This is a genomic window from Gemmatimonadaceae bacterium (genome assembly GCA_037721215.1).
Taxonomy (GTDB): Bacteria; Gemmatimonadota; Gemmatimonadetes; order Gemmatimonadales; family Gemmatimonadaceae; genus UBA4720.
Genome location: JBBJNV010000003.1, coordinates 1 through 57,671, shown reverse-complemented (window position 1 = coordinate 57,671; position 57,671 = coordinate 1). Strand labels below are relative to the sequence as shown.

General features: G+C 60.1%; 41 protein-coding genes and 1 pseudogene (1 of these 42 running past the window's edge). 20 read left to right on the top strand and 22 right to left on the bottom strand.

Translation table 11 applies throughout. From position 1 onward, the window contains the following. The 3 genes in view from WKF55_02045 to WKF55_02035 are tightly spaced (at most 4 nt apart) and all read right to left on the bottom strand, a layout consistent with a single transcriptional unit that may run on beyond the window. Nucleotides 1–885 carry the 5' portion of an NAD-dependent epimerase/dehydratase family protein gene (locus WKF55_02045; protein MEJ7758352.1) on the bottom strand. 147 nt of this gene lie to the left of the window's left edge, so only the first 885 of its 1,032 coding nucleotides appear in the window; it begins with the start codon at nt 883–885; the stop codon falls past the left edge of the window. A 4-nt stretch (nt 886–889) separates the two neighbouring features. Then, entirely contained in the window at nt 890–3,532 is a 2,643-nt protein-coding gene (locus tag WKF55_02040) for an SDR family oxidoreductase (GenBank protein MEJ7758351.1), read from the bottom strand. After that, nucleotides 3,529–5,373, bottom strand: a complete 1,845-nt coding sequence (locus WKF55_02035) for an FAD-binding oxidoreductase (GenBank protein ID MEJ7758350.1) — start codon at nt 5,371–5,373, stop codon at nt 3,529–3,531. The genes WKF55_02040 and WKF55_02035 overlap by 4 nt, the downstream gene beginning before the upstream one ends. Before the next feature lie 214 nt (nt 5,374–5,587). Here WKF55_02035 and WKF55_02030 point away from each other — a divergent pair, with 214 nt between their 5' ends. From WKF55_02030 to WKF55_02015, 4 genes and pseudogenes are all read left to right on the top strand, one after another. After that, nucleotides 5,588–6,595, top strand: coding sequence for a hypothetical protein (locus tag WKF55_02030; protein ID MEJ7758349.1), 1,008 nt, complete (start codon nt 5,588–5,590; stop codon nt 6,593–6,595). Then, nucleotides 6,592–7,332: a CDP-alcohol phosphatidyltransferase family protein gene (locus WKF55_02025; protein ID MEJ7758348.1), complete on the top strand. Its 741-nt coding sequence runs from the start codon at nt 6,592–6,594 to the stop codon at nt 7,330–7,332. Before WKF55_02030 ends, WKF55_02025 begins: the two co-directional genes overlap by 4 nt. A gap of 69 nt (nt 7,333–7,401) precedes the next feature. Then, nucleotides 7,402–7,836, top strand: coding sequence for a hypothetical protein (locus WKF55_02020; protein ID MEJ7758347.1), 435 nt, complete (start codon nt 7,402–7,404; stop codon nt 7,834–7,836). Nucleotides 7,837–8,421: 585 nt separating this feature from the next. After that, nucleotides 8,422–8,583, top strand: a pseudogene (locus tag WKF55_02015) (type II toxin-antitoxin system HicB family antitoxin). A gap of 71 nt (nt 8,584–8,654) precedes the next feature. Here WKF55_02015 and ettA read toward each other — a convergent pair. Continuing rightward, on the bottom strand, nt 8,655–10,331 hold the full coding sequence (gene ettA, locus WKF55_02010) for an energy-dependent translational throttle protein EttA (protein MEJ7758346.1): 1,677 nt from the start codon (nt 10,329–10,331) through the stop codon (nt 8,655–8,657). 191 nt (nt 10,332–10,522) lie between these two features. On the opposite strand from ettA, the gene WKF55_02005 reads away from it, so the two are divergent. Next, nucleotides 10,523–10,783: a DUF4342 domain-containing protein gene (locus tag WKF55_02005; GenBank protein MEJ7758345.1), complete on the top strand. Its 261-nt coding sequence runs from the start codon at nt 10,523–10,525 to the stop codon at nt 10,781–10,783. Nucleotides 10,784–10,805: 22 nt separating this feature from the next. Here WKF55_02005 and WKF55_02000 read toward each other — a convergent pair whose 3' ends face one another. After that, complete coding sequence (locus WKF55_02000; protein ID MEJ7758344.1) at nt 10,806–13,466, bottom strand: protein kinase; 2,661 nt, start codon at nt 13,464–13,466, stop codon at nt 10,806–10,808. A gap of 124 nt (nt 13,467–13,590) precedes the next feature. Here WKF55_02000 and WKF55_01995 point away from each other — a divergent pair, with 124 nt between their 5' ends. From WKF55_01995 to WKF55_01985, 3 genes are all read left to right on the top strand, one after another. Next, complete coding sequence (locus tag WKF55_01995) at nt 13,591–14,391, top strand: SDR family NAD(P)-dependent oxidoreductase (GenBank protein MEJ7758343.1); 801 nt, start codon at nt 13,591–13,593, stop codon at nt 14,389–14,391. Nucleotides 14,392–14,657: 266 nt separating this feature from the next. Then, nucleotides 14,658–15,677: a hypothetical protein gene (locus WKF55_01990; protein MEJ7758342.1), complete on the top strand. Its 1,020-nt coding sequence runs from the start codon at nt 14,658–14,660 to the stop codon at nt 15,675–15,677. Then, on the top strand, nt 15,674–16,711 hold the full coding sequence (locus WKF55_01985) for an LLM class flavin-dependent oxidoreductase (protein MEJ7758341.1): 1,038 nt from the start codon (nt 15,674–15,676) through the stop codon (nt 16,709–16,711). The genes WKF55_01990 and WKF55_01985 overlap by 4 nt, the downstream gene beginning before the upstream one ends. A 40-nt stretch (nt 16,712–16,751) precedes the next feature. Here the strand turns inward: WKF55_01985 and WKF55_01980 are convergent, their stop codons facing one another. From WKF55_01980 to WKF55_01970, 3 genes are read right to left on the bottom strand one after another with little or no spacing between them, the layout of a single operon-like run. Next, nucleotides 16,752–17,858: a glycosyltransferase family 9 protein gene (locus tag WKF55_01980; GenBank protein ID MEJ7758340.1), complete on the bottom strand. Its 1,107-nt coding sequence runs from the start codon at nt 17,856–17,858 to the stop codon at nt 16,752–16,754. Next, on the bottom strand, nt 17,839–18,381 hold the full coding sequence (locus WKF55_01975; GenBank protein ID MEJ7758339.1) for a 2'-5' RNA ligase family protein: 543 nt from the start codon (nt 18,379–18,381) through the stop codon (nt 17,839–17,841). The genes WKF55_01980 and WKF55_01975 overlap by 20 nt, the downstream gene beginning before the upstream one ends. Before the next feature lie 3 nt (nt 18,382–18,384). Continuing rightward, nucleotides 18,385–19,221, bottom strand: a complete 837-nt coding sequence (locus WKF55_01970; GenBank protein ID MEJ7758338.1) for a phosphatase PAP2 family protein — start codon at nt 19,219–19,221, stop codon at nt 18,385–18,387. A gap of 24 nt (nt 19,222–19,245) precedes the next feature. Here WKF55_01970 and WKF55_01965 point away from each other — a divergent pair, with 24 nt between their 5' ends. Both WKF55_01965 and WKF55_01960 read left to right on the top strand, forming a co-directional pair. Then, nucleotides 19,246–20,160: an enoyl-[acyl-carrier-protein] reductase gene (locus tag WKF55_01965; GenBank protein ID MEJ7758337.1), complete on the top strand. Its 915-nt coding sequence runs from the start codon at nt 19,246–19,248 to the stop codon at nt 20,158–20,160. Between the two features lie 109 nt (nt 20,161–20,269). Beyond that, complete coding sequence (locus WKF55_01960; GenBank protein MEJ7758336.1) at nt 20,270–22,681, top strand: zinc-dependent metalloprotease; 2,412 nt, start codon at nt 20,270–20,272, stop codon at nt 22,679–22,681. Nucleotides 22,682–22,758: 77 nt separating this feature from the next. Here the strand turns inward: WKF55_01960 and WKF55_01955 are convergent, their stop codons facing one another. From WKF55_01955 to WKF55_01940, 4 genes are all read right to left on the bottom strand, one after another. Then, nucleotides 22,759–23,850, bottom strand: a complete 1,092-nt coding sequence (locus WKF55_01955; protein ID MEJ7758335.1) for a zf-HC2 domain-containing protein — start codon at nt 23,848–23,850, stop codon at nt 22,759–22,761. Continuing rightward, nucleotides 23,837–24,352 (bottom strand): sigma-70 family RNA polymerase sigma factor, encoded by a 516-nt coding sequence (locus WKF55_01950; GenBank protein MEJ7758334.1) that lies wholly within the window; start codon nt 24,350–24,352, stop codon nt 23,837–23,839. The genes WKF55_01955 and WKF55_01950 overlap by 14 nt, the downstream gene beginning before the upstream one ends. A 4-nt stretch (nt 24,353–24,356) precedes the next feature. After that, the gene (locus WKF55_01945; GenBank protein MEJ7758333.1) at nt 24,357–26,669 is read right to left on the bottom strand and encodes a VIT domain-containing protein; all 2,313 of its coding nucleotides are present in this window, start codon (nt 26,667–26,669) and stop codon (nt 24,357–24,359) included. A gap of 86 nt (nt 26,670–26,755) precedes the next feature. Beyond that, nucleotides 26,756–27,694: a sensor domain-containing diguanylate cyclase gene (locus WKF55_01940; GenBank protein MEJ7758332.1), complete on the bottom strand. Its 939-nt coding sequence runs from the start codon at nt 27,692–27,694 to the stop codon at nt 26,756–26,758. Between the two features lie 39 nt (nt 27,695–27,733). Between WKF55_01940 and WKF55_01935 the strand changes: the two genes are divergently transcribed. The 5 genes from WKF55_01935 (at nt 27,734) to WKF55_01915 (ending at nt 32,279) form a co-directional block, all read left to right on the top strand. Next, nucleotides 27,734–27,946 carry a hypothetical protein gene (locus WKF55_01935; GenBank protein MEJ7758331.1) on the top strand — a complete coding sequence of 71 codons (213 nt, stop codon included), beginning with the start codon at nt 27,734–27,736 and terminating at the stop codon, nt 27,944–27,946. A gap of 30 nt (nt 27,947–27,976) precedes the next feature. Further along, nucleotides 27,977–28,591, top strand: coding sequence for a nitroreductase family protein (locus tag WKF55_01930; protein MEJ7758330.1), 615 nt, complete (start codon nt 27,977–27,979; stop codon nt 28,589–28,591). Nucleotides 28,592–28,593: 2 nt separating this feature from the next. After that, nucleotides 28,594–29,556: a ring-cleaving dioxygenase gene (locus tag WKF55_01925; protein MEJ7758329.1), complete on the top strand. Its 963-nt coding sequence runs from the start codon at nt 28,594–28,596 to the stop codon at nt 29,554–29,556. 69 nt (nt 29,557–29,625) lie between these two features. Further along, entirely contained in the window at nt 29,626–31,653 is a 2,028-nt protein-coding gene (gene tkt, locus WKF55_01920) for a transketolase (GenBank protein ID MEJ7758328.1), read from the top strand. Beyond that, nucleotides 31,653–32,279: a cyclase family protein gene (locus tag WKF55_01915; protein ID MEJ7758327.1), complete on the top strand. Its 627-nt coding sequence runs from the start codon at nt 31,653–31,655 to the stop codon at nt 32,277–32,279. Before tkt ends, WKF55_01915 begins: the two co-directional genes overlap by 1 nt. Before the next feature lie 67 nt (nt 32,280–32,346). On the opposite strand, the gene WKF55_01910 is transcribed toward WKF55_01915, so the two are convergent. Next, nucleotides 32,347–33,915 (bottom strand): helicase HerA-like domain-containing protein, encoded by a 1,569-nt coding sequence (locus WKF55_01910; protein ID MEJ7758326.1) that lies wholly within the window; start codon nt 33,913–33,915, stop codon nt 32,347–32,349. Nucleotides 33,916–34,180: 265 nt separating this feature from the next. On the opposite strand from WKF55_01910, the gene WKF55_01905 reads away from it, so the two are divergent. Then, nucleotides 34,181–35,710: an FAD-dependent oxidoreductase gene (locus WKF55_01905; protein ID MEJ7758325.1), complete on the top strand. Its 1,530-nt coding sequence runs from the start codon at nt 34,181–34,183 to the stop codon at nt 35,708–35,710. Here WKF55_01905 and WKF55_01900 read toward each other — a convergent pair. The 5 genes from WKF55_01900 to WKF55_01880 all read right to left on the bottom strand — a co-directional run bounded on the left by WKF55_01900 (nt 35,661) and on the right by WKF55_01880 (nt 46,292). After that, nucleotides 35,661–43,850, bottom strand: coding sequence for a glucoamylase family protein (locus tag WKF55_01900; GenBank protein ID MEJ7758324.1), 8,190 nt, complete (start codon nt 43,848–43,850; stop codon nt 35,661–35,663). The genes WKF55_01905 and WKF55_01900 overlap by 50 nt on opposite strands. Before the next feature lie 313 nt (nt 43,851–44,163). Continuing rightward, complete coding sequence (locus WKF55_01895; GenBank protein ID MEJ7758323.1) at nt 44,164–44,853, bottom strand: OmpA family protein; 690 nt, start codon at nt 44,851–44,853, stop codon at nt 44,164–44,166. A gap of 109 nt (nt 44,854–44,962) precedes the next feature. Further along, on the bottom strand, nt 44,963–45,166 hold the full coding sequence (locus tag WKF55_01890; protein ID MEJ7758322.1) for a hypothetical protein: 204 nt from the start codon (nt 45,164–45,166) through the stop codon (nt 44,963–44,965). 62 nt (nt 45,167–45,228) lie between these two features. Next, on the bottom strand, nt 45,229–46,098 hold the full coding sequence (locus WKF55_01885; protein MEJ7758321.1) for a hypothetical protein: 870 nt from the start codon (nt 46,096–46,098) through the stop codon (nt 45,229–45,231). Between the two features lie 2 nt (nt 46,099–46,100). Beyond that, the gene (locus WKF55_01880; protein MEJ7758320.1) at nt 46,101–46,292 is read right to left on the bottom strand and encodes a hypothetical protein; all 192 of its coding nucleotides are present in this window, start codon (nt 46,290–46,292) and stop codon (nt 46,101–46,103) included. Between the two features lie 100 nt (nt 46,293–46,392). Here WKF55_01880 and WKF55_01875 point away from each other — a divergent pair, with 100 nt between their 5' ends. Then, nucleotides 46,393–47,469 (top strand): methylated-DNA--[protein]-cysteine S-methyltransferase, encoded by a 1,077-nt coding sequence (locus WKF55_01875; protein ID MEJ7758319.1) that lies wholly within the window; start codon nt 46,393–46,395, stop codon nt 47,467–47,469. Nucleotides 47,470–47,491: 22 nt separating this feature from the next. Here WKF55_01875 and WKF55_01870 read toward each other — a convergent pair whose 3' ends face one another. Together WKF55_01870 and WKF55_01865 are read right to left on the bottom strand one after the other, a co-directional pair. Further along, complete coding sequence (locus WKF55_01870; protein ID MEJ7758318.1) at nt 47,492–48,133, bottom strand: PRC-barrel domain-containing protein; 642 nt, start codon at nt 48,131–48,133, stop codon at nt 47,492–47,494. Between the two features lie 142 nt (nt 48,134–48,275). Next, the gene (locus tag WKF55_01865; GenBank protein ID MEJ7758317.1) at nt 48,276–49,355 is read right to left on the bottom strand and encodes an ATP-dependent 6-phosphofructokinase; all 1,080 of its coding nucleotides are present in this window, start codon (nt 49,353–49,355) and stop codon (nt 48,276–48,278) included. Between the two features lie 121 nt (nt 49,356–49,476). Here WKF55_01865 and WKF55_01860 point away from each other — a divergent pair, with 121 nt between their 5' ends. Continuing rightward, nucleotides 49,477–50,952 carry an amidohydrolase family protein gene (locus tag WKF55_01860; protein ID MEJ7758316.1) on the top strand — a complete coding sequence of 492 codons (1,476 nt, stop codon included), beginning with the start codon at nt 49,477–49,479 and terminating at the stop codon, nt 50,950–50,952. 11 nt (nt 50,953–50,963) lie between these two features. On the opposite strand, the gene WKF55_01855 is transcribed toward WKF55_01860, so the two are convergent. Beyond that, nucleotides 50,964–53,117 (bottom strand): PAS domain-containing protein, encoded by a 2,154-nt coding sequence (locus WKF55_01855; protein ID MEJ7758315.1) that lies wholly within the window; start codon nt 53,115–53,117, stop codon nt 50,964–50,966. A 326-nt stretch (nt 53,118–53,443) separates the two neighbouring features. Beyond that, nucleotides 53,444–54,922, bottom strand: a complete 1,479-nt coding sequence (nhaA, locus tag WKF55_01850) for a Na+/H+ antiporter NhaA (protein MEJ7758314.1) — start codon at nt 54,920–54,922, stop codon at nt 53,444–53,446. A 254-nt stretch (nt 54,923–55,176) separates the two neighbouring features. On the opposite strand from nhaA, the gene WKF55_01845 reads away from it, so the two are divergent. Both WKF55_01845 and WKF55_01840 read left to right on the top strand, forming a co-directional pair. Further along, nucleotides 55,177–56,634 carry a DUF2254 domain-containing protein gene (locus WKF55_01845; protein ID MEJ7758313.1) on the top strand — a complete coding sequence of 486 codons (1,458 nt, stop codon included), beginning with the start codon at nt 55,177–55,179 and terminating at the stop codon, nt 56,632–56,634. Beyond that, on the top strand, nt 56,631–57,437 hold the full coding sequence (locus WKF55_01840; protein ID MEJ7758312.1) for an ion transporter: 807 nt from the start codon (nt 56,631–56,633) through the stop codon (nt 57,435–57,437). Before WKF55_01845 ends, WKF55_01840 begins: the two co-directional genes overlap by 4 nt. Nucleotides 57,438–57,671: the final 234 nt, after the last annotated feature.

Genomic DNA, 57,671 nt, shown 5'->3' with positions numbered 1-57,671 from the left:
CACCGGATCTGGCAGGGCATGAAACCGGAGCCGGCTCTTTGCGTTCAGCCGGGCCGCATGCCACAGCATTCGCGCCGGCAACCTAGTCCACGATGGTTCAAGCCCGGCCTGCTCCGCGATCATGCCGAAAAAATTCTCGAGTGTAACCTCAGTCCCCGCGAGATGATAAACAGGTTTGGGATCAGCGTGGCGCATCGCGCGCACTATCGCTGTCGCCGCGTCACGGATATCGACGAAATTGAAGTTGCCGTCGAGGATGAAAGGAAGCTTCCGCCGCAACACCTTGAGCACATTCGACGTGGACCGATAGCGATGATCCCCCGGCCCCAGTAGTACCGGCGGTCGGAAGATCACCAGATCGACGCCGAGCTCAGCGGCAAGACGCCGGCTTTCCCTCTCGGCGCGAATCTTGGATGCGTAATAAGGCCAGTTGCCAACAACGTCCTCGCAAAACGGAGCGTCTTCGAAAACACCCTCGCCTGGCCGACTCGAACAGGAAACAGCCCCCGACGTGGAGACAAAAATCAGCCGGCAGTTCTTTTCTGCTGCAAGACGAACCATGCCGAGCGTTCCCTCGACATTCGTGCGCTCCATGTCGTCAACACCAGACCGCGAATGCTTCACTTCTGCAGCGAGATGAAAAATACCGTCGAGGTCAGAAAGCAGGGGATTCCCGCTCCATGTCGCGGTTGCGAACAAGCCGCCGGTGACCACATCGATATCGCCCAGTGATTCCCGCCACTGTTGTGCCTCCCACGCCCCAGCGTCGCGAACCAGCACGACGATGCGAGCATCGGGAACGCACCGGCTCAATGCTTCTATGACGTGACGACCAAGAAAACCGGTTGCGCCAGTGATCAGATACGTCGGCCGGGTTTCCTTCACGACACTACCTTGCCGCCAGATCCGCCGCCTGCCACATGCAGTCGTTCCGGTAGTCGGCAAGATCGCGACGCCCATCCGCCCACTGATAGATCTCGCGCTCGTGAACGAGTATTCCGCGTTCGGTCAGGTCGTCGAGGGCGTCTTCCACATCGCGCAGAAATACTCCGGCAATTCGTCCCACTATCTCATGGGCGCTGAACGCCGCGTCTGCCGGCATTGCCTCCACCTCGTATGCAACCCTCACGTAATCCGCGCAAATGGGCTCGAACAGTGCTTCCACCACTGTATCGGTGAGTTCATCGTCGAACCCCTGATTCTCCGGAAACCAGAATCCGTTGCGACGGATATGGGATGCCACTGCTGCATTCCCCGGTGCCCGCTGCCGCGCGTCGGAGTAGAACAGGTGCATCCATTGGCCCTCATACGTACGCTGAAGCAGCGGAGGCACCTCTTTCTCACCGCCGAGCTTGCTCACGATGACTTCACCGCCTCGTCGTACGATCGCATTGCGGAGCGCGGTCGCATCGATGCCGAACCTGGCGTTGCCGTGGCAGAACGACCGGAGATGGAACGTCGTGACCGCAGTGTGCTGCTGCAGCTCCGCCACAATGCGATGACTCAACACTTTGATATCCGTCTCGGGATCAAGACGCAACGCCGCGCCGCTTCTGATGTGAATGCGGCCCAGCCTGATCTTTCCTCCCATCAGCTTCATGGTCCACCGTGCCAGCGGAGCCAGTCCACCCTTGTGCTTGGCAGTGCCATCGAGCTCGCGCAGAAACCCTTCTTCCTCGGCAATCCGGTCGTAGGTAATCGACAGCGGAAGCACGACCGCCGACTTGCCTGATTGCTGCAACGCCCGCAAAACCCCCCGCTTTGGAGCCAGGAAACGCCGTGACCTGCTTCGCGTGCCTTCAGCATAGAACTCGAGCGAGTGCCCCTCATCGACCAGCTCGGTTATCTGCCTCGTCAGCTCGGGATCGGGCCCTCCTACTCCACGCTTGATGTAAAACGCCCCCGCTGCTTGCAGCAACGGTCCTACCAGCGGTATGTGCGAGAAGTCGTCGCTCGCCGCGACCTTTGGCAGCTTCAACCCAAGCCCGGGGTGTGCGAAACACAACAGCGAAGTGACTAGAAAATCCATGTAGCTCCGGTGGCTGGGCGCCAGCACAACCAGATCGCCATCCTTAACATCGCGCAACGCCGCCCTGATCTCGGCTTCGTTGAACGTGATCTGCGCACCGGCCGCACGGAGTGTCTTGCGCATGAAGTACGCAAATGCCCGCACCGTCGAGTTGCCTTCGGGCTGGCGCATTGCCCATCCCATGTCCATACCATGCATGCGAAGCGGCGCATTCCGGGGATTGCGCTTCAGCAGATGCTCCGAGACGCCGTGCGATATTGTCTCGAGGTACTCATCGAGATCGAACCCTTCGAGCGGCGGAAACGCGGTTCGAAAATCGAAAGTGTTGTGCGCGAAGTAATAAAAAGCGCCATCCAGATAGCCTAGTACGTCGGCCAGCTTGTCCACCTGACTGATCGCCTTTCGGCGCCGGGTCAACCGTGTGGCTACCTTCGCCGCTCCCATCGGAACATGGTGATGCATCAGTTCATGAAAACGAAACGATGCCATGGAATCTCCGACATAGGCCCACTTGGCTTCCTTCGCGTGCGGATGATTCTTGAAATGCAGCTCGTGGGCGTACGCCAGCTTGGACAGCAACCCGCTGTTCGCAAGTCCGGCCACCGCATGTCGCACGACGATCGGCGTCTGAAGTGACGGCTCGAAAGCGCAGGAGATGATACGGGCAGCCACGTCGTCACAAGGCACCACATCCGGTACCGCGTTTGGATCGATGCGCACGACCCGCAAATGGCCTGCGCCAAGCAGCGAAATGAATGCCGCATAGGCAGCCCGACTGTCGATCCACCCCGGAAACGGATACCGCCTGCACGCCGACACGATACTCGGCCTGAGGAGCGTGAGCGGCGTGTCGCCCCGGCGCTTTACGAGGAGCACCTCGGCAATGCACTTCGTCAGGGTGTAGGTGTTCGCGTGCCTCGTCTGCGCCATGAGCGCCTTTTCGTCCGCGTTGCCGGCCCGGATAGTGTCATAGACCTCCTCAGCATCGAACGGCAGCTCGACGAGTTTTTCCTCGATCGGAACGCCGTCGCCCGGGTGTGGTGTGACGTAGGCAGTGGATACATCGACCAGTCGTTTGAGTCCGGGACAGCTCTGCGCGAACTCCAGCACTCCCAGCGCGCCCGTGATGTTGATTAATGTCGCTTCCGCAACCGGGAGATCGAATTTTACCGACGCCGCACAGTGAATTATGTGCGTCAGGTTATCACGAAGCAGTTGAGCGTCTGGCGCAGAGAACCCCAGTCCTTTATCCGTCACGTTCCCGGCAACTGGCTGACAGAAATCGCGCCACCCGGGTTCCAGCAGCGCGAAGCAGGGCGAAGTAGCCACATTCTGGTCGAATCGGTCGGCCGGAGATTTTCTTCTGCGAGAACGGATCAGCAGATAGACACGCTCGATGCCCAGCTCCTCACGCCGCCGCAGGAGTTCCTCGAGCACCACCTTGCCGACGAATCCGGTAACTCCGGTCAGCATCACGCGGGCTCCGGCCGGGGCCGCGGTCATGAGGCCACCAGGGATACTGGTTCATGCACTTCGAGCGGCGACTGGGCGGCGAAAATACCACGAGGATCGAGAGTCGCCTTCATCTGATCCCGCCATTCCATCATGGCCGGCGACATGATGTCGCGCACGAAAGGAAGCCGAAGCTTGCCGACGCCGTGGTGGTGCGAGATGGACCCACCAGCGTCGATGATCTCCTCGCGCGCCTCAGCCTCGATTTCATGATACGCGCCAACCGCATCCGACACGCCTTTCGAATAAAAGGCCATGTAGAAATAGATACAGCATCCCGTGTCATAGACCTGCGTAACCCGGCATGACACGAACGGATGGCCGGGAAGCCTGCGCTTTTCGTGCGCGGCATATATCCGCCGTTTTACCCGGTCGATCAGCTCCTGCGCCTGGCTCCACGGAACGGAGGTCTCGAACGATTCGCCCAGAATGTGATGACGCAGAACGAAATCGCGGATGTAGGCGATACCGAAAGTGAGGAGATATCCACGCCTGCCGTTTTCCGCTCCGCCCTTGAAGCCCTGTTGGCGTTTCGCGAGCTGGTAGATCCGCTTTTCCTGGCGTTCCACCTGTTCGCGGGTGCCTTCGAAGACCAGCGTGACCGCAACCATTTTCTGCGGATCGAACCCGAGCGGGCCGGTAACCATCCATTTTTCCGCTTTGCTCTTGAGGCGCTTCGCGCCACGCGAGGGCGCTTTGAGTACCTGCCCGAACTGGAACTGGAGGTTGTCTACCAAGCGAACACTCGCGGGACGCCGGTCTTCCTGGGCCACGTCATACATGAATGCAATGCCATCTTCGAATGTCTTGAAGATCACCGATCCGTAGCGCTGTTCCTCGGGCAGCGGGAACAGCTTTACCACCGCGGAGGTCACGATTCCCAGTGTTCCTTCGCTGCCTATGATCCACAACTTGGGATCGATGCCGATGCTCTCGCGGGGGACGACGTGCGAGCGCTCGAGCTTTCCGGCCGCCGAGATGACAGTCACATCGAGAACGATGTCTTCGATGTTTCCGTACTGGTTTTTCTTCATCCCGCTGGCGTTCGTCGCGATCCATCCGCCGAGCGTGGAAAACTCTACGCTGTCGGGCTCGTGGCCCATCGAATAGCCGTACCCGGCCAGCTGGGCCTGAATCAGCCGGCCTGGTGCACCCGCCTGAATCTTCGCCATCCGATTAACGGGATCGATCCATTCAATACGGTTCATGCGGCCCATGTCCACTGAAATGATGGGTCGCTCCTCATGAGGGAGGCAGCGCAACGCCTCCGTGACGTTCGTTCCTCCACCGTACGGAATGAGTACCACGTCCGTTTCCGATGCCGCTTCCACCAGCGCGGCTACCTGAGCCTCATCGGCCGGGTAGACTACGTAGTCGGGCACCCTGTCGAAGCCGGTGGTCCGGACCGCGTTGATCTCCGAGACGGTGTGGCCGTGGCCGTGGCGCAGGCGGATCACCGGCTCGGTGGTGACCTGAGCTGCAGGGAGGAAGGACTCGATCCGCTCCAGAAACGCCGGGGCCGGTCTGGACTCGGGAACATAGGGCGGATAACTGCTGGCGGCCGGGTCGAGCACTGAGAAATCGATGCCTACGACCGAGCGGAACCAGGGCAGCAGATCAGGGAGAGTCTGTCCGCTCAGGCCTGGGTATCGGTCTCCTTTGACCGTTATCGCCCCGGACTGGTCGACGGCAAAGGATGTGTCGACGAAGCCCCATTCGGTGGCGCTGATCGCGTCCCCGGGGTTTTCGACGACGGGGGGCGGATAGATTCTGCCCTCGCTGGACGACAGCGCCGTGCGATTTGATCTGTTACGGAACTGTGGCTTCGGCATTCAACTCGTAAGCTATTTGGGTTCGAGGCATATGGCCAGAAAGATCAACCTGCAGGCAATCGCCACTATTTGATGTTGATATCCGGCGTGTTATGATAGGGAAGCCCCCTCTCCCATCCAATGAGAGGGGCTCGATCGTTTAAAGCCGAGGCTTTCTCGCCCCGCTGGCTGATTGTGCTGGCGCGGCCACCCGACTACAACCGAGCCGTTATTCGTGGACTTTCTGGATCAGGTGCTCGCCGACAGGGAGCTCCGCACCGCCCTTGCCGGTGGACTCGATGCGGAACCCACGCCTACCGCCCGCACACTGGGGAACGCCATTGCCGATGCCTTCGGGCCTGGCGCACTGGCTGTCATCCATTATGGCTCGCACGCGCAACGCTCGGACGCGCGCGCCGACAGCGCGCATGATTTCTTCGTGATCGTCGAGCGCTATCACGATGCGTATCTGTCCCTGACAAGTGCGATTGACACTTCGGTCGGCCCGCGAACTGCCGAAGTGCTCGCGCATGTACTGCCGCCCAACATCCACGCCATCAGAGCACCCGATGGGCGGGATGGGCGCAGCAAGTGCGCGGTACTGACTTTGCGCGGCTTGCGGCTGGCCGCGCGGATGGAGACCGCCGACCATTTCACTCAGGGACGCCTGTTCCAGAATGTCCAGCTCCTCTGGGCGAGGGACGATCAAAGCCGGGAGGACGTGAGTTCGGCGCTGGTCGAGATGCGTATCCGGACTTATCAGTGGGGCCAGCCGTTTCTGCCTCAGTCATTCGATGCAGAGACGTACTGCCGGGTACTGCTCGAGACATCGTTTTCCGCGGAGGTAAGGCCGGAGGGTGATGATCGGGTGACGCAGCTGCTCGATGCCCAGCGAGTTGCGCTTCTGCCTGTGTATTCGGCGCTGCTCGATGGCTTGACGCGTCACGGGATCCTCGAACGCGGCAAGGACGGCTATCGGCAGGTGATTTTCCCGCCGCTCGCCGAGCGGCGGCGGCGGCAGCGGTATTTCCGCATTTCGAAGGCGCGGGGGACGGTAAGATGGGCCAAGCACATCGCCCTCTACGATGGCTGGCTCGACTACGTCGTTCAGAAGATTGCCCGGAGGAGCGGGGTGGCCGTCGAGTTGACCGAGCGTGAGCGTCGGTGGCCGTTCATTTTCCTGTGGCCCAAAGCGATCCTTTTCCTACGCACCCGCCCGCAGCAACGCCGAATGAGAAAGTGAGGGCAACCGAGCGGATTGCCCTGCTGCTGGTGGCCGCACTGTTGTTGACGATGCCCGTCTTCGCGGTAGTCGGGCGCGGCCGCTCGATGGACGTCGACGTGGCGCGCCGTCCAACGACGATGATTCTGGGTTTCTGGGTGCGCGACTGGCTGATGTGGGTGATTGGCCCCGTCGAGCGATTCTTTGTAAGGACAAGGGTTTCACCGGATGTCTTCAATTATCTGGGTGTCGTCTTCGGTGCGGCGGCGGGCTTTGCCTTTGTGTTCGGTGAGCTGGCACTCGGCGGCTGGATGGTGCTTCTGGGGGGAGCCTCGGACATTTTCGACGGACGGATAGCCCGGGCGCGCGGGATCGCGAATGAGCGTGGGGCGTTTCTGGACTCGACGCTCGACAGGTTCGCTGAGACTTTCGCCTTTGCCGGGCTAGCGATTTTCTATGATGGCCAGAGGTGGGCGACGGCTGCCGTCGCGCTCGCACTCGGAGCGTCGCTGCTCGTGAGTTATACCCGGGCGCGGGGTGAGGCGTTGGGGGTGTTGTGCCGCGGAGGGGTGATGCAGCGGGCGGAGCGGCTGGTGTTACTGGCGTTGGCCGCGCTTGCCGATGCCCCGGTCGCTGGGTGGATGGGGTGGGCGCCCGGGACGCTGCTGGGTTGGACGGTTGCCGTGATTGCTGCGGGTGCGATGGGAACTGCTATCTATAGAACTGCGAGTATCTCAAACCAGTTAGGCGAGCGCTAGAACGTGAAACCTCCTCTCCCGCCGCCTTCTCGGTCAGCGCGGGCTCCAGCCATACGACTTTCTCTATGGATGGCGTGCCTGCTCGCTGGCTGTTCGCTATTTTCGACGGCCCCCGATCTTTCCATTGCCCAAGGTACCTACGACCTCGAGTCAGTCGATGGCACTGCTCTCCCGCTTGCAATCGAAGGAGGGAATTGTCCGCGTGAGATTTACCAGGGTGAAATGGTACTTTTCTCCGGCGGGCCAGACTCACACGATCCGCTCTATTCGGTGCGCGTTTTGCTTCGGCTGCGCTGTGATCCAAACCGGCTCCTCTTTATCGATGACCGACGATTAGTGGAGGACTTCGGCGAGTGGACAGCAAGAGGTAGGCGCGTCGAGTTCACGTCTAACAAAGGATTCGGAGAGTTCACCGTTCCCATTGAATCGCCGCCCGATTCGCCGTCCGGTGTGATGCTTACGCTTCGATTCGGTGGCAGAATGTACACTTTCCGCCGCACCTGACTTTCGAAAAAGTACAGACGTTCGTATCGATGCGGCAAAGCTGCTAGTCGCACAATTGTGCTACTAAATCGCGTGGGCAGGTTGCGGGTCGGTTACATGTGACAGTCAGCGGGGTGCCCTATCCCGAAGAGGATTGGTCAGATTCGGTAGTCATAATCCTCCGCTGGTGGGCAGAAGCCGTCCTAAGAGTCTTGAGAGGAGAAAGCAAAGCGCGACACTTCGATTCATGGAAGGCCTGAGTACGCGCTGCGGGTTGAAGTGGTTGCTCCCTGACCAATGTCGAGTTCAGCCTACTCAACTTCCCCCAGGGTTTCCCATCCTCGGGAAACGGTAGTATGCGGCGCGACTCTGCGTCGTGCGGTAATCGAGGCTGCCGCAGTAACGCTCGCGGCTTGTAGCGAGTGGATGTGGTGGTCTCCTGACATCGATCAACTGATCTTCGTGCGCGAGAAGTTAGTGTCGTTAAAAGGCAAATAATACGGCCGCAATGCGAGAGTGCAGCGGTATGCGATGTGATCGTGCACACGAACGCTCGCGTTTCGACTCGCTGCGCGTGTGGCGCGGCGCTAAAGCGACGACGGTGGCTACACCGTGAGTGTCCCAAGCCTGCCCGGCTGCATCAGTGAGGGTGAGACGCGGGAGGACGCGCTCGCCAATATCCGCGAAGCGATCGAGCCCTATCTCGAACCGGTCGACGATGACACGGCGGGCCGGGGCACGGCGGAGCTGGTGGAAATCGCGGTCTGACGAAAGTCCCCAGCGTTTCCTACGATCGGGTCATCCGCGCGCTGTAGCGCGCCGGCTGGGTCGTCCGCGATCTATTTGTGCACCAGCGCCCTGTACTTGATCCGATGGGGCTGGTCAGCATCGATCCCCTTCCGTCGCTTCAGATCTTCCTTGTAGGCCTGGTAATTCCCCTCGAACCACACGACCTCGCTCTCCCCTTCGAACGCGAGGATATGCGTTGCGATCCGGTCCAGAAACCACCGGTCGTGCGAGATTACCACCGCACACCCTGAGAAATCGAGCAGCGCATCTTCGAGAGCGCGAAGCGTATCGACGTCCAGATCGTTGGTCGGTTCATCGAGCAGCAGCAGGTTGCCGCCGCTCTTCAACAGCTTGGCGAGATGCAACCGGTTCCTCTCACCGCCCGAAAGATTCGCAACTTTTTTCTGCTGATCAGCGCCCTTGAAGTTGAAGCTCGATAGATACCCGCGCGCGTTGACCTCGCGCTTGCCCACCTGAATCACATCCGACCCGCCGCTCACCTCTGCGTAAACGGTCTTGCTGCCGTCGAGCTCGCGGCCCTGATCCACGTACGCAAGCTGAACAGTGTCGCCAACTTTCAGTGACCCGCTATCTGGCGTCTCTTCACCTACAATCATTCTGAAGAGCGTAGTCTTCCCGGCGCCGTTGGGGCCGATCACGCCAACGATTCCGCCGCGCGGCAACGCGAACGACAGGTTGTCGAACAACACCTTGTCGCCATATGCCTTGGCCACCTTGTCGGCGATCACCACGTCGTTCCCAAGCCGCGGTGCCGGCGGTATCACAATCTCGTTTTGCGCAATCTTCTCTTCCTGTTTCTCGCTCGCCAGATCCTCGTAGTGCTGCAACCGCGCCTTGTTCTTTGCCTGCCGGGCGCGAGGTGCCATGCGCACCCATTCAAGCTCGTTCTGGAGTGTCCGCTGCTTTGCACTCGCCTGCTTCTCCTCGGTCGCGAGCCGGGCACGTTTTTGCTCGAGCCACGATGTGTAATTCCCTTCATATGGAATGCCCGCGCCCCGGTCGAGCTCCAGAATCCAGCCCGCGACGTTGTCGAGGAAATACCGGTCGTGAGTCACTGCCACCACCGTCCCCGGAAACTCGGCCAGATACCGCTCGAGCCAGGCGACACTCTCAGCGTCGAGGTGATTGGTGGGCTCGTCGAGCAACAACATGTCCGGCTCTTCCAGGAGTGTTCGACAGAGAGCTACACGCCGCTTCTCTCCGCCTGAGAGATTCTCGATCTCGGCATCCGCAGGCGGCAGCCGCAGCGCGTCCATCGCAATCTCGATCTTGCGGTCGAGCTCCCACAGATTCGCGGCGTCGATCTTCTCCTGCACCTTGCCCTGCTGGTCGAGGAGCTTCTCCATTTCGGCGTCACTCATCGGATCCGCGAATTTCATCGAGATCTCCTCGAATTTCCTGAGCAGATCGCGCTGCGGTCTGACCGCGTCTTCGACATTCTCCTGGACGTTTTTGGTCGCATCGAGCTCGGGCACCTGCGACAGAAACCCGATCCGGGTGCCCGCGTGAGGCCATGCCTCTCCCTGAAAATCCTGGTCCACTCCCGCCATGATCTTCAATAGCGTGGATTTGCCGGCCCCGTTGCCACCCAGCACGCCAATCTTCGCACCCGGATAAAAAGACAGCCAGATCCCGCGCAGAATCTCCCGCGATGGCGGAACGACTTTGCGAAGATCCTTCATTACGTAGATGAATTGCGGTGCCACGGTAATCTCTTGAAGAACGTATGGTTGTGCCGCGACAGGCGAGTACGGCTCTCCAAAGATACAACGACAGGCTCAACGCCTGCGGTGCAGCTCGCCAAGCTGGAATCGCAATAAGTTATGGTTCACTGAATCCCGGTACCACTACATCTCGTCATGACACTACAGGCAAAATGACTGAACCAGGAAAATCGATGACATCACCAGGCGGCACCGGTCCACGCACCGAAGAGCATAAAGTCACCGGCAAACATCTTCTCGCAAGCGTCAAGAAGCTGATTCACGAGGGGAACGTCCGAAAAATCATCATCAAGAGCGACGAGGGCCGCAGCCTTCTCGAGATTCCCCTAACCATGGGGATCGGCGCGGCGGTCTTTCTTCCAGTGTTCGCGGCGGTGGGCGCGATCGCCGCGCTGGCTTCGAACTACACAATCGTCGTCGAGAGAGACGCGTGATGTGAGTGCGCGGTCTCGGTTCCTACCGAGCCCGCGTGACTTGTTCCTTTTCTCTGAGGAACGCTTCGAACGACGGTGTACCTCGAAGCGCGCGAAGCTTGGACACCGCCGCCAGACCGCGGCGAGTCCAGCCACTTTCATTCAATAGTACTCTCAGCTCGCGCACGGCAGCTTCAGACTGCCCCGCGTTGGCAAGAATGCCAGCGACAATGCGACGATCGATCTCGGGCACTCCTTTCTCGTTCACCTCACCGGCTGCGATCGCCACGGCCTTCACACGTGCCAGCTCCCGCGCTGCATCGGCGTGGCGGCCTGTGGCCGAATACGCGTACGCGAGATAAATCCTGAGATACGACTCGCCCGGCCCCGACAAGCTCCTGCCTTCCATTTTTCCGATTATCGAGTCGTAGTAGACTCGCGCCCGCTCGTGTTCTCCACGCCCGACGAACAGATCGGCCTTGTTGTCGTAATACGTGGAGATGCTGTCTGAGAGAGCTTCAATCCTCAGTTGGTCCGGGGTCATGCCCGCGAATCGAAGGCCCATGTCTCCGCCGGCATATACCATGAAAGTCAGGAGCATATTGCTCGGGGCCGGGATGTACCGGAACGCCTCGTCGATCGCTCGCCGGATCGCGAGGGAATCGCCGGTGCTCCGGCCAACACTGGCAAGGAGTCGCCAGCCGCGCTCATCAGTTGGATCGATCGAGATGAGCGTACGCGCATGTTGAGCTACCCGGACCCAGTCCCGATCCAGAGTAGCCATGTCAGCAGCAGCAGCAACAACGGGTGGAAAGCGGGGATTGAGCTTCAATGCGCTCGCCATCACGGCGCGGCCACTGTCTCGCTGATTTACATCCCACAGATCCCACGCATACGCAATGAAAAGCTCGGGACTGACAATTCCTGATTTGATCGCGTCGCTGATGATCATTCGCGCACGTGGCCGGTCGCCGCTGTAGTACGCCATGCCCGAGCGAACGCTCACAACCATCGGATCGCGAGGATCGAGCGACTCGGCGCGCCTGGCCGCCCGCAGGGTTCGATTCAGCGATAAAGTGTCGCCGGGCACGGCCACGGCACGGCGATGGCTTGCGAAGACGAGTACCGCCCATGCCTGAGCAAAATCTGGATCGAGAGCCACCGCCCGCTGAAGCTCGGAGATCGACTGATCAATACTCCTCACCGATTCCGCCGATCTGTCGAGCGCGTCCAATATCGATTTACCACGCAAATAAGCGTCGTAGGCCTCGGTACTCTGAGTCGGCCGCTCCGCAAGCTCGCGCCGATCGTCGGCGCCCAACGCGAGCTGGAGCGCGTTGGCTACTTTCGACGCAATCTCGGTCTGCGCCGAGAACGGATCGTCGGACGAGACAACTAGCGGATCACCCGCCCACTTCGTGGTCGCGTCGCTGGCGTTGACAAGTGTCGGCATCACCTGTGCCCGCCACCCGCCGGCAGAGTTTCGTGCCCAGCGCACGACACCTCCAAGCACGTACTGAACGCCCAGCTCCGCTCCGATCTGCTTCACGGGTTTGGTGGTCTTCTTGTACTGCTGCGTGCTCCTTCGATCGATTACACTGACCCCGGCAAGCCCGGCGAGCTTGCCATTCACCGCGTCGCTGAGCCCATCGACGAAATATTCCTGCTCGGCCGGCCCCTGATTCTCGAATGGGAGCACCGCCAGAGTTACCAGCCCCGCGGGGCGGGGCGTTCCGCGTGCACTCCACACGCCGAACGCGACGCCGCCGATGACCACCGCGAGAGCGACGATCGCGGGAATCCGCCATAGCTTGCTCTTCGCTACCGGAATCGCAGCGGCCACACCGCCGTTGCCACTCGTTGCTGCACCCAGTTGCGTGACCAGCTCGCCTGCCGACTGGGGCCGCGAGTCGGGGTTTTTCTCGAGACACCGCATTATCAGTGCGCTAATCGGAACTGGGACATCCGGGCTTGCGCTGCCGAGTTGCGCCGGGGTCTCCGCGAGATGGGCCGCAAGGAGCTGCTGAGGAGTTTTCCTCCCCTTGAACGGATGCTTGCCGGCGAGCAGCTCGTACGCCAGCACGCCCCACGAGTAGATGTCGGACCTTTGATCGACGTCTGGATCAGCCGCGGCCTGTTCCGGAGACATGTACGCTGGAGTTCCTATCGATGTCCCGACTGTGGTCAGGGTTCCGCCCGGAGCTTCTGTTTTCGAGGCGGAAATTGCCTTTGCGATTCCGAAGTCGACGACGACCGCGCTTCCGCTCGACATCAACACGTTTTCTGGCTTGATATCGCGGTGGATTACGCCTTCCCCGTGCGCGTACCTGAGAGCCTTCGCTACATCCGTGATCACCGCGAGCGCGTCGTCGCGGGAGAGCTTGCCGGGGCCCATGCTCGCCCGCAGCGACTCCCCGCGTACGAACGGCATCGTATAATATGGGAGCCCATTCATTATCCCTGCGCTTAGCACCGGCAGTACGTGCGGGTGCTGCAGCGCAGCCGCCAGCTTGATTTCGCGGGTAAACCGGTCCGCAGACAATCCCGCCGAGAGCTCCGGCGACAGCACTTTAACAACGATGTCGCGGCCGAGCGCTTCGTCACGCGCCAGGAATACGCGACTCATTCCGCCGCCACCCAGCTCGCGCTGAACGGTGTAGGCGGAGCCGAGCGAAGCCTGCAGCTGGTCACGAAACGTCGTCAAGCGTCGAATTACCGGAGTGAAGGGGCGGCTCAATATAGAACAGTATCGAGGACTTCACACAGATCACCGCGCACGGCCCAACCGTTGCCGCACTCATCGGCATGCCAGTTGAGATTCTATCCCGATGGGGCTTGAATTGAGCATGCAGAACACCCCTTCAATCCCTTCCCTCCTGAATCTCCGCGGCAGGCGGGCGCTGGTTACCGGTGGCTCGCGGGGAATCGGCGCCGCCACGGTGAGAATGCTGGCCGAGGCGGGTGCTGACGTCGTCGTCGGTTATCGCAATCGCGCCGCGGATGCGGATGCGGTGGTCGCTCAGGCTCTGGCCGCCGGGTCACGTGCGTTCGCATTTGCGGCAGATATCTCTACCGCGGCTGGCGCGCAATCGCTCGTCGATACAGCCGTAAACCGGCTTGGCGGACTCGACATCTTCGTTGCCAACGCCGGTATCTGGCCGCCCGAGGATGTTTCGCTCGCGGAAATGTCAGCGGAACAATGGCATCGCACTGTTCGCGAAAACCTCGACTCTGTTTTCTACACCACGCAGGCGGTCTGCCGCACAATCACCGACAACGGACGCATTGTGCTCGTCTCGAGTACCGCCGGACAACGCGGTGAAGCCTGTCACGCAGACTACGCCGCCAGTAAAGGTGCTGTGATATCCATCACCAAGTCGCTGGCAGTGGAGCTTGGTCCCCGTGGCATTACCGTCAATTCCGTAGCCCCCGGCTGGGTAGACACCGAAATGGTACGAACCGCCCTTGCTGAAGCCGGGGTCGACCGGGTCTCCGCTTCCATTCCCCTGCGCCGGATTGCATCGGCCGAAGACGTGGCCGGGCCGATAGTATTCCTGTGTTCGACTCTCGCGCGGCATATCACCGGCGAGATTCTCAACGTCAATGGAGGAAGCGTGCTCTGCGGGTAACGCCGCCATCGCGGCGGAACCTTTGAGCTCGCTGAACTCAGCCTCGTGGCCCGCAATTCGCAGTGTCGGCTCGCATGTTCTGCAATCAGGCATTCATGTGTATGTGTCGTTATCAACCATCCTCCATTTCGGGAGCGCTGGACGACACTGAGTGCATGTAAGAGCATGAAGTAGATTCAGCAGAGCGAAAGCTCTTCAACGCCACTACGGCCGCGACTCCCAGGGAGCGCGGCTTTTTTGTTTCCCCATTCACCACTCATGGACAGATGACAAGGCAATCCAGCCAACCGATCGCAATATTCTACGAACACCCCGAATGGTTCCGTCCGCTCTTTGCCGAGCTCGATGTGCGGAATGTTTCGTACGTGAAGCTCGACGCAAATGCTCACACCTACGACCCTCGTGAGCGCGACGTACCCTATTCGCTGGTGTTCAACCGCGTAAGTCCGTCAGCGTATCTGCGACACGGAACCCAGTCGACATTCTACACGCTTAACTGGCTCCGTCATCTCGAACGATGCGGTGTCAGCGTCGTCAACGGTTCCGCCGTTCACACCATGGAGACTTCGAAAGCGCTCCAGATCGAAATTCTCGAGGAGCTGGGCCTCCCCTATCCGCGCACGCGAATAATCAACAATGCTGAAGTCGCCGTGGAAGCGGCAGCCGGCATGCGGTACCCGGTGCTGGTAAAGGCGAATATCGGCGGGAGCGGAGCGGGAATCACGCGCTTTAATTCACCCGACGAGCTGGCGGCGGCGGCGGTCGCGGGGTTGCTCGACTTCGGCATTGACCACACTGCTCTGGTTCAGGAATCGGTGCCATACACCGGAGGGCATATCACGCGGGTAGAGGTGCTGGGTGGAAAATTCCTCTACGCCATCAACGTCTACCCCGGGGATGACCCGTTCAACCTTTGCCCCGCCGATGCCTGCCAGACAACCACCGGTCAGACGCTCACCCGGTCGGCCTGCGCGCTCGATGCCCCGAAGAACGGGATGAGAGTCGAGGCATTCACGCCCCCGCGTCACATCATCGACTCGGTGGAGCGAATCGCGAAGCGAGCTGGCCTTGACGTCGGAGGAATCGAATACATGATCGACGACCGCGACGGCCAGCATTATTTCTACGACATCAACGCTCTCTCCAACTTCGTCGCCGATGGGCCGAATGTCATTGGATTTGATCCATTCCAGCGGCTCGCTGATTACCTCATTGCTCGTGCGGGCCTCGACGCACCGAATCGGAAGACAGCAGAGACATTCGCGACCGCCGGAGCCGACCGATGAGATATGGCTACTGGCTCCCCGTGTTTGGAGGATGGCTGCGGAACGTTCCCGACGAGGGAATGGAAGCCACCTGGGCTGAAGTGAAACGCATCGCGCAACGGAGCGAGCAGATCGGATTCGACATCACTCTCATCGCCGAGTTGTTCCTCAATGACATCAAGGGTATCGATGCGCCATCGCTCGACGCCTGGACCACTGCTGCAGCGCTCGCCGCCGTGACCGAGCGACTGGAGCTGATGGTCGCCGTGCGACCGACCTTTCACGATCCCGCGATTCTCGCCAAACAGGCTGCTAACATTGATCGCATTTCCAACGGACGCCTGGCGCTGAATGTTGTCTCATCATGGTGGGCAGATGAAGCCAGACGGTATGGCATTCATTTCGAGGAGCACGACGACAGGTACGCCCGCACCGCGGAGTGGCTCGAGGTAGTCAACGGCGCGTGGACGCAGCCGCGATTCAGCTTCGACGGGCGATACTACAAGGTAGATGAAACGGTCCTCGAGCCCAAGCCGGTCCGGAAACCGCGTCCGCCGATCTACGCGGGCGGCGAATCTGAAGCCGCCAAGAAGCTCATCACGCGCGCATGCGATGCATACGTCACCCACGGCGATCCGGTTGAGCGGGTCGCACCCAAGGTGCGTGACATCCAGGCGCGGCGGGAGGCGGCGGGACTCGACCCGATGCTTTACGGCATGGCGGCCTACGCGATTGTGCGAAACACTGAAGCAGAGGCGCAGCGCGAGCTCGAACGAATCACCAACGTCCAGCCCGGTTCGGCAGGTTATGGCAATTATCAGGATTGGATAGCACACACCCGCCTCGAGCAGCAGATAAGCCTCGAAGACTACTCGGTCTCGAACCGTGGCCTGCGAGCTGGCCTGGTCGGAACGCCGGAGCAGGTTGCCGATACGATTCGTAAGCTGGAGGACGCGGGAGTTGGAATGTTGCTGCTGCAGTTCAGCCCGCAACTGGAGGAGATGGAGCGATTCGCTGAGACCGTATTGCCTTACCTGGAACACAGCCTGGTGTAGGGAGTTCGGCGCAGAGGCGTCCCCCGCGACCAGCGAAGGATCAGCCTCGCGCCTCGTTCATGCCATAGCTCCCGACCATCCGCTCGACCGCTCCGGCTACGATGTTGGACGGCAGTGAATGAATTTCATTCCCGTCCCAGAAAACGATTTCGCCGGGAATGTCGTAGGGGGCATACGGGTGGTGATCGCGTTTGAGGAGTACTACAGCCGGTTTGTTGAATGCCGACGCCGCATGTGAGATGCTCGTGTCTGGAGTAAACACCATATCCGATGTGCCTACCAACGCCAGCGCATCGCGTAGTCCGGGAGTGGGCATCGCCAGACCGCCAACTGCACTCGCCACACGGTCGACACTTTGCCACTCCGAAGGGAGTCCAATGACTCCAATCGCCATCCTGACGGACACCGCCCGGATGCGGCTCAACACTTGGATGAACTTCTCGTCCTGCCACCGTCGCTTTGGCTCCGACGCGGACAGGTTGACGAGCAATCGCTTTCGGGGTTGTCCTTCCAGCCCTGCAGCCTCTCCCCGCCACGCCTGTTCCGCGACCGAGACTTCCTCGCCCGCCAGAAAAATCTCCGGCCGCCAATCCACCGCGTTGGCATCTACGCCAAAAGGTACGGCCAGTGCTTTGGATCCCTCGATGTAGGACGTGGCCCTGTCGTATGCGCGAACCCGCACATTGTAGATGAGATCGTTGTTGCCGCCACCGACACCTACCCGAAAGCGCGCCCGCGCCGCGAGCATCAGCAAGGGTGTCGACGTGAAAACCGGGGGATTGTTGATTCGGCCATCGACGACGACATCGTATTTCGCCGCGCGCAGCTCACGGCCAACCGCTGCGTAGCTTTTCCACGATCGCCGATCGAGTGTGAATACCCTGTCAACGTATGGGTTCCCATACAATATAGGAGCGGTCGATGGATTCGCCAGAACATCCACTTTCCCTTTCGCCAGCGCACCTGCCAGCACACGGATGATGCCGGTGGCCATGATCATGTCGCCGATCCGCTCATACCTGACGAAAAGCGTACGGTACTCACTTCCATCCCATTCCGGTGGAACGACAAGCGGTCCGGGCAGTGCCCGCCCTATGGCGCGCATCCACGACGCGCGCCAGGCCTTCTCAATAGCCGTCAGGCTCACCGGTCAGCACCAGTTCAAGAAGCTTCTTCGACGGCTGGGGATCGAGGGTCTGATAAACGGTGATTCGATCGATCGTCACTGGTTCGTGCACCCTCAACGCCAGCAGTTCCCTGGCACTTTCCGGCGTCAGCGTCGGATACAGGCTGAGTGTACAATGGGGGCTGAAGGTGAATCGCGCCCGCTCAAACTTCAGACCGCACGTCGCAATCCGGTCGTGGAATATTCTCAGCGCACCGTGCGGGTCGAGCGGCAACACCACGATCTCGGTCTGCATGAACCGGATTGGCGGTCCGAACCGCAACGTGAGAGGGGCAGTGCTCGACGTGACAGCGCTCAGCTTGTCCTTCAAGTCTACGTCTGCGACGGAAGCCGGAATGGGTCCCACTCCTGACGAACCAGCGATAGTTACGTGCGGTGGCTTGTACCTGGCCAGCTTCGGGTCGTATTTCACATTGATCTCACGGATCCTGTCGCCCGCCCGGCCGCCTATCTCCGCCAGCACGAAAATTCCGTTAACCTGCACCAGTTACCTGTTGATGACCGAGAGATGGGGCAGCCATCCGCCGGTATCCGGCAGCTCGATCCCTGCCCTGAGAAAGGTCTTGTCGAGCCTATTCCCCGGATGTGAATGCTGGTACCGGAACACCTTGATCCCGGTAAGTGTCCCGATCGCCGCGCCGGCAATGACGTCACTCGCCCAGTGCTCGTTGTTATACATCCTCGACACTCCCGCCAGCGTCGCGCCTCCATACATGATTGGCCCTACCACCCACCGGGAGCCAGATCGCCATCGAAGCGTTTCGCTCGAGACAATCGAAGCGAACGCGAACGCGATTGTGGTATGACCGGACGGAAACGATCTGTAGTCGTCATTGCCAAGACCGCGGAACAGCCCGAAATCTGTCGAGTTCTGAACGTCCACTTTGGGCCTCGCCCGCCCGGCAACTGTCTTGATCGCACCGGTCACTGCGCTCGCGAGAACGATGGCTTCGACACTGTGAAGGCCCAGATCGACAACGCGTCGTTGGCCGTCAATACGGCCGATCGCATAAATGCCTGCGCTGGCAACGAGCGCGCCCGGATGGCCGAAAATTCGGAAGCCGGTCGCAGCGGTTCGCAATAATGCGCTTGACTGCCGCGTGGGCTCCTGCAGCTGACGGGCGATATACTTGTCGACCGGGGCCGCCGCTGCTGCGCCGAGCGCGAACGCGCCCAGCACGAATGCATCACGGCCCGTGAACAGCGGCGTGTTCGCATCGAGCGTGTCGGCCGTCTGCGCCCCAAGTGGGACGCTGATCATCAAACACAGGAAGGTGATCCGAAACATCGTGTTGATCTTCGCTGAATCCCCCTTGCCGCGCAAACCCGATTGGGACATATCCAGACAATGCTGAATATCGACCTTTCCGGCCGCCGGGCACTTATCGCGGGAGTAGCCGACGACGGCGGCTTTGGTTTCGCCATCGCGAAAGCTCTTGCCGAAGCGGGCGCCACTGTGGCCGTTGCCACGTGGCCCCCCGCGTTGAACATTTTCACCAACTTGCTCGAGCGCGGCAAAATGGACGAGTCGCGCAGCATGTCCGATGGCAGCATGTTGCAGTTCGAGAAGATTTATCCGCTCGACGCCGCGTTCGACTCGCTGGCCGACGCGCCTGAAGATGTCCGCGCCAACAAGCGGTACCGCGACACTGGTGACTTCTCCATCGAAGGTCTGACCAATCGCATTCGATCTGATTTTGGCGATCGCTCGCTGGATATCGTCGTTCATTCCCTTGCCAACGGACCCGAGGTAAAGAAGCCTCTGCTGGAGACCAGTCGGACGGGCTACCTCACCGCCGTAGGAGTGAGCGCCTATTCTCTCGTCGCAATGGTGAGCCGGCTCGGTCCGCTGATGCGAACCGGCGGCTCAGTCCTTTCACTCACCTACATTGCGAGCGAGCGCGTCATTCCCGGGTACGGCGGCGGCATGTCGTCGGCAAAGGCCGCACTTGAAAGCGACACCCGGACTCTTGCCTTCGAAGCCGGCCGAAAGTACGGCCTGCGCGTCAATACCATCTCGGCCGGACCTTTCGCATCACGCGCTGCGAGTGCGATCGGAATCATCGACAAAATGGTGGAATATTGCGCGGCCAATTCCCCGCTCCCGGACGCAGTTACCGCCGAAGAAGTGGGCTCGACTGCCGCGTTTCTCTCGAGCCCCCTTGCCAGCGGTATCACCGGTACGACCATTTATGTCGACAAGGGGTACCACTCGATGGGAATGGCTGTCGCCGCCCCTGGCGACACTCACAAAACTGCATAGTACACGGACTCATCCACTGACGGCGTTCCGATTCTTTTTCGTCGCCTGCGCTCTCATGGTCACTGTGCAGGGGTGTTTTCTGCGCCCCCGGCAGGCGCCTGCTCCTGCGGTGCGAAGAAGTCCCGCCCAGCTTCGAGCGGATAGTCTCGACAAGGCAAACGCAGCCGCTGGTCTCAAGCCATACTCTACGGTCATCACACCCGCAGCCGTATCGCGCACCGGGCTTTTCAACACCCACCGGTTGGGTGACACTCTTTACTTCGCCATTCCGCCTCGTGAGCTGAACAAGGACATGCTGCTCGTCGGCCGTTTTGCGCGGACGGGCGGCGGCTACAGTTATGGAGGCGACGGATTTACCGAGCGTGTTCTGAGATGGGAAAAGCAGGGCCATCGGATACTTCTCAGAAGCGTGACTTTCGAGATCACCGCCGACTCGACATTGCCCGTTTATCGTGCCGTTCGACAGGCCAGTTACCCGCCCGTCGTCGCCATTTTTCAGATCGAGGCATACGGCCCTGACAGCTCAGCGGTAATCGATGTCACGCGCCTCTACACAACCAGCATTCCGGAATTTGTCGGCGCGCGCGGTTCACTCGACGAAAAGCGCTCGTTCATCGAAAAGGTCGCGGCCTTTCCGAACAACATCGAAGTGGAAGCCACCCAGACCGCGACACCCGACAATCCCCCCGATTCACAGCGCGGCCTCGGTCCAATCCCCGCCACGAGCGTTGTCGCGCACTGGAGCATGATCCGTCTCCCCGAACGCCCAATGCTGCCCAGATTGGCGGATAAACGCGTTGGATTCTTCTCCGTCCGACAGACCGATTTTGGAAGGGACGAGCATCGTTCCGTCGAGCGATCGTACATAACGCGATGGCGGCTGGAAAAACGGTTTCCCGATTCAGCAATGTCGCATCCGGTGCGGCCGATTGTGTATTACGTCGATCCGGCCACCCCGAAACAGTGGATTCCATGGATCAAAAAAGGTATCGAGGACTGGCAGCCGGCTTTCGAGGCCGCCGGCTTCCGCCGCGCGATCATCGCCCGCGAAGCTCCGACTCCAATCGAAGATCCGGACTGGTCTCCAGACGATGTCCGGCACACGGTAATTCGATGGCTGCCTTCCACAACGGAGAATGCACAAGGTCCGCACGTACACGATCCGCGGACAGGCGAGATCCTGAATGGTTCAGCACGGATTTTTCACAACGTCATGAACCTCGCGCGAAGCTGGTATTTCACGCAGGTATCGCCGCTCGATCCCCGCGCTCGGAAGCTGCCGTTCCCGGATGAATTGATGGGCCGTCTGGTGCAGTACATCGTCGCTCACGAAGTCGGTCACACGCTTGGCTTTCAACACAACATGAAGGCCAGCTCCACCTACCCCGCCGACAGTGTACGTAGCGCATCGTTCGTGCGACGCATGGGGCACACGCCGACGCTGATGGACTACTCACGCTTCAATTACGTAGCACAACCAGAGGATCGGATTGCCATCGGTGATCTCATTCCACGCATCGGTCCGTACGATCTTTTTGCCACCAGGTGGGGCTACTCACAGATCAGGGGCGTGACCACTCCGGACAGCGAGAAGCCAACGCTCGACGGCTGGGCCGAGGAACAAACGACGACACCATGGCTGCGCTTCTCGACGTCGGGCGATCGCGACGCTGACCCCGGCGATGCAATCGAAGCCGTCGGCGACGCAGATCCGGTCAAGTCCACCGGTTACGGACTGCGAAACATCAGGCGCGTAATGCCGATCCTCATGTCGGCGACGTTGCGCAAAGGAGAGGACAACTCCGAGTTGGCTCAACTGTATGAACGGCTGCTCGATCAGTGGAGCAACGAGATGGAGCACGTGGTAAGTGTCGTTGGTGGGTCCAATTCTCAGGAAAAATACGGCGGACAACCCGGACCCCGTTTCACGCCGCTGTCCCGCGCACGGCAGAAGGAGGCCGTCAGATTCATCGGTGAGAACGCATTTCAGACTCCGGCCTATTTTGTCGACACGGAGATACTCAGACGCATCGAGCCGGAAGGTACGCTTCGGAGAATAGGGTCTGCGCAGTCGCGAGTTCTCACTGCATTGCTCGACAACGAGCGCCTCAATCGTCTCGCCGAATATGCGGCCCTCTCCCCCGCCGGCGGCGACTTCTATCCCCTTGGCGAAATGCTCGCCGACGTGCGTCGTGGTATCTGGGGAGAGCTCGGTGATGAAAAAGTCAGGATCGATGCCTTTCGGCGGTCGATCCAGCGGGCGTACCTCATGCAGACGGATGGCAAAATAAATCCATCACCGGCAGTGATCATCACGCCTGATGGACCGCCGTCGCGAAGAGCGCAGACCCGGGGATCGGTTGGGCCCAATAGTGATGTCCGCGCGTTGATGCGGGGAGAGCTCATGGAGCTCGAGAACGCGCTGCAATCCGCGCTCGCCCGAACGACGGACAGAACCACCCGCCTTCACATTTCCGACGCCCGGAACGAGATACGAAAGATCCTCGACCCCGAACGGTAGTTCTCGCGCTGTTCACTGATTCCGGCTCTACCGCCGCCTGGAACGCGCGGCAGTGCCGTGCTGCATCGTTCATGAGCTCATCTCGAGCGTCTCTGCTCGATAATTCGGGTTTTCCATCCTTCGAGTTGCTCCCGCGGAAGATCAGCGGTGAGCTTGTAATGTGTGCCGGTGACAGGGTCCATCCATGAAATCGTGTTGGTCAGGGGGACACTCCTTAAGCGCCGCTCAGGAGCCGGGGCGGGTGCAATTGGCGCTGCTGGCGGCACGTCGAACCGTGCTGGTGGTGCGTTCACCCTGCCACCTGCCGCCCTGCCTTTCAGTACAGACTGTCGGCTGAGATCGGTTTGGTCAGTCTCTGTCAGGGTAATGTCAGCGCCGGCCGGTGTTCTGTACACAATGGTTCGTGTGTTCTGGGCGGTATCCGCCCTTACTGTCTTCAACGAGCCATCAAGACTGGCGTCCCTCATCGCGGTGCTGGCAGTCGCCGTCGTCGCTCCCGAAAAATCAGCCTCATTTGTCACGGCTCTCTTGTCGCGTGTGATTGGCGCTGCCCCATATGCCATGGCTTTTGTGTCCCGCGCCATCGAGGCTGCCTCGGGCAGTGCCGCGCTACGGGTCCGCGCGGACTCCTGCGGAGGTGAAGCGACGACCACGTTCGGTGTTCCACGCTGAACGGCCTTGGTCCGAAGAGTTGGGTCTCGACCTGTACTCGCTTCGAGCCGGGGAGTCGAGATTGCTGCCGGTGCAGGAGCATCCAATGCTGTCCCCGGTTGCGCAACGGCTGCCGAATCCAGCGCTGGTGCCGAGCTCAGATCAGCTGTTGACTCCAATGCAGCCTGTGCTTTCGGCTGCATGATCTTCGACGACACATCTCTCCTTGTCATAAACAGAGTTGCGCCCGCCATCAGCATCATTGCTGCAGCGACACGCAGGTCATTGCGCGCGTACCAGACTCGGGCTGTTGGAGAGGACACCGGGATCACGCCTCCTGGCACGTCGTCGAGTGACAACAGTATTCGCGACGACGCCGCCACCAGACCCCGCGCTTCAGCTATCGCCGCCGAACATTGCTCACACTGAGCTGAATGCGCTTCGAAAGTAGCTGCTTCTTCAACCGTCAACGCCCCGTCGAGCCAGGCGTGAATCGTTCCTTCGTCAGGATGCTGCATTCTTCTCCCTCAGTTCGCGCTCTTTCTGAAGCGATTCATAGCTTTCGACCAGGCGCCGGCGCGCGCGCGACAACGTAGTTCCCACCGAACCCAGCGAGAGGCTGAGTGCTTCGGCGATTTCGGGATAGTCGAGTCCCTCTTCGCGCATCAACAGGGCCAGTCTGTCACGTTCGGCAAGAGCATCGATGGCCTTTCGGGCAAGAGCTGATTCCTGCGCCCGCTCGAGCGAGGTCTCAGGTTCTACGACTGTGTCGCGTTCCTGTTCAGTCAGTATCGCCAAATGCCGCCTGCGTCGGGCATCCTTGCGTGCTTCGTCCCGCACCAGATTCGTCGCCACCTGAAACAGCCAGGCGCGTTCGTTGGTAATCGTTTCCTGGCGGAGTGCGCGCACGAAAGTTTCCTGCGCGACCTCCTCGGCCCAGTCCCTGTCACCCAGCCGCCGTGTGAGATAACGCACAAGAGCGGTGTTATAGGTGCGGAACAGGCGTTCGACGTCGGTCAAGTGATCACCAGTGCGCCTGAACCAGCCTGAGTTCCAAGTCGCTGAGCCTTTCAGCTGCGCTGACTGCGACTTCCACCGCGACGGCTCGGCCCGCTACGATTACCCGGTCGCCGAGAGCGAATGATTCAGCGAGTTCCGGGATCAGCTCGATTAGTTTGAAGTAGGAAGCAGAGTATGGGCGCACCTTCACGACACGCATCGAGTCTTTTTTTCGGGTGTCTGTCCAGATTCCGTCGCGCATCGTAAACGACCTTGTACCTGCTCGTCTGGTACCGACGGCCTTTCCGCTGAAGTCTGCCTCATTGGTAATGCCCAGTGTCGTGGCGGACCTCTGCATTGCCGATGCCCTTGCCGCTTCGAACGATTGCACGTTCGCCGCGGGCGCCGCAGGGGAAGGTGTAATCGCGGCATTCGCATCGCGGCGAGAGCCGGTGACACCGACTGCGACAGCGGCACCCCCTGCACGGCCCCTCCGAATGGTTTGATCGAGTGCGCCCGTCATGCCTGGCTCCAGCACCAGGTAGGAGGAGAACTCTGTCGGAATCGCATACTTCTCACCGAGCTCGCGGATTTCGTCGTCGACCTCTCGTGATGCGCCGCTTTTTCGCTTCTCCGCACTCAGGTAGCCGACCCGCTGCGTAGCCCACAACCTGGCGACAAACGCATTCTGTCTCGCGGTCGATGGGAACGAAACGCGGGTACTCCACGACACCGGACCATCGGCCGACTGCCCATCGAATCTGATCCTCGAAACACCGCTGCCGTCATACCGCGCCAGCATCACGTAATCCTGTCCGGCGAAGATATCAGCCGTGGCCGTCGGATGCCGCTTGAGCAGCCGCACCCCCTCTGCCGATACGCGCAAGTCCGTCACAACCGGGTTGGTGAGCCGGCTTACGACAACCGACATCACTCGTTCCACATCCTCCTCCGGTCTTACGAAATGCGCGGTACCACGGCCCTCGACCGCGAGCCGCTCGACAAGTGCTGCGTTGAGATCAGCTCCCACTCCAAACGAAAAGATTCTCCGGTTGCCCCTCTGCAGGGCAACGCGTGAAGCAATCGCGTCAGGGCGTCGTTCGCCAACAGTTGGCTCACCATCAGTCACGAACAACACGAGGTTCAGCCTGCCAGGGGCGGCGGCGCCCTCCAGTGCGGCGTCGAGTGCTCCTGAGATGTTTGTCGACCCCGACGCGTCAACGGTTTCGAGATACCGCGTTGCTGCGGCGATGTTGTCCGGTGTCGCTCTCACGAAATCATCCCGAAAGCTCCGTACGTCGGTGGAAAAGTCGATCAGCCTGAATCGGTCGTTCGTACTCAGCGTGGCCAGCACCTGCCTGCCTGCAGCCCGCGCCTGCCTGATTTTCACTCCCGACATCGACCCTGACGCGTCGAGCACGAGTGTCACGTCACGCGCAGTGACGCGTGGTGATATGGACGGCGGAGACAATGTTATGAGAGCAAACCCGTTCTCTCGCGACGATGCATGCGTCAGAACCGAGATAGCGGGCTCGGACGACCGGCGAACCGGAACGAGAAGAGTAATCTCGCTTGCATCGCCGTTGACTCTTACCTCACGCCTGCTGCCGCGTCGATCCGTCGCGATCGAATGTGTCGGCGAGTATGCCGTCCCGTACGCAGGGTCTGTCGGATAGACAAGGACGAAGGATCCTCGTGAGCCCGATATCTCTCTGCTGTCGCCGCGGCGCATATCATCGCCGCCACCCATCCCGCGTCCGCCCGTCGCATCCCCTCTGACCGCGACACCGGGAATTGCATTTCCCCGGAAATAGTCGACGCGAAGCGCATCGCCTTCTCGTTCCGCCACCATCTGAAAACGCACCACGACTTTTTTTACTTCGCCCGGCGCGATAGGGAAAATCCGTGCGCGCAGCATGCCGTACCCCATCCACTCGACCAACGCGGGATCGCGTTGCTGTCTCACGATCTGTTCGTAAATCTGACGCGCCCGGCCGGCATCCATCAGCTCGCCCGACACAAGCTCGCCGTTGATTGAAAGCTTGAGGTCCTGGAACGCTGCGCCTCCTGGCAGCGGAAAGATGTAATCGGCTTCCCCGAGCCCCGAACCGCGATTGACGAAAGTCTCCGTGATCTCGAATCGGAGAACACGATCGACAAGCTCCGCGCGCACGTCGCTCGACTGTCGCGTTACTGACGGACCTTGAGGCCGGCATGGCGCACACGGCTGGCCCTGCAGACATGGGCGCATAGCGCAGGGGCGGGACAGCACCAGGCCCTGTGCGGGAAGACCAGACGAAAACAATGTCAGCACGAACAGGGAAAGCAGAGCGCGCATGGCGGTCTCGGGTTATTGGATATCCGTAAGACGCACCTGGCTTCCGCCGTTGCACACCCCGTCAGCGAATCAATCAGTCGCTGGCATCAATCAGAGCTGCTGTCTCCCTCCGACGGCGTCCGGCGAGTGTAGCGCCCCGGACGCTTTATCACTCGCACGTCGATCAGCTCGCGGTCGGCACGGTTAACCGTCTCTTCGAATTTTTCGCCACCCTCACGCGCTGCCCAGCCAAGGCTGAATGACACGGGCGCGTCCTTGAGCCCGGCGGATTCGATTCGCCTGGCGACCATATGGGCTTCGTCGCGACTCGTATCCGCAAGCACGACGAGGAACTCATCACCACCCATTCTCACCACTGCTTCCTCGGCGCGAACATGCCGCATCAGAAACCGGCTCATCTTCATCAGCACGTTATCACCGGCGGCATGACCGTGAGTGTCGTTGTACTGCTTGAAATGATCGACATCCACATAGATGCATCCCCAGGTGGCTTCAGGGCGGTATTCTCTGGAGTAGATCGTGGCAAGGTGCCGTCGATTGTAGCAGCCCGTGAGCGGATCGCGGATGCTCTGCTCGACGAGCTTCCTCTCCAGATTTTTCCGACCGGTAATATCCACCAGAATTCCGTGGAAGACGGTGTCTCCCGTATCGGGGTCGGTAATCAAATACCACGTGTCGAGTACGGTCCGCACCGCTCCGTCACGGCGGCGTATTTGAAGCTCGCGGTCGCGCAACGATCCTTCGCGCTCGAGTAACGCGACTTCACGTTTTCTCACCTCGGCGTCCATGAAGTCGCTTACACGGTAGTTTTTCAGTTCGTCGAGAGTCTCGACCCCGAAGATGCGAAGAAAAGCGGGGTTCGCGTCGAGTATCTCCCCTGACTCCGTCGTTATGTAGATCCCTTCTTCCAGATTCTGCGCGATTTTTGCCAGCGTCTCCGGGTCGCTCAGGCTTCGGAAGCGCGAGTGGCTGGCGGATGATCCGCTTTTCTCGGACAAATGCTTCTTTCCCTGCGGCATGTGCATTGCCCTGATGACGGTATCCCCAGAATCGAGGCGTAATGTATGACACACCGGACTGACAAGGAACAGATGGCTGCCGATACGGATGACCGAACGAAAAAGTCGGGCAAGATGAATTCCGGAACGCCGAATCCCGAGGGAAGCGAGAAAGAGCGATCTGCTGAGCATGAGGGCAGCTATGGGGGCGAAGGGGGAGCGCCGCGGGTTAGCTCCGACAAACGCGCCAATCCCGCCGATGGGGAAATGGACGAGTAGCAACGCCCTGACGATCGGCTTTCCCTGAAAATGTCAGAGCCTTCAAACAGGTCCCAGATTACCAACGGTCGCGTACCCGACGCGCCCGTCGACGCTATGTTCCTTGACCGCTGGTCCCCCCGCGCATTCTCGTCCGAGCCGCTGACGGAAGTAACCATTCTCACACTTCTCGAAGCAGCGCGGTGGGCCCCGTCGGCGAACAACGAGCAACCGTGGACATACGTCTATGCCACGACGCCGGACCAGCTGGCGCGGTTCCTCCCCCTCCTCGATAAGTTCAACCGGATCTGGGTTCGGCACGCTCCGATGATTGCCTTCGTGATGACCCGGCTGAATCTGGCGAAATCAGGCAAGCCAAACCGGCATGCCCAGTTCGATGCAGGGTCATCCTGGCTATCGCTCGCCCTCCAGGCGCGCATACTTGGTCTCTACGCACACGCAATGGCCGGCTTCAACGTCGAGCAGGCGCATGTTGTTCTCAATGCTCCCGCCGATAAATACGAAATAATGGCCGCGATCGCGATTGGCATGTATGGTGACGTGGCAGACCTTGACGAGTACAACAGGAAACGTGAGACGCCAAGCTCGCGGAAGCATGTTTCGGAGTTCGCTTTCCACGGCCCCCTGCCCGACATCGTGCCTTGAGTATGGTTACCGCTGGCATCCACCACGTAACCGCTATCGCCAGCGATCCACAGCGCAATCTCGACTTCTACGCTGGCGTCCTCGGCATGCGCCTCGTGAAACGCACTGTGAATTTTGACGATCCTACTACATACCATTTCTACTTCGGCGATACCGATGGCACGCCCGGAAGCATACTTACCTTTTTCCCCTGGCCTGGCAGTCGAAGGGGGCGTCAGGGGGCAGGGCAGATCGCGGTCACGTCATTCGCCATCCTTCCGGGCTCGGTCGGGTTCTGGATCGAACGATTCATCAGGTACAATGTCGAGTTCGACCAGCCGAAATCGCGGTTCGATGACGAGAGGATCATTGGATTCAAGGATCCTGACGGATTGCTTGGGGAGCTTGTCGCACATCCATCCGCGGAAACGCGAGCGGGTTGGTCGGGCTCTGGTGTTCCTGCCGCCCATTCGCTACGCGGTGTCTATTCGCTAACGCTATGGCAGGAGAGCTACGAGCTCACCGGCAAACTGCTCACCGAGTGCCTCGGGTTTCGTCCTGTCCGAGAGCAGGCAAGCATTTTCCGGTACGCCGCCGCCGATCCGGGACCGGGCTCGATTGTTGACCTGCGCTGTGTGCCCGGTCTCTGGCCCGGAGTTATGGGTGCGGGAACCGTTCATCATGTCGCGTTCCGTGCCCCCGGTGACGACGAGCAGCTGGCAGTGAGAGAAGACCTTGTTGCGCGCGGTCACAACGTTACCCCACAGCTGGACCGCGATTATTTCAAATCCATATATTTTCGCGAGCCCGGCGGCGTACTCTTCGAGATTGCCACAAATTCGCCGGGCTTTACTGTCGACGAGTCTATTGAAACACTGGGCCAGGCACTGAAGCTCCCCGAATGGCTTGAGCCCCGGCGCTTCGAGATCGAAGCGCTGCTGCCGAATATCCGGTTGCCACTGGAACTCCCCGGCCCCAACGCCTGAATAGTTATCCCGATCGGCTAAGTTCCAGACCTGACGGCCGTGTCATCACCGCGATTATTCGAGACCCAGATGCCTGCCTCATCGCCAGTTGCTCCACCCATTAACTCGTCGTCAATCGATGACCTCTGCATCAATGCCATCCGCGTCCTCTCGATGGACGCAGTGCAAAAGGCAGATTCCGGACATCCCGGCACACCGATGGCGCTTGCTCCGCTCGCGTACGTTTTGTGGACGAGACACCTGCGTTACAACCCAGCCAATCCTCAATGGTTGAACCGCGACCGCTTCGTTCTCTCGGCCGGTCACGCATCGATGCTTCTGTATAGCGTGCTCTATCTCACTGGATACGACCTCACGCTCGACGACCTCAAGCAGTTCCGGCAGTGGGAGAGCAAGACGCCTGGCCACCCGGAGTACGACTACACTCCCGGCGTCGAGACGACCACCGGGCCACTTGGACAGGGAATCGGTAATTCCGTCGGCATGGCTATCGCCGAAGCTCACATGGCGGCGACGTTCAACCGCGACGGTTTGGATATCATCGACCACAACACGTATTTCATCGCCAGCGATGGTGACATCATGGAGGGTGTGTCGCATGAAGTGTCGTCTTACGCCGGCCACCTCAGACTCGGCAAGCTCATCGGATTCTACGACGACAACCACATCACGATCGAAGGTGATACCGGACTCACTTTCAGCGACGATACCGCGAAACGATTCGAGGCGTATCACTGGCATGTGCAGCGCGTCGAGGATGCAAATGATCTCGATGCAATCGATGCCGCGATCGATGCGGCGAAGAAGGTCCGCGATAAACCGTCGCTGATCGTCGTTCGGTCACACATTGGATACGGCAGTCCCAACAAGATCGACACCGCCGAAGCGCACGGGTCGCCCCTGGGTGCGGAGGAGATCGGGCTTGCAAAAGCAGCGCTCGGTGTCTCCTCGATGGAACCGTTCTACGTTCCACCCGAAGCGTTGCAGCACTGGCGGACAATGTCGGTACGCGGCAGCAAGCTCGAAGCGGAGTGGCAGAAGAGGTATGACGCCTATAAGTCAGCGAATGCATCGGACGCTGCCGAGCTGGAACGCAGGATGCGCGGTGAACTTCTCGACGGTTGGGAAGATCTGATTCCTGATTTCACCGCGGATAACGGGAACGTTGCCAGCCGCGCCGCGTCAGGCATCGTTCTCAACGCAATCGCGCCGAGGATCCCGGAGTTGATCGGCGGTTCGGCCGACCTCGCATCTTCCACAAACACCATTGTGAAGGAAGGCGCGCACATCAGCGCTGATGACTATGCCGGGCGCAATTTCCACTTCGGGATTCGTGAGCACGGCATGGGCTCGGTGATGAACGGGATGGCGGTACACGGTGGAATAATCCCTTACGGTGCGACGTTCCTGATCTTCTCGGATTACATGCGTCCAACCTTGCGGCTCGCCGCGTTCATGAAGCAGCACGTCATCTACGTGTTCACTCACGATTCGATCGGGCTTGGCGAGGACGGTCCGACGCATCAGCCCATCGAGCATCTGAGCACCCTCCGCGCGATTCCCGGTTTCACAGTTATTCGGCCGGCAGATGCAACTGAAACGGCCGAAGCGTGGAGGGCGGCACTCAAGCACCATGGTCCGGTTGCGCTTGTGCTGACACGGCAGAAACTCGGGTTCATCGACCGCGAAAAGTTCGCGTCGGCTGGCGGGTTGGCTCGGGGGGCGTATGTGCTTGCTGACGCCCCAGGTGGGGCACCGCAGGTCGTGCTGATGTCGAGCGGATCCGAGGTTGCTCTGATCATGGAGGCGCACGATGAGTTGGCGGCAAAGGGCATTCGCTCGCGGGTAGTCAGCATGCCTAGCGACGCGTTATTTGCCTCGCAGTCGCACGACTATCGCGATAGTGTATTGCCAGTGGCGGTACCTAGGGTCGCGGTTGAAGCCGCTCATCCAATGTCATGGTACCGGTGGGTCGGGTCCAACGGCATCGTGATTGGCATCGACCGGTTTGGTTCTTCCGCACCCTACAAAGAGCTGTACGAGAAGCTCGGCATCAGTGTGAGCAAGATTGTGGAAGCCGCCGAGTCCCTCGTCTAGTGCGCCTCCGCGACATCAGCATTCCACTCTCGCAGGGCATGCCGGAGTGGCCCGGTGATACTCCCTATTCATGTGGCTGGGCGGGAACGATCGCCAATGGGTCGAGCGTCAACGTGTCGAGCATAACCTCGAGCCCGCATGTTGGAACCCATGCCGATGCACCGCTGCATGTGCGGGACGGATGGCCGGGTTCACACGAGCTGCCGCTCGAGGCGTTCTATGGGCCGGTCATCGTCATCGACGTGACTGACAGGACTGGTGAGCTTTCATTTGACGAGATCGGACCGTTGATCGGGGCTGCAGGAATCGAGCGGCTGCTCCTCAGAACGGGGAATACCATTGCAGCCGGGTCGTTTCCGGAAGATTGGCCGGCAATCTCCGAATCGTGTGCACGTGCGCTTCTCGGACGCGGGTTGCGGCTGCTCGGCGTCGATGCTCCATCAGTCGATGCGCGGGAGAGCAAGTCGCTTCCTGTTCACAAGATGTTGTTCTCCGACAATGCCTGTCTTCTTGAGAACCTGGATCTGCGGCGAACACCACCCGGGGTTTACGAGCTGATGGCGTTTCCGTTGAAGGTGATGTCGCTCGACGCGGCGCCGGTGAGGGCGATACTGCGGGAGTTGTAGCGGCAGTGGGGCATCTATAAACGAAGCGATTTAGTAACACTACATTACTAAACACGTTTACAGGATTCTACCACCGCCGTGGACTTCTCCGCCTCGGCGTCCCCAGCAGTGCCCCCATCAACCCCCGCGTAATCGCCCCGGCCACCGTCCGTGCAACCGGCGACTTCATGATCTGCTCCATCCTCGATGGCGGCTCTTTGACCGCCTTCCGGGAGACTGGAGGTGGGGCACTTGGCGGCACATATGCCGGCATGTCCAGGACCGTCCCGTCGCTGTATCGCGCCGGCACGGACGGCACCGCGCGCTCCGCCAGCATCTCGCGCGCACTTTCCCTGTCAACCGCTTGCGCGTACTCGCGGACCTGACTCGAACTCGCGATTTGATCTATGAAATCCGCCTCGTCCATTGGCGACATCAGCGACTGAGGCGGAACGAGGCGAGTCGCAAATGGCGGCGTTGGCACGCCGCGGGGGGTCAGCACCGTCACCAGCGCCTCGCCGATGCCAAGGGTCGTCAGCGTTTCCTCTACATCATAAAACGGGGTCTTTGGAAAAGTCCTCGCCGCTGCACGCAACGCTTTGTCGTCGTCCGGGGTGAATGCCCGCAAGGCATGCTGCACCCTGTGCCCCAGCTGGGCGAGCACATCCTCTGGTATGTCTTTCGGACTTTGAGTCACGAAGAAAACACCGACACCCTTTGACCTGATGAGACGCACAACCTGCTGAATCTGGTCCAGCAGGCCCTTGCTTGCACCCTTGAACAGCAGGTGTGCCTCGTCGAAGAAAAAGACGAGCTTCGGTTTGTCGATGTCGCCCACTTCCGGAAGCTCATTGTAGAGCGTCGCCAGCATCCACAGCATGAATGTGCTGAACAGATCCGGCTTGTCCTGTACATCCTGGAGCTCCAGTACGCTGATCAGCCCGCGCCCGTCACGCCCGACCTGCATGAGGTCATTGATGTCGAATTCCGGCTGGCCAAAAAACGCCCGCGCTCCCTGCTGTTCGAGCTCCACCATCTCCCGGAGCAGCACACCAACGGTCGCCTTGGACATCGCCCCGTATGACTTGAGCTCATCAGCACCTTCCTCAGTGAGATACTGAAGAACCGCGCGCAGGTCCGAAAAATCGAGCAACAGCAGTCCCTTGTCGTCGCAATACTTGAACACCAGCGCCATCACACTCGACTGTGTCGCGTTGAGCTGGAGAACCTTGGACAACAGCAGCGGTCCGAATGACGATACTGTGGCACGCAGCTGCGCGCCCTTGGTGCCGGTCAGGCTCAGAAATTCCACCCGAAAATCGGATGGCTTCCAGTCGTAACCCGTCTCCCTGGCCCGGCCGTTGATCCGGTCATTGGCCTCGCCAGGCGACGCCATTCCCGAGACGTCGCCTTTTATATCCGAGATGAACACTGGAACTCCAGCCTGAGACAGTTGCTCGGCGAGAAGCTGAAGGGTTCTGGTCTTGCCGGTGCCCGTTGCCCCCGCGATCAACCCGTGCCGGTTCATCATCGATATCGGCACTGTTACCAGCGGTTCCGGATGGCATTCGCCGTTGTGCACGACCGCGCCAAGGGTCACTGCGTTTTCCGCCTTCGGAAACGCGGCGCGCGCTGCGTCCAGTACTTTCGAGTCCATTATTTTATCCGTTCGGGTATCGCCCGGATGCGGGGCGAAGCGTCTGACTCACAACATACACGGGATGCCTGTTGCCTGTTATCCGTCACCCGATTTCGTTCCCCCTGTTTGATCGTTTTATCCGGTAGCCGTTGGCCGTTCGCGGTTGGCAGTATCCCCGGCAGACTATCATTGGCACACGCTGTGCCCCACTACCGGCACCGGCCTCCAACCCCTGATCTCACCATTAATGCGAAGCGATTCCGGTCATACAACATCTGTCTGGATGGATACGACAGACGTTCAGGAGTATCCTCGTGTCGCCGCCGACATGCGCACCAACGTCTGCATCGTCGGCGCCGGCATTTCCGGCATGACGACGGCATATCTGCTTGCCCGCGCCGGCCGTGCCGTTATCGTCATCGATGACGGTCAGATTGGCGGTGGCGAGACCGGACGTACTACCGCCCACATAACTGCCGCACTCGACGACCGTTATTACGAGATTGAGAAGCTCCACGGCGAGGCCGGTGCGCGTATCGCAGCCGAGAGTCATACCGCCGCCATCGACCGTATTGAATCGATTGCTTCACTCGAAGACATCGACTGCGATTTCGAGCGACTCGACGGATATCTCTTCCTCGGTCGCGATGAGAAGAAAAAAATTCTGGAGCGTGAGCTCGAGGCCGCTCATTGCGCCGGGCTTGCAACGGTCGAGCTCCTCGAACGGGCGCCTCTCGATTTCTGGGATACCGGTCCGGCTTTACGCTTTCCCCGCCAGGCACAGTTCCATCCACTCAAGTATCTCAACGGGCTTGCCCGCGCCATCGTCCGGGATGGCGGGCAGATTTTCAACTTCACCCACGCCGAGAAAATCGAGGACGGTGAACCGGCGAGGGTCACCACCAGCGACGGTCACGTGATAATCGCCGACAACATCGTCGTCGCTACCAATACTCCGGTCAACGACTGGGTCATTCTCCACACCAAGCAGTCTGCCTACAGAACTTTTGTCATTGGCGCGCACGTCCCACGCGGTTCCGTTCCCCATGGATTGTACTGGGATACGCCCGACCCATATCACTACATCCGGCTCCACAAGGTGGATGCCGCGCTCGATCCGCGAAGCGCTGACGAAATCCTCATTGTTGGTGGCGAAGACCACAAGACCGGCCAGGAAGACGACGCCGAAGAGCGCTTCAAGTGCCTCGAGGACTGGGCTCGCGAGCGCTTCCCGATGATAAAAAGTGTCGAATTCCGGTGGTCAGGACAGTGTATGCAGCCGGTGGATTATATGGGATTCATTGGAAAGAATCCCGGCACCGACGAACACATCTATATCGCCACTGGCGACTCGGGAAACGGCATCACCCACGGGACGATCGCCGGCATTCTGCTGACGGACTTGATCATGGGACGCAAGAACCCGTGGTCCAAGCTCTACGACCCGTCACGGGTGACCCTGCGCGCCACAGCCGAATTCCTCAGGGAAAATCTCAACGTTGCCGGACAGTACAGGGATTGGATGACTCCGGGAGACGTGGAATCGTACGACGACATTGCTCCGGGAACCGGCGCGGTGGTAAAACGTGGCCGCAAAAAGATTGCGGTATTTCGGGACGACAAGGGCGACATCCATGAACGGTCGGCGGTTTGTACCCATCTGTACTGTATTGTGGACTGGAATACGGCAGAACGGACGTGGGACTGTCCGTGTCATGGCTCACGTTTCGATCCCTATGGCCAAGTCGTGAATGGCCCCGCGATTACGCCGCTTCCCGAGGTTGAGATGGAGGAGTCCCCAGCGTCACAATGACCTCGTGACGCCGGCCCCCAGCAGCGAGCGGGATCGGACCGGTGACAATTTCTCCGTCGATCGTCGTTGAGATCACGCCTCGCTGGACGCCAGACGGATTTTTCACGGTGATGGCGTAAGTGCTGTCGGCATGGCGATACTCGAGCGCGAACTCCTTCCAGGTGGAAGGAATACAGGGATCCATTTCCAGGGTTTCGCCCCGCTTGGTGAAACCGAGTATCGCTTCCAGGCCAACCCGGTAAAGCCAGCTCGCTGACCCGGTATACCAGGTCCAGCCCCCACGCCCCAGATGCCCCTCCGCAGTGTACACATCGGCCGCAACCACGTAAGGCTCTACCTTGTAATTCGCGACACCCTCCGGCGTCAGCGCATGCGTTACCGGGTTGATCATCTGGTACAACTCCATCGCCCGGTCGCCATCCCCCTGCAGCGCCGTTGCCAGTACCGCCCAGAGCGCCGCATGGGTGTATTGCGCGCCATTTTCGCGTACACCTGGCAGATATCCCTGTATGTAGCCGGGATCGTGCTTTGACTTATCGAACGCAGGCGTGAGGAGCATGATAAGCCGCGCATCCTCCCGCACCAGATGCTCATTGAGCGACCGCATCGCCGCGCGGCAGTGTTCCGGATCGCCGGCGCGCGAGATAATGCTCCATGTCTGGGCAATTGAGTCGATCTTGCAATCGTCACTCGTGTTCGACCCCATCGGCGTACCGTCGTCGTAGTACGCTCGACGGTACCACGCACCATCCCATCCAGCGCTCTCAGCCGCTTTCTGGTACTCGTCTGCTTTCCGTGTAAACTCCTCGTTCACTGCGTGGTCGCCACGGGTTGTCGCGTGCTCAGCAAATTTCCTGAGCGTTACTATCAGGAACCAGGCAAGCCACACACTCTCGCCTTTCCCTTCGATACCCACGCGATTCATTCCATCATTCCAGTCGCCGCTGCCTATTAGCGGCAGTCCATGCGCGCCAGCCGTGGAAGCTTTCCTAAGTGCCCGCACGCAGTGGTCATAAACGGGCTCGACCATCTCCGACATCTGCGGCAGATCGTAAAGCTCGTGCTCGTCGGCATTGAGCTGTCGCATCGTGAGGTATGGCACGTCTTCGTCAAGCACTGTCCGATCACCGGACAGGCTCAGGTAATGATTCACGACGTACGGCAGCCAGATGAGATCGTCGGAAAATCTCGTCCGAACACCGCGCCCACTGTGCGGGTGCCACCAGTGCTGAACGTCCCCTTCCTCGAATTGCCTCGACGCGCAGCGAATGATGTGGCCCCGGGCAAGCTGTGGCTCGGTGTACGCAAACGCCATCACATCCTGCAACTGGTCGCGGAATCCGAAAGCGCCACTTGATTGATATAGCGCAGACCTCGCCCACATCCTGCATGATAATCCCTGATAAAGAGCCCACTGATTCACTATCAGGTCGAAAGTGGGCTCAGGGGTCCTGATCGATATCGTACCGAGCCGCGCGCGCCAGACGCGTGCCGCGTGATCAAGCGCGGCATTTGCCGCTTCCGGCGACCTGTACCTCGACACGAGGGCAAGCGCATCTTCGCTCCCGCTCCCTGCGCCGAGCAGTACGGTAACCTGTCGCGTCTCGCCGGGCTGAAGGTCGATCGTGGTCTGAAGTACCGCGCATGGATCGACGGTATCGCCGACATCACCACTGAGATCACCGCTCCTCAGTCCAGCAGGATCGCCAAGCGAGCGATTGCGGCCGATGAACTCTCTGCGGGCGGCAGTGAAGCCCGACAGTGGTTCACTTATCGCCGAGAACACGACGCGCCCAGCGAACTGCGCATCGAAGTAATTGCGCGCGAACATCGTCTCAGTCGCCCTGTCCATGCCGGTGCGAATGTGCTCCCGGGTCTTCTCCCGATCCACGCCCAGAACCCACTCCACGTAGCTGGTGATCGTCAGGCTTTTTTTCGTCGATCCGGAATTTCGCAGAGTAAGAACCTGAATTTTCACCGGATCAGCTTCGGGCATCCCCATCCGCAGCGATGTCTCCACGCCGTTCTGCTCCTGGCTGAAAACCGAGTATCCAGCCCCATGCTTTACGGTGTAGGACGCACGCGTCCTCACCGGCTCGGGCGTTGCGGTCCAGATGAACCCGGTGTCGTCATCCCTCAGGTAGATACACTCGCCCGACGGGTCGCTCACCGGATCGTTCTGCCAAGGTGTCAGTCTGAAGAAGTAGCTGTTCTCGGCCCATGTCACGCCGGCGCCAGTCTCACTGACGACGAAGCCGCCGGCCGGGTTGCCGATCACATTGACCCACGGTGCCGGCGGGAGCTCCTCTCCATTCAACCGGATTTCGTATTCGTGATTATCGTTGAAACCGCCGAGGCCGTTGAAGTGCTGAAGTCCGGATGCATCTGTCTGCGGTAATGAATGCGCGTTGTCGCCATTGAGGGATGCTACCGATGAATCGACACCGTCAGCCGATCTTCCCTCGTCCTTCTCGTATTTGTCCTCGACATTCGGAAACTCCAGAAAATTGCCAAGTCCCAGACCGTCACAATCCACCTGGATGCGAGCGACCGCGTTCAGCAGCTGAATATCCTCTGGCTTCAGCACATCTGCCCTTCGGAGAAAAACGCCGCCCGGCCGGTCCAGTAGTCCCGATTCGCTCGATGCCATCACCGTCATCAGCAGAGCGTCACTGAGTTCCTGCAGATATGTCGGCGGATGCTCGTTGAGAATGACGAGGTCGCACATCAATCCCTTGAGACGCCAGTAATGATGCACCCGCAGCAACTGGCGAACGCTCGGCAAGCCGTCGGCCGACTCCAGGGTCGCAAGCAATATTGGCCAGTCGCCTGAAATCCCGAGTGCCCATAATTCCTGCTGTCCGAGGGTGTTGTCCTCACATTTTTCCGCAAGACCCTTGAAGCCGGGATGAGTGAACAGCAGATGGCCTGCCAGTTCCTGATAAAGCGCTGCGTCCGCGGGCGATATTCCGAGTTCACGCAATTCTGCCTGTGCCTGCGCCCACGAGAGATCGAGTGCACGGCGCGCACTGTACGTATCGTGATAAAGGTCGGCGAGTTGCACCGCCTGCTCGCGATCCTCCGCCATGAACGTGGTGAACGTAGCTTCCGCTGACCGGCCTGCGGGAATCGTCAGGCGTGTCCTCAGGGCAAGCACCGGATCGAGCACGGCGCCCACTGTTCCGGAGAGATCGCCGTTTACGTCGAGAGCGATCGGATCGCGCGCAGAACGTCCCCGGCCGATGAACTGAGCACGATCGGTCTCACAGCTCACGCTGCCCGCGCTCCCCGCACCGACTGCCAGCACATGCCCGCACCATGCTGCTTTGTCCACCGCCGAACGCGGTCTTCGCATCGCCAGAATCGCGGAACTTGCACCGAGCCATTCCGTCTGCACGAACAGATTTCCGAATGCCGGATGCGCGCGATCTGAATCTGGTGGAGCGATTACGACCTCGAAATAGCTAGTGAGTTCGATTTCGTGCGGTATGCTGGAGCGGTTGAAGACCGTTATTCTGCGAACTTCCGCCGCGTCACCCGATGCTACCGCGATCTCCATCTGGGTTTCGATATCTCCGTCGCGGCGATGAAACGTCACACGATCACTTGCGAAAAACACCCGGTACCACTGCGCGGTTGCGCAGACCGGCTGATGTCCTGCCGACCACACATTGCCGGTGGTCATGTCCTTCACGTAACACCATTGACCGAAATCGTCCCGCGTGCCGTCGTTGCGCCAGCGGTTGACGGCGATATTGCCGTACCTGCTTACGCCACTTCCGGAATTGGTTACGATCGTCGTATACGGCACGTTGCCCAGAATCGCGATTCGGGGCTGAGGCGTGTTTGCAGTGTCGAGCTCGCGAACAGCCGGCTTCTCCGTCTCGCTCGGGACGTTCACTGTGTCGTCCTGCTGCTGCACGTCCTGCACGACGAGCCGCCTCGGGATCCTCTCCTGGAGTATGAGCTCCGCTGACCTCACTATTGGGTCTGAGTGAAACCGCTGCTGCCACACATTGCGACACAGGGCATTGGTGAACGCCACCATGCTCATGCCCACATGATGCGCCATATACGCACCTACGACAGCCTTGCGCGAACCGGGCAGCGGCCTCGTGTAGTCAATCGCGTCGCGGAATCCGTATGGACCGAGTGCGCCTTCCGCCTCGAGCATCGCCATGTTCCGCATCGCCTGATGAGGCTCGACGAGCAACGCAAGCGCGGTGGCGTAGGGCGCGATCACGAGGTCCCGGCTCAATCCGCGTTTGAGCGCAATATCCGGAACACCGAAGGCGCGATATTGATACGTGGATGCCCTGTCCCGGATGTTGTATGCAGATTCCGAAATTCCCCACGGCACGCCCCGCTCCGCACCATATGCGATATGCCGTTTTACTGCGCCATGATGCGTCTGGCTCAGAAGAGTCGAGGGAAAGGTGCGCATCACCAGGGCCGGCATCAGATACTCGAACATGCTTCCGCTCCAGGAGATGAGCGTCCTGGTGCCTGCCACCGTGGTCAGCGTGCGTCCCAGCCTGAACCAGTGGTCGACAGGAACGTCGTCCTTGGCGATCGCCATAAACGATGCCAGCCGCGACTCTGATGCGAGCAGGTCGTAATACGAGTTGTCGAAAGCATTTGCGGCTTGTCGATAGCCTATCGAGAAAAGCTTCCGCTTGTCATCGAAGAGAAACTTGAAATCCATTTCCAATGCGTACGCCCGCGCGCGTTCTGCAATTGCCTGCAGCCGCGCAACATCAGCTTTCGTACACTCGGCCGCCCTGCCTTTCTGCAGGCAAGCCTGTTTCAGGGCGATCAGATGTCCAGCGAGGTTCCCGCTGTCGACTGTCGAGATATAGGCCGGCTCCAGAACATGCAGGTCACGAAGATCGTACCAATTGAAGAAATGACCCCGATGCCGTCGCATTCGTTCGAGCGAGCGAAACACTTTCTCCAGACGTTCGATCATGTCGTCCAGCTGAATCAATCCCAGGTCGTGAGCTGAAACGATGGACATCATCTGGAGACCGATATTCGTCGGCGACGTCCGGGCTGCAACTATCGGCTCCGGTTCTTCCTGAAAATTGTCGGGCGCGAGCCACTGCGTTTCTTCAGTCACGAACTGTTCGAAGTACTGCCAATGCAGCTTCGCGTAGCGAAGCGCAGATTGCCGCTCCGTGCCCGATAGTCGGAGCTCGCTCGGAGTTGCTGGTGCACTCAGCGAGTGGGCGACAGCGGGCGAAATGAACCACAGCAGCAGAAGCGGCACCGTCGCTGCCAGCAGAATAACGCTGTCACGTGAGCCGGCATCGAACGATGTACCGGATACCGTTACGACAGCTATGCCAATGATCAGTGCAAGCGCCGTGACTGGAGACATTCTCCGCCATACTTCTATCCGCGATCCGCTTGCCATCGACCGCTCGACCTGCGACGCGGTCTGCCATTCAAGAAACTTTTTCTTTGTAATGCCAAGGCGAATAAGGGTGCGGACAATTGCGTCTGCACTGACTACCGCCTGATGTGGCAGAAATGTTGCGGCGAGGACGAACTGCTGCGCGCTGACGCTGGCGTCCCGGCCAACAGCCGTGTAATACGCCGCCCACGACTGATCCGTGGGCGGCCGCAACAGCGCCAGGAACAGGGAGAAAACCCAGGGAAACAGAATCGCGCCGAGCACCAGCATCGTCCACCGTATTGCCGGGCCAGGCAGCACGAACCAGCCGGCAAAAAGCAAAACCAGCAGTGAGAGCTCAACGACACTTCGCCGGAGATTATCGAAGATCTTCCAGCGCGAGATCGCCGACAGGCGGTTTTTCGTGGGTCCCTCCGGCCCCGGTACGGTGCCCGTCAGCCAGCCAAGCAGCTGCCAGTCGCCTCTGATCCACCGGTGCTTGCGGCGCGTGTATGTCAGGTACCGCGCCGGGTAGTCATCATATACCTCGATGTCGGTAGCGAGCGCCGCTCTCGAGTACGCGCCTTCGATCAGATCGTGACTTAGCAGCGTGTTCTCGGGGAACCGTCCGTGCGTCGCCTGTTCGAACGCATCCACGTCATAAATACCTTTTCCGGTAAAGCTTCCCTCGGAGAACAGATCCTGGTACACGTCCGACACTGCGGTTGTATAAGGATCCACGCCGGGATGTCCCGAATGGATCGCCGCGAAGTGTGATGCATGCGCGCTCGTGAGCGACACGCCGACCCGGGGCTGGAAAATCCCATAGCCGCGCACAATGCGACCCAGCTGCGGATCATACTCCGGGGTGTTCAGGGGATGAGCTATTGCTCCCACCAGCATCTGTGCAGCGTCCCGGGGCAATACCGTATCCGAGTCGAGCGTGATGACGAACTTCACGCTTCGCAGCATTGTCGGATCTCCCGTGACTGTTGCGAACGCATCTTCCGCATGCCCTCGCAGATAACGGTTGAACTGTCCGAGCTTGCCGCGCTTCCGTTCCCACCCCATCCACACGCCCTGTTGCTCGTTCCAGAGACGGCGGCGATGGAACAGATAGAACACATCGCTCTCGTCGCGACTGTATTTCTCATTGAGTTCGGCAATTCCGCTCGTCGCCGACTGCAGAATTTCAGCGTCGGATTCCCGCGTCTCTGTTGGCGAGTCCGTTAAATCACTGAGGATGGCGAAAAACAGATTCGGGTCGCGGTTGGCGAGATACTGAACTTCGATATGCTCCAGTGCCTCTGTGACCGCCTTGACGCTTCCGAATAGCGTGGGAACCACGACCGCAGTCCGGTTGGCGTCGGGAATCCCGTCCTCGCGGAACTCCATTTTGGGCAGAATGTGCGGCGGCAGCAGCAGCGTGACGAGCTGGTTGACAATCCCGATACCGATCTCGTTTGCGGGTACGAGCGCGAGAAGGAACACCGCAATCCTCAACCCTATCGTCTCCGGTTCTATCACCGAGAACACGAGCGATATCAGCATCAGCGTTGCCGTCGCAATGCCGCCGAAATAAAGAAACGTCGGGTGACGCTGAGTCCAGCGGTATATCGATTCTTTCAGAGGCGGCGTATATCCGGTTTCGCGCTCCAGATCGAACCGTCCCTCGTCGATCAGATAGTAGCCGATATGAGAACGCCGAACGTCGCCTTTGTTCTCTGACGAAATCGAAAGCGCGAGAGCGGCGCGTGCTACTTCTTCCTCTTCTTTTTTCGTCTGCTTTGCAATGTGTTCGACCACATGCCGGTAGTGATCGCGCGTTCCGAACAGCATTGTGGGATAACAACCCGTCACGTCCTTCCGGAGAATCTTTTCAGTCACGCTCTGCGACTCTACAAAATCCTTCCAGTCAAGACGCGCGATAGTGCGTAGGCTCGTAATGCAGTTGGCCACCGTCACCTGCGTCATGGCAGTCATCCGGTTCGACCTCGTAACTGCCACCTCGGCGCTCGGACCGTCCTCGGCGATCCACTGCTCCAGCCAGATAAGAGGGGTGAAATTGACCTGGTAACCGCGAATCTGATGCAGAAAGCGAGTCACGAAAATCGGCGTGAACGCCGGATGCTCATCGATAAACGAATCCAGTTCACGGGTAAGGGCGGCAGGTGATTCGTCATTGGCGAGCATCAGCCGTTTCGCCCATCGGTCCGCAAGCTCGACTTCGTCCAGCCGGGCGGACACGCGGAGGGACATCCGGCGGATGTTCTCGACGAGTCCGAGCCGAAGCATCGTCGGGATCGCCCACAATTCGCCCATCTTCAGGGCAGTCACCTTCTGGTACTCTTGCACGAAGAGAGTGATGTTCTCGAGCGACAAATGACCCTCGGTGTGCGCAATCAGCTCGATTGCGACATCATACACCCGCGGGTAGTCGGCCAGAGTGCCGTTGGCCAGCTTCGGAAGCTCCTGGTAGTAGCCGCCTGGAAGATTCGTGCGTATCTCCCGAACATGCTCCTGCACGATGTACGCGTTGTCGAGCAGCCATTCGCCCGCCGGGCTTATGTCGACACCACGCTCTGCCGCATCACTCAGGCGGTCGTGCACCCGGCTCAGTACTCGCCGTGTGTCATCCAGTCTCTCGAGTAGCGGACCGTGCCCGCGTTGTTTGCGTGGAGGAAGTAGCCTGTGCTTGCGGGCGATATTCCGCGAATGCTTCGCCAGACGGTCTGCACCGAACATCTCCCCCTGGATCGGACCTACCAGCGATCTGTCGGACCCAGGGCGCTTGCGGCGGAACAGGTGCAGGAGCCTGTTTGACGGGGGTTTTGGGGGTATCGAGATTGCCACGATTAATCAGAATGCCAGAGACATGCCGCGAAACATATCGCTGATTGCGAGTCCTGCGCCTCGGTCCACCAGGATTCGATCGTCGATATACATCTCAACGATCGTTGCACCACGAATGATCCACAGACACACCCGCCATAACAAACAGTTCCCCGTCAGGCAGACCTGACGGGGAACTGTGATGGATTGTAACAGCTACAGCAGACTAGTTGCGGGCTGAATCCCGTCTTACCTGCTCGCGGTACGCCTCGCTTGCATATATCGCCACTTCCACACGACGGTTTCTCTGTCGCCCTGACTCGCTGGCATTCGAAGCTTCCGGCTCAAGCTCGCCTCGTCCGTTGGTATTGATCCTGGAGCGCGGCACACCCTGCGCCTGAAGGTACGCGGACGCTGCATTCGCACGGCGGTACGACAGGCTCTGATTGTACGAATCATCACCCTGGCTATCGGTGTGACCCACGATGAGCAGGCTCGAATTGCCGTACTTGGTCAGGTTTCTCGCCAGCTCGCGAAGGTTCTCCGCCGCAGCCGGTCGGATAACATCGGAGTCGAAGTCGAACAGCAGCCCGGAGTTGAACGTCACTTCGATTCCCTCACCTACGCGCTCTACCTCGGCTCCGGTGACAGACTGGTCGATCTCCTTCGCCTGCTGATCCATCTGGTTGCCGATGACCGCACCGGCCACACCTCCCAGTACCGCGCCAATGATTGCGCCCCTGGCTGTGGAACCTCCGGTGTTGTTGCCGATCACGCCGCCAACAGCGGCACCGGTGCCGGCGCCAATGACAGCGCCCCGTTCCTTGTTATTCAGACTGGCGCAGGCGGAAAGACCGATTGAGCCGAGCGCCAGAGTCGCGACGAGAGTCCGTCGGCCATTCATTAAGAACTTCATAGTATGCACCTCGTTAATTCCTGTTGATTGAGTCGATTCGTCAGTGCGATCCGGTAATGGATCCACCCAGTTGTAGCATATCTGGGAATCGATGTTCCCTCGCTGCCGATTATTTTTCGTCGCGCTTGCTGTTGTCCGCAGACGGCGCTTCCTCGATGGAACTTTCTTCGGCTACCGATTCTGCCTCGCGCTGCTTCTTTTTCTCGGAGCCCTGGAATTCCTGCTTCTCCTGCGCATAAATGCCATCGTCGTTATGACGGAGCTTTTGGTCGGTGACGATTGCGTCATTCTTGTTTACGTGGGTCGGCTTCATCGGCTTCTCTCAGTTGAGGATCAGAGAGATGCACTTACAGAAATCGTGCCGTAACGCGGTACCTACCTGAGACTGATCCTGTAACCGGCGCCAACCCGAAGTGTCGTCGCGTCCTTGGGCACCGAATAAACCTGGGCCGACAGATCGAGCGTGCGAGATACCTGCGCGGTCAAACCGGCGAACACGACAGCCCGTGTGAGGTCAGTTTCAATCTCGGTATTATCGACGCTGCCAAGCCCATCGGTGAAACCCACGCGGAACCTGGGGCGCAGAAAATTGGCGCCCCCGCCAACATACAAGCCGAGCCTTCCATCGTATGCAGCGGTGCCCACGACACCCTCTGCGCCCATCATCGTTGGCTCAAACGTGTCGACTGACTGTGTGGTTCCAAAACATGGTTGAGTTGGATTGATGGTCTGCAACCCGGCTGCTGGACATGTGATTGGGCCTCTCACCCGTCCGGTAGTTCCGTGCAGCCTCAGCATGACGTCTGTTCCGTCGCTCGTCGTTTGCATGCGTATACGGTGAATCCAGGATAGCGCTCCGCTTACGAGATTCGGCTCCGCAGCGTTGATCCTGATCGGCGGCAGATAGCTGACTTCGAGGGCAAAACTCGCGGGCAACCCGACTGTCAGCCGGGGTCGCCCGAATACCGGCGATAGCCCCGTGTTCTCGCTCTTCTGACTGAAGCAGGCGCCAGTCTGTAGAATCTCGGCGTCGGGATCAGGGACTGGTCCGGCCTCACCCCCGATGCGGATCGTCCACGGAGCCAGGTGCTCCGGCGCTCCCGCCGGCGAGAAGGAAATGGGTACCGAGTAAAACGCAAGAAGCCGCGCTTCATTGCTGTCCTTCGGCGGCCGGCACTGCGCACTGGCCTGCAATGCGAAAGTACCGCTCACCAGCCACCCGGCTGCCGCCAACGCCCATCGCATTTCTACTTTCGCATTTTCATTTTGTCGACAGCCCTGTCGAGCTTTTCCTGCACGCGCAGGTACTCGTCATTTATCGCCTTGGCGGCCGCAGGCATCTCGTCTCTGGCCTTTTCAATCGCTTCGGCGAGCTTGGCCATGGCTGCTCTGAGCTCCGCTTCAAGACTCTCCCATCTCTTCTTTAGTTCGTCGTCCATCGTAGCTCCCGGGTTCATTGCTGCAACGTCGCCATACAGTTGGAATTACCTGTCCAGTTTTCGGTGGAAGCTGTCGGCCAACGATTCTAGATTGCCGTTCATGACAAACACCTCACTGCCTTCAGCTAACAAGATGTATCGTGCGCTGGCCGAACGCGACAGCACTTTCGACGGTGTATTCTTCGCGGCCATCAGAACGACAGGAATATTCTGTCGGCCCACCTGTTCCGCGAAGAAGCCCCTGAGAGAGAACGTCGAATACTATGCCACGGTTCGAGAGGCTGTCGTGGCGGGCTACCGGCCCTGCATGCGGTGCCGTCCTCTGGATCCCGCTGGCGCCGCACCTTCCTGGCTAAAGGATCTCCTCGTCCGCGTTGATGCTGATCCGGCACGTCGGTGGCGAGACGCCGATCTGAGTGCGGCGGAGTTCGATCCGGCTCGCGTCAGGCGCTGGTTCCTCCAGCACCACGGCCTCACTTTCCAGGCATACCAGCGGGCACGGCGCCTCGGAGTTGCACTCGGCCAGATACGGCAGGGAGAAAAATGGGAGGGTGTCGGATACACACACGGCTTTGAGTCGGCGAGCGGTTTCCATGACGCATTTACGCGCGCGTTCGACGCCCCTCCCAACCAAGGCAATGATATTCGCCCGATCGTCGTATCGCGTTTCCTGACGCCCCTCGGGCCCGTGCTGGCCGGCGCAACGGAGGAAGGGGTCTGCCTGCTCGAATTCGCCGACCGCAGGATGATCGAAACGCAGATCACGCGTCTCAGGAAATGGTTCGGACAGCCGATCGTGCCGGGGGCTAATCGTCACACCGAGCGATTGCAGAAAGAGTTAGATATTTATTTTACCGGCGGTATCAAGACCTTTGACGTTCCACTCGTGCTGCCAGGGACCGAGTTTCAGGTCGCCGCGTGGAAGCAATTGCTGCTGATTCCTTACGGGGAAACCATCAGCTACGAGCAGCAGGCCCGGGCGATGGGAAGGCCGGGAGCGCAACGGGCCGTCGGCAAGGCGAATGGCGACAACCGCCTCGCTATCATCATTCCATGTCATCGCGTCGTCCGCCAGAACGGCGAACTCTGCGGCTACGGCGGAGGGCTGTGGAGAAAGAAATTTCTTCTCGATCTGGAGAAAAAACACCTGGAAGCCGAACCAGTCCTGGAAACCTGATCCGGCAGCAGGTTCTGGGTGGCTAGCGGTCTTTTGTAGTTCCGCTGTCTGGCGCCGTGCTCTTCCTGATCACCATCTCCTGGTCGGAACCCGGCCGCCGAATGATGACTTCCTGGTCGTCCGTCAGTGGCAGGGTGACCTCATTGTCGCCGAACTTCGGCGTTATCGAGCCCAGATCGCCGGAGGCTTCGCGCGCGTGATCGTGTCGAAGCCGCTTGTCATCGTACATCTCGTCGCCCTGATAACTGGCGCCGCTATCGGTGCCTGCAGCGTTGTAATAGTCGCGAACTGATGCTTCATACTCCGACGTGATCGGAGCCCGCGAATAGGCCGGGGCGTTGGCCAGTCCTCGAGCAGGCAACCGGTCAAGCAGTACGTCATTACCGGTTTCGCTCAGTTCCGCCGCACCAATCGGCACAAGTATATGCCGATCGTCGTCGACCCCCAGTGCTTTACGGTCGATCTTCACATCCATATAACGGACACGCTTCGCCTCGGCATCCACAATCAGCTCGTCAACTTTTCCGATATTTCGTCCGTCTGGAGTCTTGACGTTCCAGCCGCGAATATCCCGGCTGCCTTTCGCGATATCGAAGTCCTTGATTTCCTCGAGCCGAACCAGCCGACCGAACCGGTCGCCGGTAGAAGAAATATCTCTGTCCATCCGTTGATCCTCCTTCAAGTGTGGATTGCGTGTAGTTCCCTCAGTCGCAACGAATCGCTGCTGCCGGATTCATTGCATGAAGCGAACCCTTGCCGTCTCCTCCGTTGCCGACGTCAGAAAACAGACAAAATCATTCACCAGCCTAATCGCCAAGGCTTATCCCGGTGCTCCTTGCGGCCAACACCACGTCGTGAGTGAGATCGACCCGCTTCTGATCCCTGATTACCTCGCGGATCGGAACGGTCACGATGTGCGGCGATTGGAGTGCTACCATCTGACCCCAGGCCTCGTTCTCTATAGCTGTAACCGTCGCTGCGCCGAATCGTGCAGCCAGGAGACGGTCGTATCCGGTTGGCATTCCGCCCCGCTGGAGATGGCCCAACACCAGCGACCGGCATTCCTTCCCCGTCCCCGCATAAATCTCCCCTACAAGGCGCTCGGCAACGCTTCCGGCCCGGATCGTCCTTGAAGCGCCAGAGCCCTCCGCCGTTTCATGGCCAGAGTGTTTCGGGAGCGCACCCTCAGCCGCTACGACAATGGAAAAATTCTGGCCGGCGCTGTCCCGCGCCATGATCTTCTCGCAAACTCTGTCGATATCGTACGGAATCTCGGGAATCAGAATCACGTCCGCGGTCGCAGCAACACCAGCATGAAGCGCAATGAAGCCAGCGTCCCGCCCCATGACTTCCATCACTATCACCCGATCGTGGCTTTCTGCCGTAGTGTGCAGCTTGTCGAGCGCGTCGATTGCCGTATTCACCGCCGTATCGAACCCGAAGGTCGTTATCGTACCGCTGACATCATTGTCGATCGTCTTCGGTACCCCGACGACCTTCAATCCCTGATCGACCAATGCCAGCGCGATCGCGAGTGTTCCATCTCCGCCGATGGCGATGATTGCATCGATGCCATGCTGGCGCGCGTTCTCCATTACTTCCAGCGAGCAATCCGTCTCGGTCGTGCTTCCATCTGCATTGCGCACTGGAAAGCAGAGAGGATTCCCCCGGTTTGTCGTCCTCAGAATCGTCCCACCCAGGTGAGCGATTCCGCTCACCTTCGCACGCGTCAGCGGCATCAGATCGCATGCGCCCAGGAGCCCGGTAAAGCCATGTCTGATGCCTACGACGTCCCAGCCCCGATAGTCGGCCGATAACACAGCGGCACGAATGACCGCGTTGAGACCGGGTGCATCTCCACCGCCGGTGAGAAGGCCGATTCGCATTATCGCAATCTACTGCGGCCGGGATAAGTCGCAGAGCGTTATGGACTTCTGACTGATTCACGCTGACAAGCTGCCGGGACAACCTGATTCATCCACCGCGTTCCTCAGATAGATTTTCCGCATGACCAATAGACAGTTGACGCGGTTCCGGATATTCTCGCTGACCGCTTTGACAGCGGTGGTGGCACTCCTGGCGCCCGCGTTGCGTGATGCCGATGGGCGCCCGCCGGCAGAAAGTTCCTCGCGACCGGCCGCTATCGCGTCCCGGGCGATCGCATTTTTGAATGTGACGGTACTTCCCATGAATCGACCGGGCGCGGTTCCCGATCAGACGGTGATCGTACGCGACGGACGTATCATTTCCGTCGGATCGTCACGCCGCGCCGCCATCCCGAAAGACGCGCTCCACATCGATGGACGCGGGAAATTTCTGATGCCGGGGCTCGCCGAGATGCACGCCCATGTGCAGGGCCCGCAGTCCGCGAACGCTGAGAGCCTCAACCGCGACATCATGTTCCTTTACGTCGCCAATGGCATCACCACAATCCGCGCAATGCTCGGCGCGCCGAACCAGCTCGTTCTTCGCGACAGAATGGCTCGCGGTGAAGTCCTTGGTCCGACGATGTTCGTCGCCGCACCCTCTCTAAACGGCCAGAGTGCGCCCACAGGCGCAGTCGCCGCCAGACTTGTCCGCGCTCACAAGCTCGCCGGGTATGATTTACTCAAAATTCATCCGGGCCTCAACCGTCAGGCTTACGATTCTATAGTGACTGTCGCCCGGCAAGTCGGCATTACCTGGGGTGGCCACGTTTCCGCGCAGATTGGAGTCGAACACATCCTCAATACGAAGCAATCCACAATCGACCACCTGGATGGTTATATCGAAGCCGCCGCGTCCGACGACATGAAGCGGCTGATGATGACCCCGGGCAGTACAGTGAATCTGCCTGCGGTCTGGCGCTCGGTGACAGATGAACGAATCCGACAGCTCGCGCGGCAAACGAGGCAGAGCGGTACGTGGAACGTGCCGACGATGTTCCTGTGGGAGAGTTTCTGGGCCCCTGGCTCCTCCGAGGAATGGGCCCGGCGCGAGGAGATGAAATACGCTCCGAAACAGTGGGTAGCGAGCTGGATCAGTCAGAAGAATCAACGTGGAATCGCAAACGAGCGGAACGGCGTCGCCCCGGCTGATGCCGCGCTTCACATTCGTCTGCGCCGGAAAATGCTCAAAGCCCTCGCTGACGAGGGTGCGCTGCTTCTCATGGGAACCGACTCACCACAGATGTTCAACGTTCCCGGCTTCGCACTTCATCGAGAACTACAGGTAGCGATCGAGTCCGGCCTTACCCCGGCGCAGGTGCTCGAGTCAGGATCGAGGAACGTTGGACGCTACGTCGCACAGGACCTGAAGCTGGATGGAAACTTCGGCACCGTCACCCCGGGTAGCAGAGCGGATCTCGTACTGCTCAACTCCAACCCGCTTGTGAACGTGAAAAACCTGGCTGACCGCGCCGGTGTGATGGTGAAGGGTCGGTGGATTTCGCGTAGCGAGATTGACAAGGAGCTCGAAGCGCTGGCCGCGAAATATCGACAGTAGGCATCCGTCTGTCAGGCACGTGGCAATGCCAGCGTAAATGTGCTGCCGACATCCACTTCGCTCTTCACCGTCAGATCCCCGGCCATCCCCCGTGCCAGATCACGGCTGATCGACAGCCCCAGCCCCGTGCCCTCGTGCGGCGCATTCAGACGACGGTCGACCTGCACGAAGGGAGCGAAAACCTGGTCGACGCGATCACTGGGGATGCCAATGCCGGTGTCCTGGACAGAGATCAGAACCGTGTCACCTTCGTGTCCACAGTAAAGTCTCACCGAGCCGCCGGGAAGCGTGAATTTGATCGCGTTGGAAAGAAGGTTGACGAGGATTTGCTGCAACTTGTCCGAATCGGCGCGGACCGTCATCGAAGCTGCTTCACCGCTCGCGCACGAACCCCTTATAAACCGCAGTGATTTCGCGCTGAGCTGCGGTGCAACCAGTGGTTCGATGGCATCGAATGCGTCCTGCACCGGAACATCGGTGATGTGATACTCGATGTGTCCCGCCGCAAGCTTCGCGAAGTTGAGGACATCGTTGATCAGACCGAGAAGGTGGCGCTGACTGCGCTGAATCCGGCTGATCGCCTCTCTCTGCGGTCCGGTCACGGGGCCATGGATGCCAAGATCGAGCAGTTCCGCATACCCGCCAATCGCGTTCAGCGGCGTGCGCAGCTCATGACTCATCGTCGCCAGGAAATCGGTCTTTGCCTGATTGGCCCGCTCGGCCGCCTCCCTTGCCGTACGCTCTGCTTCGACATCGGTGTTCGTCCCGAACCAGCGCATCACCCGCCCATCCCCGTCTTTTAACGGCGTGATACGCGTCAGAAAACGACGGAATTGTCCGTCGTTGCCACGCAGCGGGAACGTCATTTCCGTGGATGCCCCACTATCGATGGCTTTACGCCATTGCTCCAGCACCCCTGGCAGTAAGTCGGGATCATGCACGGACTGCCATCCCCACCCCGCCATCTGGTCGGGCGTCGTTCCCGTATACTCGTACCATCTCGCGTTATACCAGTCGATAAAACCGTCCGGCCGTGCAGTCCATGCGAGAGTCGGTATGGCATCGGCCAGCGTCCGAATTTCATGCTCGCGTGCCGTAACAGCCACGCGAGCGCGGTCAGCCTCTTCGGTGCGTTCCTCGAGCTGTGCGGCGGTTGCCTGTAACTCCTCTGTCTGGGACTCGAGCTCCGCCGCGTTGTCCTGGAGCTGCTGGTTGGCGAGTTCAAGCTCGACCTGCTGTTCCTCGAGCTGGTTGTTTGCAGTCGCAAGTTCTCCGCGAATCTTTTCACTCTCTGCGAGAACTCGTTCCACATCGCGGCGGGCCAACACATGGTCGGTTACGTCTGTGCCGTGGGTCACGACCCCCGAACGGGATCCGTCGGCATCGACAATGGGCACGTAGACAAAATCGACGAACCGCTCTTCGGGGGACGCGCCGGGTGAGCGGACGAGCATTGCCGGCACTTCACGACCGACGAATGGAACGCCCGTCTCGAGTACTTCAACAAGCAGCTCTTCGAATCCCTGCCCGCGCAACTCCGGAAACGCCTCCCTGAGCGACTTGCCGATCACCTCACGATCGCCCACGAGCTGGTAAAAGGCAGTATTCGCCAGCTCGAACACCAAATCCGGCCCGCGAAGTACAGCCATGAATGCAGGCGCCTGCCGGAAGATGTCGGACAATCGCGTCTGCTCGAGGTCCAATGCCTGGGTGGCAAGCGATCGCTCGATGATAGCGCCCGCAAGATTCGCGGCGATCTCGATCCGCTGCATCTCGTCGTCGCTCGGGCGCCGCGGCTGGTCAAGGTACGTTGCGAATGTTCCAAGCACCTGAGTCTTCGTCCCCAAGATCGGCATCGACCAGCATGCCGCCAGCCTGTGTGCGCGAGCAAGCTCACGGAGGTCAGTCCAGAGAGGATCAGTGGCGATGTCGGCAGTGATGACGGGTTCACGGCGATGTGCAGCAGTTCCACACGACCCCGCCCCTTCAGCCACCATAAGACCGTCGATCGCGCCCAGCAAATCATCAGGAAGCGCTGAAGCGACACCATGCCATAACCGTTCACCCTCTGCCAGCAGAATTGAGGGTACGCCGGGCGCCTGCTGCCCGACGAGCTTGAGCAGCGACTCGAGGTCCCGAAGACACCCGTCAGGTAATCGAGGCATCACAGGAAATTGTCACGTGCGATGCAGCCAGGGAAACCGCCAGCGACGGGTGTGTCAGTATCACGAACATCCCGGAGAAAAACCCCGAACCCGTCAGGGACATAAACGCTCGGTGGACAGCAGTCTGGAATGTCTCAGGATTGGAATATCACGCGATCGCATGTTTGATCTTGATTCGGAATGGGCGCCAGCAGGAGCGTTGCAACTTTCTCGCCCGGAGTGGGCAAGTTGCTTCGAGACAGATAGTCCATGTCCATCGGGCCGAGTAAACACATCCGATGTGATCCGCATCTTGTTTCAAACGCAGCAATCTCACTGAGCGGTTACTAGTGGGAGGACAGCGCTCCTTGCCTTCTTACTTCCTCCCTGTCCTCGACCTGCTTGCTCCTCTTCCTCAGGCATCGGGTTCCATTTGCGGCTCCTCCGCACTCGCGGCAGACGCAGTCTACATGGCCACACTTTCCTGATCCTGACGCGCGCCGCCACGAAGCAACACCCATCCCGCGACGCCGGCTATCACCGAAGCGCCCAGGATACCCACCTTCGCTGACTCGAGGAGCGGCCCCCTCCCGAACGCGAGCGTGGCGATGAACAGCGACATTGTGAAGCCGATGCCGCCGAGCCAGCTCACCCCGTGCAGCGCTCGCCAACTCGCCGCTGCTGGCGCTTCGGCGAGCCCCGCACGCACCGAGGCCCAGGAGAGCAGCGTGATACCGAGCGGCTTGCCAACGACAAGTCCCACGAGCACCCCGAAAAGAACCGGGAGAGAGAGAGAGAGCGGCCACCAGCTCGGCACCGACACGTATTCCCGCGTTGGCGAACGCGAACAGCGGCATGATTCCGTACGCGACGAGACTGTGCAGCTTGTGCTCCACCTTCAGCAGTGGCGCCTGTACCTCCTCGCACGCGGTCTCCAGTGCATGGATCGCCTCCTGCTGGTCGTGATTCGACAGTACCGTCGTCCCCGGACCGCACGCCTGCTCGAAATCACGGAGACTCGCCCGTGCGCTACGCACGAACTCGTCCTCGTCGATGCGCGTCCGCGCCGGGATGGTCATCGCGAGGAGCACGCCAGCGACAGTCGCGTGGATGCCCGACTTAAGCATCGCGATCCACAATATGACGCCGAGAACCGCGTACACTCCGGGCCGGCGAACGCCGGCCGAGCCGCACGCAAAGAGAAGCGCCAGCACACCCGCGGCAACCCCCAGGCTGGTCAGCGAGAGATCGCTCGTATAGAAGAAGGCGATGACGAGCACGGCTCCGATGTCGTCGGCGATAGCCAGTGCGGCGAGGAAGACCTTGAGCGAGGCGGGCACCCGTGAGCCGAGCAGCGCGAGCACCCCGAGCGCAAACGCTATGTCCGTCGCCATCGGAATTGCCCACCCGGATGCGCCGGGACCGCCCCGATTGAACACCATATAAAGGGCAGCCGGCACGATCATTCCGCCGATCGCACCGGCAATCGGCAGTGCCGCCTTCCGCACCGTCGCCAGTTCGCCAACGAGCATCTCGCGCTTGATCTCGAGCCCGACGAGGAAGAAGAACACCGCCATGAGGCCGTCATTGATCCAGCGATGTAGGGTCTCGGTGAGCCCGAACCCCTTCGTGCCGATCGTGAGCGGTTGCTCCCACAGGTGGAAATAGCTCTCGGACCACGGCGAGTTGGCCCATGCGAGCGCCAGCGCCGTACACACCATGAGGACGATGCCCCCTGACGATTCCGTTTTGGCGAACTGCTGGAAGGGCCGCAACACTCGCTCGGCCAGTGGAGGTGCCGCGGAAGATGCAGTCGAGGTGCTCATGAGATCGGGGTTCCGCGATGATCCGTCGGATGGGCCATGCGAGGTCCGGACGGGTGCGCTTGTCTGTGGGCTCGGGCTGCACCATTCGCGTGCCGCCAGCGGGTTCCCTGCATTGTCGCATACCGGGAGCCTGTCCGCCATCCGGGAATGGTCGAGTCGGCTCACGCCGTCACTGCCAGGCACACGAACTGCCCGTTGAGGGAACTCCCCTCGACAGAGATACACTTGACAATGCACGTTCGCGACCGCCTCACATGAAAGCGCGTCAGCTGTGGTTGACTCTCCTGGGCAGTCTCTGGTTCATACCGAGTGCGATGGTCGCCGGATCGGTCGCCCTCGCGGTCGTCCTCATCGAGCTTTCCGTGCATGTCGATGTCGCGACGGTGGCTCGGATGCCGCGGCTCTTCGGCGCGGGCGCAGACGGCGCTCGGGGCATGCTCTCGACCATTGCGGGATCTATCATCACGGTCGCCGGCGTCGCGTTTTCCCTCACGATCGCCGCCCTCGCCCAGGCGTCTTCGCAGTACACCCCGCGCGTTCTCCGCACGTTCATGGGAGATCGAAGCAGTCAGGTCGTCCTTGGTACATTCGTCGGCATCTTCGCGTATTGCCTCGTCGTCCTGAGGACCATCCGGGGCGGCGACGAGGGCGCATTCGTGCCACCGATCGCCGTGCTCGGCGGATTCCTGCTGGCGCTCGTCGGCGTCGGGGTCCTTGTCTTCTTCATTCACCACACGGCGAGCGGACTCCAGGCGTCGACGATCCTCGCACGCGTGCGCCGCACGACCGAGATGGCGATCGACACCGTGTTCCCCGTCGAGCTCGCGCACGGCGAGGACGATCCCGTTCCCGGCGGTGCCGGCGTGCGGATCGCGAACGACGACTGGCGTCCCGTTCCCGCGTTGAGAACAGGGTACGTCCAGAGTGTCGACGTCGACGGCCTCGCCACATGCGCGCTGTCGCGCGCGATGATCATCCGCGTGGAGCGGTCCGTCGGTACCTTCGCCATCGAGAACCACCCGCTCGTTACCGTGGCCCGTGTGCCTGCCGGGAACAGAGATCCGGAGGACGGCGACAGCCATGAGTGTCTGACCGAGCTGATCAATGATTTCTTCAGGATCGACAATTATCGCACCGTCGAACAGGACCCGGCATTCGGAATCCTCCAGATCGTCGACATTGCGCTCAGGGCACTCTCTCCCGGCATCAACGACACCACGACGGCGGTCACTTGCGTCGATCATCTCTCCGCTCTCCTCGTCCGGCTCGCTCGCCGGCAGGTCGCTCCTGCAGCGGCGTCGACGAGCCTCGCGCCGATCGGGGCGGCCCACGCGGTTATCACGAGCGACCCCACATTCGCCGATCTGCTGGGACTCGCCCTCGATGATGTGCGACGGAACGCGGGCGGTAATGTCACGGTCCTCGGAGGCCTCATCGACGCCATCGCCATCACCGCACTCCATGCGAGCGCGCCGGCTCGCCGGCGTCATCTCGCGCGGCACCTCGAGCATCTCAACACGGCGATTCGCCAGAGTGTTCAGTCGGAGGAAGACAAAACCTCGCTCGCCACCCGTATCGCGGCGGCGCATCAGGCACTGCTCCTCGCGGACGCTCGGACGCCGCACGGCGTGGACAATCAGCGCTCCCGAAACAGCTCGGCGCTGACCGGGGTCGCGCCGACCGGCACGAAGCGATCCGGGGAGATCACATGACGCTGAATACCGAGGATCGGAGGGAGCGATGGGAAGTGCTCGCAGGCCTCGAATCGTGGCTCGAACGGCCGATGCAGCTGCTCGGCCTGCTCTGGCTCGCCCTCCTGGTGCTCGAGCTCACCCGCGGCCTGTCGTCCATGCTCTCGCTGCTGTCCACGGCCATCTGGATTATGTTCATTCTCGACTTCGCGCTTCGGTTCGGGCTCGCGCCAGACAGGATGCAATACCTGCGACAGAACTGGCTTACGGCGCTCTCACTGCTGGTTCCCGCGCTTCGTGTGCTCCGGATTGCGCGCGTGGCCAGAGTCGTACGATTCGCGCCGGCGGCCCGGGGCCTCCGGCTTATCCGGGTCATCGGTTCCCTCAACCGAACCATGCACGCACTCGCGCGCACCATGAGCCGACGCGGTCTCGGGTACATCGTCACGCTGACGCTGATCGTGACACTGCTCGGTGCCGCGGGCCTGTACGCTTTCGAGCGGGAGCTTCCGGATGGTCAGGCGCTCCCGGATTTCGCGACCGCCCTATGGTGGACAGGGACCATCATGACGACGATGGGGACCGACTACTGGCCTCGGACAGGGGCCGGGCGGATCCTCTGCCTTCTCCTCGGCCTCTATGCGTTTGCGGTGTTCGGTTACGTCACCGCCGCACTTGCCTCGTTCTTCATCGGCACCGACGCCGGACGCGACGATGCCGAGATCGCCGGACAGGCAACCCTCGAGGCATTGCGGATCGAGATTGCTGGCTTGCGCGCGGACGTGCAGAGGCTTCGGATTGATGGTGGCGGGCAGCAGTCCTGATGCGCCTGCCGGTGGCGATCTCCGATCTCTCCGCGTTTACGACGATGCACGGTACCAATGCACTTCTGATCTAGGACGAGGCGAAAGGCGCGGCCTATCGCAGCTGACTCCCGCACATACTCCCGAGCGAGGTCGCGCGACCAGCTGCGCCTTGCCTGCCTAAGTATTGTCCCACACAGTGGCCAGGGAGGGAATTGAACCCCCGACACGCGGATTTTCAGTCCGCTGCTCTAC

Bases quoted from the DNA above. Each gene is read 5' to 3' on its own strand.
- WKF55_01945 (MEJ7758333.1), bottom strand. From the start codon at position 26,669: ATGCGCGCTCTGCTTTCCCTGTTCGTGCTGACATTGTTTTCGTCTGGT.
- WKF55_01940 (MEJ7758332.1), bottom strand. From the start codon at position 27,694: ATGCACATGCCGCAGGGAAAGAAGCATTTGTCCGAGAAAAGCGGATCA.
- WKF55_01925 (MEJ7758329.1), top strand. From the start codon at position 28,594: ATGGTTACCGCTGGCATCCACCACGTAACCGCTATCGCCAGCGATCCA.
- WKF55_01995 (MEJ7758343.1), top strand. From the start codon at position 13,591: ATGGGGCTTGAATTGAGCATGCAGAACACCCCTTCAATCCCTTCCCTC.
- WKF55_01880 (MEJ7758320.1), bottom strand. From the start codon at position 46,292: ATGGACGACGAACTAAAGAAGAGATGGGAGAGTCTTGAAGCGGAGCTC.
- WKF55_01985 (MEJ7758341.1), top strand. From the start codon at position 15,674: ATGAGATATGGCTACTGGCTCCCCGTGTTTGGAGGATGGCTGCGGAAC.
- WKF55_01890 (MEJ7758322.1), bottom strand. From the start codon at position 45,166: ATGAAGCCGACCCACGTAAACAAGAATGACGCAATCGTCACCGACCAA.
- WKF55_02020 (MEJ7758347.1), top strand. From the start codon at position 7,402: ATGGCGTGCCTGCTCGCTGGCTGTTCGCTATTTTCGACGGCCCCCGAT.
- WKF55_02035 (MEJ7758350.1), bottom strand. From the start codon at position 5,373: ATGCCGAAGCCACAGTTCCGTAACAGATCAAATCGCACGGCGCTGTCG.
- WKF55_02005 (MEJ7758345.1), top strand. From the start codon at position 10,523: ATGACATCACCAGGCGGCACCGGTCCACGCACCGAAGAGCATAAAGTC.
- WKF55_01875 (MEJ7758319.1), top strand. From the start codon at position 46,393: ATGACAAACACCTCACTGCCTTCAGCTAACAAGATGTATCGTGCGCTG.
- WKF55_01855 (MEJ7758315.1), bottom strand. From the start codon at position 53,117: ATGCCTCGATTACCTGACGGGTGTCTTCGGGACCTCGAGTCGCTGCTC.
- WKF55_01865 (MEJ7758317.1), bottom strand. From the start codon at position 49,355: ATGCGAATCGGCCTTCTCACCGGCGGTGGAGATGCACCCGGTCTCAAC.
- WKF55_01895 (MEJ7758323.1), bottom strand. From the start codon at position 44,853: ATGAAGTTCTTAATGAATGGCCGACGGACTCTCGTCGCGACTCTGGCG.
- WKF55_01990 (MEJ7758342.1), top strand. From the start codon at position 14,658: ATGACAAGGCAATCCAGCCAACCGATCGCAATATTCTACGAACACCCC.
- WKF55_01845 (MEJ7758313.1), top strand. From the start codon at position 55,177: ATGAAAGCGCGTCAGCTGTGGTTGACTCTCCTGGGCAGTCTCTGGTTC.
- WKF55_01900 (MEJ7758324.1), bottom strand. From the start codon at position 43,850: ATGTTCGGTGCAGACCGTCTGGCGAAGCATTCGCGGAATATCGCCCGC.
- WKF55_01860 (MEJ7758316.1), top strand. From the start codon at position 49,477: ATGACCAATAGACAGTTGACGCGGTTCCGGATATTCTCGCTGACCGCT.
- WKF55_01885 (MEJ7758321.1), bottom strand. From the start codon at position 46,098: ATGCGATGGGCGTTGGCGGCAGCCGGGTGGCTGGTGAGCGGTACTTTC.
- WKF55_01910 (MEJ7758326.1), bottom strand. From the start codon at position 33,915: ATGGACTCGAAAGTACTGGACGCAGCGCGCGCCGCGTTTCCGAAGGCG.
- WKF55_01870 (MEJ7758318.1), bottom strand. From the start codon at position 48,133: ATGGACAGAGATATTTCTTCTACCGGCGACCGGTTCGGTCGGCTGGTT.
- nhaA (MEJ7758314.1), bottom strand. From the start codon at position 54,922: ATGAGCACCTCGACTGCATCTTCCGCGGCACCTCCACTGGCCGAGCGA.
- WKF55_01935 (MEJ7758331.1), top strand. From the start codon at position 27,734: ATGACACACCGGACTGACAAGGAACAGATGGCTGCCGATACGGATGAC.
- tkt (MEJ7758328.1), top strand. From the start codon at position 29,626: ATGCCTGCCTCATCGCCAGTTGCTCCACCCATTAACTCGTCGTCAATC.
- WKF55_01905 (MEJ7758325.1), top strand. From the start codon at position 34,181: ATGGATACGACAGACGTTCAGGAGTATCCTCGTGTCGCCGCCGACATG.
- WKF55_01965 (MEJ7758337.1), top strand. From the start codon at position 19,246: ATGCTGAATATCGACCTTTCCGGCCGCCGGGCACTTATCGCGGGAGTA.
- WKF55_02040 (MEJ7758351.1), bottom strand. From the start codon at position 3,532: ATGACCGCGGCCCCGGCCGGAGCCCGCGTGATGCTGACCGGAGTTACC.
- WKF55_01840 (MEJ7758312.1), top strand. From the start codon at position 56,631: ATGACGCTGAATACCGAGGATCGGAGGGAGCGATGGGAAGTGCTCGCA.
- WKF55_01930 (MEJ7758330.1), top strand. From the start codon at position 27,977: ATGTCAGAGCCTTCAAACAGGTCCCAGATTACCAACGGTCGCGTACCC.
- WKF55_01955 (MEJ7758335.1), bottom strand. From the start codon at position 23,850: ATGCAGCATCCTGACGAAGGAACGATTCACGCCTGGCTCGACGGGGCG.